Origin of the sequence: Mucilaginibacter sp. NFR10 (assembly GCF_900100445.1) — a bacterium.
GTDB lineage: Bacteria > Bacteroidota > Bacteroidia > Sphingobacteriales > Sphingobacteriaceae > Mucilaginibacter > Mucilaginibacter rubeus.
In genome coordinates this window covers 1-47,215 of sequence record NZ_FMTV01000015.1, presented here as the reverse complement: position 1 = coordinate 47,215, position 47,215 = coordinate 1, and the positions used below count along the sequence as shown (strand labels likewise).

Below are 47,215 nucleotides of genomic sequence, written 5' to 3'. Positions count from 1 at the left end.
ACAGTCTCTCTTCTTTTTGTAACTCTTCAGCTTTGTTTAACCTTGGTTAGACTTCGCCTCCCGTTACGCTACATGATTTCCATTTCTTAAAAGAACTTGCTCGCTTCATCATCCGAATCAGCTATTATGTCGTCGCAATTCGCATTGCTTAACTTGTCAGTTTGTTTCCCCGAAAATCGCTTCCGGCTCTTTTGTTTTACTCATTAACCATCGTTAACTTTCTTCCTTCTTTTATTGACTGAACTCGCTCAGCCTCAACTTCTTTCGCTCTCTCAAGCACCCTTCCGTTTGGGTCTGCAAAGGTAGAAAACCTTTTCTTATTTCCAAAACTTTTTTATTTTTTATTTTTAAAGTTTTGCAGTGTTTATCTTTCTTCTCTTTCCCTCTTCAACACCGATTCTTTTACCCTTTGTATGAACTACCGCTCCTGTTTGAAGCGGCTGCAAAGGTGCGAATTTCATTTTGATTTAGCAAGTGAAAATTTCACTTTTTTTAATCTTTTTATTCGCTTTTAATTTTCAAAAAACAACGCCTCTTTTTCTAAAGCGGTCACAAATGTACACAGAAAACCATCTACCAACCAAGATATATTTTCAAATAATTAAACCTATTTTACAACTGCCTGTAAATTAAGGTAAAATACATCCCCAAACACCCTCATAATTAAGTAAAGACGGGCATTTAGCTAATGTGTATATTTGAAATGTATATGAATGAGCATAATTTCCCTCCGCATTTCATCGCATCATTGAGCGCGGAAAACGGCTTCGATGAAGAAAATTTTGTAAAAGCGCACCGGTTTGAGGAGGCTCCAACCTCTATAAGGGTTAATCCTTTTAAACCATCTGCCTTAAAAATTACACAAAATGTACCCTGGTGCGCCAACGGATATTATCTTGAAAGCCGCCCGTCGTTCACATTCGATCCTCTTTTTCATGCTGGCTGCTATTATGTACAGGAAGCATCATCAATGTTTATTGATCATATTTTTAAAACCATCAACCAAAATAATGATGATGCGGTAAAAGTACTTGACCTTTGCGCGGCACCCGGAGGTAAAAGCACCTTGCTTAATTCGGCCCTGCAACCTGCCGATTTATTAGTGGCAAACGAGATCATTAAAACACGCGTACCTATATTAACAGATAATTTGAATCGATGGGGTACAGCCAATACCATTGTCACTAATAATGACCCTAAAGATTTCGGGAGGCTGAAAAGTTTTTTTGATATTATACTCGCTGATGCCCCCTGCTCGGGCTCGGGCATGTTCCGAAAAGATCCGGACGCGATGAGCGAATGGTCGGAAGGGAACGTGAACCTTTGCCACCAGCGACAGGAACGCATACTGGCTGATATTTACCCAGCCTTAAAAGAAGATGGGTACCTTATATATAGTACTTGCTCCTACTCACACCCGGAAAATGAAGATATCCTGGACTGGCTTTGCACCGAGTTTGAGCTGGAAAGCATCCGCATACCTATTAATAAGGAATGGGGCATTGTTGAAACCCAGTCGCCGGAGAAAAAAGCCTGGGGCTACCGTTTTTACCCGGGTAAGATAAAAGGCGAAGGCTTATTTGCCGCCTGCCTGCAAAAAAAAGAAAACAGCGGCGATCTGGCCTCCTTTAAAAACAACACCCAGCAAAAATTGCCGGGCAAGGAGCTCGACCAGGTGCGCTCATATATTAATAACCCCGACGACCTTTATTATTTTAAGGTAAATGACGACTGGATGGCTATTAACCGCGCCCATAAAGAAAGCCTCAATATACTACAGCGACAGCTCTATATAAAAAAATCAGGCGTAATTATAGGTAAGCTTGCCGGTAAAGATCTGATCCCCGACCATGAACTGGCGCTAAGCCTTATAATTAATAAAGATGCAGTTTTGGAAACGCCCCTTAATAAAGATCAGGCTATCCAATACCTGCGCCGGGACAACATAGAACTATCCACAACAGATAAAGGCTGGACGCTCATGACCTATGAAGGGCATCCGCTTGGCTGGGCCAAATTATTGCCAAATCGGATCAATAATTATTATCCTAAAGAAATAAGGATCCTCTCGACGCATCCTCCGAGGGAATGGTAATATTATGCCTTTACGTTAGGGATTGAAGCGGATACTAGCCAATGTGGCTAAGGCCCTGCGCAGTATGAGCGGAAAGCCCGGCCGAAGGCAACGCCCTAATAAATAAAGATCGAACTTAAACTCACAAAAAAAGCTAAGCCGCAAAGTTTTGGAATCTCTTCCCCCTTTGCGGCTTAGCGTATTTGCATAAAAGTAAATGCTACATTAAAGTTACTGTGATCAATTACCGTGCTCCATTATTTATTATTGAAATTTAAACCCTAAACCAATTTGCCAAACCTGGTTACGGTAATCGGGCAGGTTTTGATCAGCATAAGGACGATTTTCACCAAGGTCGATATTATAACGACCGCGGATCTCCACATTGCGGTTAATGTCAAAACTTATGCCTACTACACCGGCAACGTAACTATGATTGGCATCATTGTCAATATGATCAACACTGGTACCTAAACCGCTTTCGTAAGTATTTTTGGTTGATGTTAAAAAGGTAAGCTGCGGACCAACCAGTAGGTTAAAGCCCCGTACCACCCTAAATTTAGCCAGTAAAGGCACATCAATATAATTAGTGCGCTGTGTAAATTTCCCGTCCCGGTCATTCACCTCATATCCTTTTTGCGAAAACAATACTTCGGGCGCAAATGATAGTGGGTAGATAATAGGCACATCAAAGGTTAAACCCGCGTGCCAGCCGGCAAGTGAACTGGAACTGTAATTGCTGTTATAAGCATCAACCGTATTTGAAACGTTTAAACCTACTGCTAAACCAACTTTGGGGGTGTAAAAATCATCATAGCGGCGTTGGGGCTGGGATCTTTCAACAACCCTGCGGGGTGGCCGGCGATGACGCGGTCCATAGTAATACCCCTGCGCGCTAACTGTCCCTACGGTAAAAAGGCACATTGCCAAGAAAAGTAATTTTTTCATCGTATTTGTCTGTTTTAAATAAGTGGCGGAAAAGTCTTTAGCCCGTTAGTTTATCGGTTACTGCCGGCTTTTCCTTCTATGTATGTTAATAACGTGATAGATTAATAAAAAACACAAAGGTTTATTAGCGGTTTGATTTTTGTAATAGTTGTAACATCATTTTCATCAAAAATTCAGAATAACGCTACATTTGGCCTATGCAAGCTTCTAAAACCCGCATTTTCTACCCGCTGATTATCATCTTCACATTTTTCACCGCCGATGTTTTTGCACAAAAAGAAAGTTATATCCAATTGTTAGGCAAACAAAACCGCTGGGTCGACTCGGTGTATCATAAAATGAGCCGCAAGCAGCGGGTTGCACAATTATTATTTGTAAGGGCGCATACCAATAAAGGGAAAGCCTATGAAGATTCGGTTGGGCAGGTGATTAAAGAGCAGCAATTGGGGGGCGTTGTATTTTTTCAGGGTGGGCCGGTGCGCCAGGCCAACCTAATCAATAAGTATCAAAAACTGGCCAAAGTACCTTTAATTATAACTATGGACGGCGAATGGGGCCTGGGCATGCGCCTGGATTCTACCATATCATATCCATACCAAATGACCCTCGGTGCCATACAGGATAATAACCTGATTTACAAAATGGGCCAACAGATAGCTTATGATTTTAAACGCCTGGGCATGCAAATGAACCTGGGGCCGGATATGGATGTGAACAACAATCCTAATAACCCCGTTATCAATTACCGCTCTTTTGGCGATAACATGTATAACGTGGCCAAAAAAGGGATTGCTTATTTTAAAGGCATGCAGGATGCAGGCTTGCTTACTTCGGCCAAGCATTTTCCGGGACATGGCGATACCAATGTCGATTCGCATTTTGATTTGCCGCTGCTTCCTTATAGTCGTAGCCGATTAGATTCATTGGAGATGTATCCCTTCCGGGAAGCTATCAATGCAGGTATTAGCGGGGTAATGATCGCTCATATGGCGATCCCTTCCTTAGATAATACGCCCAAACTGCCCTCAACCCTTTCGCGCCCTATTATTACCGGAATCCTGAAAGATTCGTTAAACTTTAAAGGCCTGGTGATATCCGATGCGATGGAAATGAAAGGGGTAACCAAATATTTCCCCAAGGGCGAAGCCGATGTAAGGGCATTTATTGCCGGCAATGATATCATTGAACTATCTGAAAACTCCGACCGGGCTATCGGCCTGATCCGTAAGGCTGTGAGGCATGGCAGCGTTAGTGCTGTTGAGTTTGAAGCGCGGATCAAAAAGATCTTAGTTGCCAAATACTGGGCAGGGCTTAATCAATACAAGCCAACTGCTTTAACCAATTTAAGCCAGGACATTAACAGCGATGCCGCCAAAACACTGGTACAACAACTAAGCGACGCCGCGGTAACCCAATTGAAGAACAATAATGTAAAGCTTAATCCATTTTTAAAAACAGCCATCGTGAGTATAGGGGTAAGCTCGCCAACGCCTTTCCAGATGGAGGTTGTAAAAAGTTTCCCGAACAGCCGCATATTTATAGTTAATAAAGATGCACCGGCGATTGAAGTTGCCAATATCCTGAACTGGCTTAAACAATACCAGCAAGTAATTGTGGGCATACATGATGCCCGCCTGCGCCCGCAAAGCAAGCTTGACTACAGCAGCGATGTAAAACTGATGATTGCCGACCTGGCATCACGCAAAAACACGGCATTCAGTGTGTTTGCCAATGCTTATACTATAGCGGGTTTGCCGGGACTTGAAAAAGCTGGCAGTTTATTGGTTTGTTACCAGATGTCGCCCGAGTTGCAACAGTCGGCAGCGAAAGTGCTTAGCGGTCGGTTAAAGCCTACCGGTAAGCTGCCTGTAAGTGTAAATGCATTTTTTACAACGGGGATGGGGTTGTAGAAAAGAGATTAGAGACTGGCGATTAGAGGTTAGGTGCGCGCAGTTATAAATAATCTAACAGCCCATAACTGTTATTTAAACTGGCTTTCAGTTAATACTTTTTTATTTTTCATAACATTCAACAGGTATTGTGCCTCTGGCTCATAAAGATCTTCTCCAAAGCAGAAGTTTCGCATGCCATAGTCAAATGCTATAGTTCCCTTTTCTTTATTCCGGTAATAAAATACGAACCAAAATTTCCTGTCAGATTCCGAATCTATTTCCCTGATCCTAAACTCCCTGCATTCATTAAGATCGTAAACTTTTTCGCGGGTAAAAAGATCATTTTTTCGGTTGATGCTGAAGGTGCCCATTCCAATTTCGATGATCTCCTTGCCCCAAAACAACCAAATTATCGTTTTTACTGCCATAACTCCGCCAAGGGCCCAACCGCCTATCCATAGCAACATGAATACGCGGCCAAATTCGTTAGGGGAATTGAAAAGTTCACCAAATGCAGATGCTCCAAAATATACCCAAAAAGTTATCCAGCAACAAATCCATATAATGGAGATATAATTTCGTTTTACAGGAATAGTAATTTTGAGATACTCGAAATTATCCTCAACTATCGCCCGCCCCTGATAAGGTTTTTCCATGGTTAATATTATGGCCTAAATATCATATTTATTATCCTGTTTGCAAATGCAGCAGCATCCTTTTTTATCTTTACTAAATATTATGCAATCTACATTCAATAAATATAACGCTAAATTTCAGGAAGCCTTAGCCGGTTTAAATCCCGAGCAATTGGCCGCGGTTAACAAAATGGATGGCCCTGTACTTGTAGTAGCCGGCCCCGGTACAGGCAAAACGCAGATCCTGGCAGCGCGGATAGGCAAAATCCTGACTGATACAGACGCTTTACCCAGCGAAATCCTGTGCTTAACGTACACCGATGCCGGCGCAGTGGCCATGCGCAAACGTCTGTTCGAATTTATCGGCCCCGATGCTTATCGTATTAATATATATACATTCCATGCTTTTTGTAATGAGATCATCCAGGAGAACCTCGAGTATTTCGGCAAGCTGAATTTGGAGTCGCTTTCCGACCTGGAATCAGCTATGCTATTCCGGGAACTGGTTGATGAGTTCCCGAACGATCACCTGCTGAAGCGTTTTACGGGCGATATTTATTATGATGTTCCCCGGCTTAAAAGCCTGTTCAGCACTATGAAGCGGGAAAACTGGAACGCCGAAATGATTGAGCAGGCGGTAAATGACTATCTTGAAGATTTGCCTAACCGCGAGGAATTTATTTATAAACGGGCTAATGCCAAAGCAGGCATCAAGATTGGTGATCCCAAACAAAAAGATATTGACGCCGCGCATGATGTGATGAAAAAACTGCTGGCTGCTGTTGGAGAGTACCAAAACTATACAGAAAAAATGAAAAGCCGCGGCCGCTATGATTATGACGACATGATCATTTGGGTGTTGCGCGCGTTCCGCGATAATGAAGAAATCCTTCGTAAATACCAGGAACGTTATCAGTATATTCTGGTAGATGAGTTCCAGGATACCAGCGGATCGCAAAACGAGTTGCTGCGCTTTTTGCTTAATTATTGGGATACCCCGAATGTTTTTGTGGTAGGCGATGATGATCAGTCGATCTTTAAATTTCAGGGAGCCAACATGAAAAACATCCTTGATTTTGCCAATGACTATGTAGATACACTATACACCGTAGTGCTAAAACATAACTATCGCTCCAGTCAGCAGATCCTCGATATTTCAAAAGCGCTTATCGACAACAATTTTGAACGATTAACCAGTCAGCTTAATTTAGATAAAGCTTTAAAATCGTCGCACCCGCGTTTTAATAACCTGTTGGTTGAGCCGGTGATCCGGGAGTACGAAAACCCTGATAAAGAACTGGTTGATGTATCGCTACAGATAAAACAACTGGTGGCTGATGGCGTGCCCCCCGGCGAGATAGCAGTTATCTATCGTAATCACAACCAGGTTGAGGAAATGATCAAATTCCTGGATGTGCAAAAGATCCAGGTAAATACCAAACGCAAGATAGATGTGCTTACCCAACCCTTTGGCGAAAAAATCATCAACATACTGCGTTACCTGGCCATGGAGCTCGATTCGCCATACAGCGGGGATGAATTGTTGTTTGAGATCATGCATTATGATTTCTTTAACATCCCCCCTATTGAAATTGCCAAGGCAAGCGTTGCTGTGTTTAAAGAAAACTTTGGTACCCTGGCTTACAATCAGCCTAAAACTTCTATCCGCCGTTACGTAAGCGAGATGAGGCCACCCAAACAAGCAGACCTTTTTCACCCCGACCAGCAACAGGAGATGCGGTACCTGGTAAGCAATATTGATTACCTGCTCAAAGAGTCGGTTAGCGTTACGCTGCAACAGCTTTTTCAAAGTGTGATAGCCAAAATGGGCATCCTGAAATATATCATGCAGCAACAGGATAAGGGCAGCTACATGCAAATGCTTACCAGTTTTTTCGATTTCCTGAAAGATGAAAGCCGCAAAAGGCCAGACATCAACCTGCCTGATTTGATCTCGACCATCGAAATGATGAAGAAACATCAGATCCGCCTGGAGCTTAACCAAAGCATCTTTTCGGAGAACGGTGTTAACTTCCTCACCGCACACGGCTCAAAAGGGCTTGAGTTTGAATATGTGTTTTTTATTGGCTGCGACAAACGTACCTGGGACAGTAAAGGCCGGAACAGCGGTTTCAGCTATCCCGACACACTTACCCGCTCCGCCGCTGATGAAATTGCACAGAAAGAGGAAGCACGCCGTCTGTTTTATGTGGCGGTAACGCGTGCCAAGCAGCACCTTATGATCTCATACGCTGCCAAGGACAGGAAAGACAAAGACCAGGAGGCAAGCCAATTTATAGGCGAGATATTAGCCAGCACCAATATGCAGGTACACTATCCTAAAGTGGATGCCATGGATATGATCGAGTTCCAGGCAACCCAATTCAGCGAAGCCGAAAAACCAAAAGTTGAATTACTGGATAAAAACTACATCAATCAGCTGCTGCAGAATTACACCCTATCAGTAACCCACCTGAGCAGTTACCTGGACTGCCCGCTGCGGTTTTATTTTCAGTGTTTGATCAGGGTGCCATCGGGTAAAAGTCCAGCGGCTACTTTTGGACAGGCGGTACACTGGGCACTCAACAAAACTTACAGGCAGTTGAAGGATAATGATAACGAGTTTTTGAGTACGGAAAATTTCATGCGCGAGTTTAGATGGTATATGGCCCGCAATCGCGATTCATTTACTAAAGATGAGTTTAAGCTGCGCTCAGCATATGGTGAAAAGATCCTCCCCCCCTACTACGAACAAAATGTGCCACACTGGAATAAAATAGCGGTAACAGAACGATCTATAAAAAATATTGAAGTAGCGGGTGTTCCTATTAAAGGTAACCTGGATAAAATTGAATTTGACGGCAAGCAGGCTACGGTTGTCGATTACAAAACCGGCAAGCCTAAAAATGCAAAAGATAAACTACTGCGCCCAACCAATGATGCGCCAAACGGAGGCGATTACTGGCGACAGGCTGTTTTCTATAAAATACTGATAGATCATGACCGCACTACCGACTGGCAGGTGATCAGCACCATTTTTGATTTTGTTGAACCCATAAGCGATGGTGAATATTACCGCGAAAAATTTGTGATAACACCGGAAGACGTAGAGACAGTAACCGGGCAGATTAAGGACACTTATGAGCAGATCATGGCCCACAATTTCAGCACAGGTTGCGGCAAAAAAGAATGCGATTGGTGCCATTTTGTAAAAAGCAATTTTAAACAAGCCGATGAGATTTTGGGGATTGTTGCGGAGGAGGAAGGGGAATAGTTTTTTCTTAAAAAATTACTACCATACCATATGAAACACATCCTCCCGTTTTGCCTTTGGCGGTGTGATCACATTGACCACAAAAAGAAACGACAGGGGTTAACAGGGTTAACACAAATTCGAATATTTCTTAATATTAATCTAACAATCAGCTATTTATAAAAGGTACAGGGTTACACTAAAAATGCCCTGTGATCGGTGTTACCACCTTAAACGTACAAATTTAAACTCGCCATAGGAGAAATCGCATCACGTGATTATTACAATATGTTTCATTCTGCAAATTCATTAATTCCATAAATTCGGGTTTCAGACATACATCATATGAAACACATCCTCCCATTCCTCCTCCTCATCCTAACCTTGCCTGCCACTGCCCAAACCATCATAAAACAGGACGCTGGCATTAAGCAAATGGTTGATGATGTATCAGCCAAAAACATTGAGGCAACCATCCGCAAACTGGTTAGCTTTAAAAGCAGGCACACGCTGAGCGATACAACCAGTAAAACCACGGGCAGCGGTGCAGCGCGCAACTGGATCAAGGCCGAAATGGAGAAATATGCTTCGGAATCAAACGGGAGGATGACCGTAAAGTTTGATACGTTCACACAGCCTAAAGGTACACGTATCGATAAACCCATCAAGCTCAAAAACGTACTGGCCACACTGAAAGGTACCGATCCGAATGATACCCGGATATATCTGGTATCAGGCCATTATGATTCCCGCATAAATGATGTGATGGATGCCAATGGTGTTGAACCGGGCGCAAATGATGATGCTTCGGGCACTGCACTTTCAATGGAACTGGCAAGGGTGATGGCTAAACGATCTTTCCCGGCTACTATTATTTTCATGACGGTAGTTGGTGAAGAACAAGGGCTTTACGGATCGGCCAATGTAGCTAAACGTGCCAAAGCAGAAAACTGGAATGTAGATGCCATGCTGAATAATGATATCGTAGGCAATACTTATGGCATGGAAACTGACCTGAAAGATAACCGCAGCGTACGTGTTTTTAGTGATGGTGTACCTACAGCAGCTACCGATAAACAAGTGGCAGCTTTGAAATCATTAGGAGGGGAAAATGATAGTCCGTCGAGGCAGTTGGCAAGGTATACCAAAGAAATTGGAGAGCGTTATGTTGATCAATTGGACGTAAAGCTTATTTACCGGCGAGATCGCTATTTGCGCGGTGGCGATCATTTGCCATTTTTAGAACAGGGCTTTACGGCTGTAAGGTTTACTGAAATGAACGAAAACTTTAACCGTCAGCATCAGAATATCCGCGCCGAAAACGGTGTTGAATATGGCGACCTGGCCGATTTTGTAGATTTTAATTATGTACAAAAAGTAGCCCGCATGAACCTTTCGGTATTGGCCAATCTTGCTTCGGCCCCGGCCGAACCACAAAACGTTGGTGTGATCACCAGCGACTTAACCAATAAAACCAAACTAAAATGGGAAACTCCCGCTACTGGCAAAAAACCCGCCGGTTATTATGTACTGATGCGTGAAACCATCAGCCCCTATTGGGAAAAGAAATTCTATGTAACCGATACTATAGCTACGTTGAATTACTCAAAGGATAATTACTTCTTCGCGGTACAGTCTGTTGATGCTGAAGGGCACGAAAGTTTGCCGGTGTTTCCGAAGCCGGTGAGGTAGATAATCAAAAGATTGTAGGTTAGATAATGGACATTAGATTTTGCACTCAAGAAAAATGAATTTTTTGAATTTGATTCACGGCTGTTTAAGAAGTGAGTAATTAGCACTCCGGCAAACTGATAGGGATATTAATTGCCAATCCGCCATCACTTGTTTCCTTATACTTTGAGTTCATATCAAGCGCGGTTTGCCACATCGTTTTTACCACTGCATCAAGGCTTACCTTCGCTTTTTCGGGATTGCTTTGCAACGCCAGTTGTGAGGCAGTGATAGCTTTGATAGCACCCATGGTATTACGTTCAATGCAGGGGACCTGTACCAACCCACCAATCGGGTCGCAAGTGAGACCGAGGTGATGTTCCATGGCTATTTCGGCAGCCATAAGTACCTGGCGTTGGGTACCGCCCATACATTCGGTTAATGCTGCCGCAGCCATGGCAGATGATACGCCAATTTCGGCCTGGCAGCCGCCCATGGCTGCCGATATGGTAGCGCCTTTTTTAAAGATGCTTCCGATCTCGCTGGCAGTAAATAAAAAATTGATGATCTTTTGTTCGGTATTGCCATCGCAAAAAGCAATATAATATTGGAGCACTGCAGGAATAACACCTGCGGCGCCATTTGTTGGCGCAGTTACCACACGGCCAAATGAAGCATTCTCCTCATTAACGGCTAATGCAAAACAGCTTACCCAATCTAAAGTATTTTTAAAGCTATCGCCGGTATTCCTGATAGCTGCAACCCATTCCTCATAATTGCTATATTTATTGTTGCCGATGAGCTTTGCGTTTAATTTTGCGGCGCGCCTTGCCACATTTAATCCACCAGGCAATTGGCCGGTAGTGTGACATCCCCGGTAAATACACTCTTTTAATGCCCTGAAGATATTCAACACCCCGGTACGGGTTTCCTGTTCGCTGCGCCAGGCCAGCTCGTTTTCGGCTACAACTTCCGAAATCCGAAGACCTGTTTTGATACACCAGTGCAGCAGATCGGCTGCGGTATCAATCGGGAAGGGAAGGTCAACCTCCGCTTTTGATTGCCCTGAAGCACCTTCCTTCACCACAAAACCACCTCCTATCGAGTAGTATGTTTCAGAAATTGCCTTTCCGGTACTTAAAAATGCCTGAAAAGTTACCGCGTTTGGATGATAAGGTAAGCTTTCGTTAAACAGGAACAGCAGGTCATCCTCAGCATAAAAACTCAATGGTAAAATACCACCGATGATCAGTTCATGCGAGCTTTTGATCTGCTCAATTTTAGGTATTACCTGGTCCACCTCGAAAGTAACCGGGTCATCGCCGCTTAAACCTAATAATATAGCTATATCCGTACCGTGCCCATGACCTGTTTTGGCTAATGAGCCATATAATAAGATCTTAACCTGCTGCACCATCGGCAGTACCCCCTGTTGCTCAAGCGACTGCACAAACTGCTGCGCGGCACGCCAGGGGCCAAGCGTATGCGAGCTCGACGGGCCAATGCCTATCTTAAACATATCAAAAACCGAAATCTGTTCTCTTTGCATCAAGTCAAAATTAAGGATAAATTATAATTACAGGTTCTATAATAAATACGTTATGCTAGTGCTTTTGATAAAAATAATTTATAATTTGCGTTGAACTTAAACAAATAATACACTTAAACTTAAACACTAAACAAAATTATGGATTCTTACACTTCTTCTTCCGACATGTCTGCGGGCATGGCTGGTGCTATTTTTGGTGCATTTTTCATCCCGTGCCTTATAATCTGGGTTATCGTGGTGATTAGTAGTTGGAAAGTGTACACCAAAGCAGGAAAACCTGGTTGGGCGTCAATCATTCCAATTTACAACATCATTGTACTACTTGAGATAATTGGAAAACCTATATGGTGGATTATCATGCTTCTGATCCCTTGCGCTAATATAATTTTTGGTATTTGGATGATTAACCTGTTAAGTAAAAGCTTTGGTAAAAGTGAAGGTTTTACAATTGGTCTGATTATCTTCCCGTTTATTTTTTATCCGATTCTTGGATTTGGAAGCGCAACCTATTTGGGTCCATCTGCCAAAGAAGCACAGGGCGCTGCACCATTTAACCCAAATGATTACCGCGATCCGTTCAATAATCAAAACCCACCTCCACAAAACTATTAATGTGGGTAAATAATATCATGATATATGCTTCCTGCAGCCGGTTAGGGTTTATCCACTGGCTGCAGGGGCATTTAATACCCTGTCCCTTTAAATATCTTACAGGTATTGATTGCCCCGGCTGCGGCTTTCAGCGCTCGGTAGTAGCACTCATCCAGGGCGATTTCCAAAAAAGCTTCTTCCTATATCCCGCGGCTATTCCGCTAATCCTTTTTTTTATCTACGGCATAGCCGATGTTATTTTTAAACTCGATACTGATAAAGCCGTTGTAAAGAAAACCATTTTTATGATCAATGGTAGTATCGTGCTTATCAGCTATGTTATAAAGATGTGGCATCTTTATAATCACGTTGCTTATTGATAAGGCTCAGACATGGCGCTTACATGGCTGTAATCTTTAATAATAGCCTGTAAAAACTGCAGGTCGTTCATATCGGGAGGCAGTGTGGCTATTTTCAAATGCTCTTTTAGTTTTGTTGCCATATTGTAAACCACAACGGCATTATGTGTTTTCATGTAATTATGTATCACGTCGGCTATCAGCCTTACATCGTTATCGTTTAGCTCAGCTACTTCTTTAAAAGTAGGTTCATAATCGTCACCCGATGGCCTGAATGTTAAGCTGTCTATTTTGGTACGCGGATGTGTTTTTACCATAGCTGTTCCGGCAACCACATCACCTATACGCTGGCCGTTTTCAGTCACCAGGGCACAAAGCAGTGCGCCAAGGTTAAGGGTAATGCCAAAATCAACCATGCGCATCAGCCATCTTAACAGGTACTGTCCAAAGCGGGGACGGTTACCATTGAGGCTGATCACCCGTATCTTCATTATCCGCTTGCCAACGCTTTGGCCATTAAGCAGCGTTTCGCAAATCAAATCGTAAAATACAAATATCGCCGCCATGATAATTGCGCACGTTACCAGCACGCTTTCGGGCATTTTTCCGATGATCAGAAAAATAAAGATGAAATAGAAAGCAATGAAAATGGCGTAATCAATTATCCGGGCAACTATCCGTTCGCCGAGGCCGGCTATTTCATAGTCTATATCAATATTTTGTGTTGTGTGTACGGTTATGGTTTGCATCTTAACAAAGATAAATTTGTTAGTGTAAAATATGATTGCATATTAAAGATTTGTGAGTATTTTAACAAAAAATAAAACCTGCTTTTTAAAATGCGTGAGGCGCTGTTTATCAAACAAAATACCGAAAAATGGAAGGCCTATGAAACCAATAAGCCAACGGACCCGGATGAGCTTGCTGCCGCATTTATAGCCATTACCGACGACCTGGCCTATTCCAAAACTTTCTTCCCACAATCAAATACAACAAAGTACCTTAACGGTCTTGCATCAACGTTTCACCAGGACATTTACAAAAATCAAAAGGAAAAAAGTAACAGGTTTGCAGCTTTCTGGCGATACGAACTGCCGCTGCTTTTTTTTCAGCATCGCAGGCAGTTATTGTATTCGCTTATCTTCTTTGCGGTTTTTACCTGTATGGGAGTGCTTTCGGCCAAATACGATAATCATTTTGTACGGCTTATCCTTGGCGATGATTATGTGAACATGACCAATGATAACATCGCGAAAGGTGATCCTTTCGGTGTATATAAAAGCAGTTCTTCGGGCCTGATGTTTTTCCAGATAGCCATCAATAATGTTTATGTCGAACTGCGCTTTTTTGTGATGGGCTTATTTTTTTCTGTTGGTTCATTATACGCCAGTTTAATGAACGGCGTTATGCTTGGCTCATTTCAGTATTATTTTTTCAGCAAGGGACTTGGAATCCAATCCATACTGGTGATCTGGATCCATGGTACGCTTGAAATGTCGTCGTTTATTGTGGCCGGTGGTGCCGGTTTAGTACTTGGTAACAGTTTGTTGTTTCCCAAAACGTATACCCGGCTGCAATCATTAAAAAAAGGGGCGCTTGAGGGCTTGAAAATTACAGTAGGCCTTATTCCCATCATATTGTTAGCCGCTTTTTTTGAAAGCTTTGTAACGCGCCATACCGAAATGCCTGTTTGGTTAAGTATTATTATATTAGCTTCATCATTACTGTTCATGATATGGTATGTGATCCTTTACCCCGCAAAATTGAATAAAAACCTAAACTATATTAATACCGATCATTAAATGAAATATATTATTGAACTGAGGAGGATCCGTGATTTTGGCGAAATAATAAATGACACCTTCACCTTCCTGAAACAGAATTTCAAACCGCTTTTTTCGTCATTACTCGTTATCTGCGGCTTTTTTGTGCTGGTTGGTACTGTTGCCACTGCATTTTCACAATTATCTGTTTATGACAGTCTTGATCCAGGCGCTAAAGGCGACTATAACAGCACCCTCAAAGTGGGTATAAGTGCTGCAGCAAACGGTTTTGTGATGATGCTGGCGCAATTTTTTATATACCTTACCACCCTGTGTTTTGTCGCAGTTTATCTTGAAAAAAAAGGAGATAAACCAACGGCACAAGACGTTTGGGGTTATTTTAAATATTACTTTTTCCGTTCGTTAGGGAGTGGTCTTTTATTATTCATCCTGCTCATTTTCGGTTTTTTATTTTGTATAATACCAGGCATATATCTTACGCCGATATTTTACCTTATTTTGCCTACCATGATCATGGAGAATGCCTCATTTGGATACTCATTCAATAAAGGCTTCCGGCTTATAAAAGATCACTGGTGGATGGTTTTTGGGATCATATTTGTTTGCTCGCTGATAGTAAGTGTAAGTAATTCAATTGCCAGTATACCTTTAATGCTTGTTGCCTCATTGCGGATCCTCGTTTCTTTTAAATATCTTTCAATAGCAGCAGTGATATTTTTCAGTATGCTTCAAAATATTTTACTACTTACTTATGCTATTCCAACCATAGCCATTGCCTTGTGTTATTTTAGCCTCCAGGAAAGAAAAGATGGAACCGGGATCTTAGAGCGTATAGAAGCATTTGGCACACATGCCGATAAAGCCGACGATCTGCCTGCCGAACAATACTAATTGAGTTATGCCTAAACCGATACTAATCCTTTTCATACTGTTGTGCTTTACCCTCAATCCGTCGGTGGCTAAAGTTGGCGGAAAGGCTATTCCCTTAAAAACAGACAGCGTTTTTAAAAAGAAGGCCGCGGTTGTGCGTATGGATAGCTCGAAGGTGAATGTACGCCGTTTTAATGAAAATGCACTTGATAAATACCGGGCTGACAAGGAATATCAGTATAACGACAAAAGTATAGGTAATGAGTTGTCGTTCTGGGATAGGTTTTGGATGTGGTTTTGGCGTACCTTATTTGGCAGCTTAAGCATAAGCTCCGGCTTTGCTGGTTTTCTTAAATACTTCTTTTTGATACTGGCCGTTGGTGCACTCATCTTTTTTGTAATGAAGTTGCTGGGTATGGATATGGGCAACCTGCTGCTGGGTAAGTCGCGCAAAACACCACTGGCCTATACCGAATCGACTGAGAATATCCACGAGATCAATTTTGATGAGGAAATTGACAGGGCAATTTTAAACCACAATTACCGCTTAGCCGTTCGCCTGCTTTACCTGCGAAGCCTGAAGCAGCTTAGCGATGGCGGCCTTATCCAGTGGCAACCCGAAAAAACCAATTCGGCTTACGTATATGAGCTTAACAATCCATCTGTACGGCAATCTTTTGTATCGCTAACCAGGCAGTTTGAATACGTATGGTATGGCGGTTTTAATATCGATGGTGCTGCTTTTGGTAATATAAACCAGTTGTTTCAAAACTTTAAAAAACAGCTGTTATGAAGGACCTTAAGATTTACTTTATAATAGCCACAGTATTGTTTGCCGTTTACATAGTGGCAAACATGAATAAGCCCAGGGATATTAACTGGACGCCTACGTTCAGCAATACCGATAAAATCCCTTATGGCACGCGGGTACTTTATGAGCGTGCCCGGGATATTTTTCCCGGTGCTGTGATCAAACCTAAACGCCAGGCCATTTACAATACTATTGCCGAAGATTCCATCAAAGGCTCATCATACATTATCATAGCCGGGGGGCTCAATATTACCAAGCCCGATTTTAAACAGCTTAAACAATATATTACTGCCGGTAACGACGTCTTTATCGCCGCCGGATTTTTAGGGGCCGATTTTGAAAAGGAACTTAAAATAAGCATCACTAATAAATTTGCGGTTAATGGAAATACTCATACGTTAATGCATTTTGTAAACCCGGCCCTGTCGCCCGAGGTGAATTATTTTGTTGATAAGGGTTTAACAGCAGGCTATTACGATAAATTTGATACCGCACATGCAGTAGTTATAGGTGAAACGGACGACCATAAGGCCAACTTACTGAAGTATCCGATGGGGAAAGGCAACCTGTATTTAACGCCCAATCCGGGTATGTTCACTAACTACAGCTTGTTGAAGCCTCAGGGGGCCGAATGGGCTTCTACTGCTTTATCCATGGTAAAGAAAACACCGGAGATAGTTTGGGACGAATATTATACTCAGGGTACCGGTGAGAATGACTCGCCGATGAGGGTATTCCTTGGGAATACGCAGTTAAAAGCGGCTTACTATCTGGCATTGTTTACCTTGCTGATATTTGTGCTATATGAGGCGAAAAGACGTCAGCGCATTATCCCAATTATTAATCCGCTCGAAAACTCAACTCTTGATTTCGTGAACGTAGTAGGGCAGGTATACTATGAACGAAGGGACAACATTAACATCGCCCGGAAAAAAATGCAGTATTTCTGGGCTTTTATACGCGAAACTTACCGGATAAAAGCAAACCGGCCAGGTCCCGAATTTGTAGAAGAACTGGTTAACCGTACCGGTGCAACCGAAGACCTTGCCCGTGAATTGTCCGGTGCATTTATCTTCATCAGTACTCATGACATTGTAACAGATCAAGAGCTCATCAGGCTCAACCAACTTATTGAACAATTTTATATCCAATCCAGGTAAATATGGAAAACGAATTTTTTGAACAACGTACCGATCTATCTAAATTAAGCACTGCTGTTGAGCAAATAAAAGCCACGCTGGCAACCATCATCGTAGGTCAGCATGATTCAATCGATCTGCTTATTGCGGGGATCCTGGCCGATGGGCATATCCTGATTGAAGGTGTGCCGGGCGTTGCCAAAACACTTACCGCAAAGCTTATTGCCAAAACTATAGATGCCCGGTACTCCCGTATTCAGTTCACACCAGATCTGATGCCATCGGATATCCTGGGAACCTCTGTTTTTAACCCTAAAACAACCGAGTTTGAATTTAAACAAGGGCCTATTTTCGGTAATATCATCCTGATAGATGAGATCAACCGTGCACCGGCAAAAACACAATCGGCTTTGTTTGAGGTAATGGAAGAACGGCAGCTTACCATTGACGGGCACCGCTATAAAATGGAAGAGCCATTCACCGTTTTTGCAACACAGAACCCGGTTGAGCAGGAAGGTACCTACCGCCTGCCTGAAGCCCAGCTGGATAGGTTTTTGTTTAAGATAGAAGTGAAATATCCAACGCTTGAAGAGGAAATAACTATCCTTAGTCGTCAGCATCAGCAAAAAACAACCGATCAGCTAAGCCAGGTGCAACCTTTACTCGCCGCTGCTGATATCAACCAGTTGCGCAACCAGGTGAGGGCCCTGCATGTAGAAGATAAGATCCTGGAGTTTACAGCTAAAATTATCCACGAAACACGTAATAGCAAATCCCTGCAGTTGGGCGGTTCGCCGCGTGCGTCGCTGGCTATTGTTAATGGAGCCAAAGCGCTTGCTGCTACCAGGGGGCGTGATTTTGTTACCCCCGATGATATTATTTATGTTGCCGCCCCTGTGCTGCGCCATCGGATTATGTTAACGCCTGATAAGGAGATGGAAGGCGTAACGCCCGACGAGGTGATAACCCAGGTAATACAAAAAATTGAAGTGCCACGATAGTAAAAGCGCGTGAAAAAACTATTCCGACTATTTTATACCAACTTGTTTTTAACTAACCGTTTATTCGGCGCGGTTGCTGCCTGTGTGGTATTGTATTTACTTTCGTTTTTCTTCCCCTGGCTGGGCATTGTGCCTGATATAGCTTTCTACGCTTTGCTGGCCTTGTTAATTGCCGATCTGTTCATCTTATATCGTTTAAGCGATGGTGTATTTGCCAAACGCCTTGCCCCTGAACGCTTAAGCAACAGCGACGAAAACGAACTTAGTATTTATATCGAAAACCGGTATAGTTTCAGGATTAACACCGGAATTATAGATGAGATCCCCGCACAGTTTCAGAAACGTGATATTTGGTTTGCTACAACCCTTGCCCCCGGCGAACGTAAGCAGATTAATTACATACTGAGGCCAACCCGCCGGGGCGAATATGAGTTTGGCTTTATTCGGGTTTTTGTGCGATCGGCTATTGGTCTGGTATCTAAGCGTTACAATTTTGAGCAGGCTGAGACTTTGCCCGTTTATCCTTCTTTTTTACAAATGCGTAAGTATGAATTGATGGCGATATCAAACCGGCTCACCGAGATAGGCATTAAGAAAATCAGGAGGATTGGCCACAGTATGGAGTTTGAACAGGTAAAATCCTATGTTCCGGGCGATGACTATCGCACCATAAACTGGAAGGCCACAGCCCGGCGGGGCGACCTGATGGTAAACTCCTATACCGACGAAAAATCGCAGCACGTTTATTGCATCATTGATAAATCGCGGGCTATGCGGATGCCTTTTGAAGGGTTAAGTTTATTGGACTATGCCATCAACGCAAGCCTTGTGCTATCAAACGTAGCCCTGCTTAAAGAAGATAAAGCGGGTTTAATAACTGTAGGCGAAAAAATAGGTTCTATAGTGCCTGCCGATAAGAATTACGCGCAGCTTAATAAGATAATGGAGGTTTTATACAAGGAAAAAACCCGGTATCTGGAAACCAATATGGAGGCACTTTATGTTACAACACGCAGAGTATTAAAACAGCGTAGTTTGGTGGTGTTCTTTACAAATTATGAAAGCCTTTCGGCGTTACAGCGACAGTTGCCTTTTTTACGACGGATAGCCAAGTTTCACCTGCTATTAGTAGTCTTCTTTGAAAATACGGAATTAAAAATCCTGAGCGAACAACCGGCCAAAGATGTTGAAGGCATCTACATAAAAACCATTGCCGAAAAGTTTGCTTACGATAAAAAGCTAATGGTTAAAGAACTGGCCAGCCACGGCATCCAGTCGATACTGACATCCCCCCAAAACCTTACCATAAACACAGTAAACCGCTACCTGGAAATAAAGGCGAAGCAAAAGATATAGATGACCATACATCTCCCGAATTGTCATTACGCAATTACCCATCGCGCTTTATTGCATTTTGTAACTTAAAGAAAAGATCAGCATTTTTAACATCAGGTAGTTTAGTCCGCGCAGAGACAATTTAAACTGCCTGCTAACAAAATGTACCCTATATTTACATTGCCAACAATAGCCCAATCAAAACTTTCAACTTTTTGTTAACAATCTTTTTTTGAATTGTAAGCCTATTCCCTCAACTTCGCAGTCCGAATTTTGATTATGAGTATTCATTATAAAATAATAGCTGCAGAGCTTTCTGTAGCTGAGAAGCAGGTTACCGCTACGGTAGGCTTGCTTGATGAAGGAGCTACCGTTCCGTTCATTTCCCGTTACCGTAAAGAACTTACCGGCAGTTTGGATGAGGTACAGGTTGCCACCATCCGCGACCGTGTACAGCAATTGCGCGAACTGGACAAACGCCGTGAGGCTATCCTGAAATCGCTTACAGACATGGGCAAACTAACGCCCGAGCTGGAAAAACAGATCAACGAGGCCGAAACGATGGTTACTTTGGAGGACCTTTATCTTCCTTATCGCCCAAAACGCAAAACCCGTGCTACTACAGCCCGCGAAAAAGGCCTGCAGCCATTGGCCGATGTTTTATTGGAACAAAAAAATATCGACCCCGAACTGATAGCTGCCGAATACATCAGCGATGAAAAAGGCGTAGCGAGCGTTGAAGAAGCTTTAGCCGGCGCAAGGGATATCATTGCCGAAACCGTTGCCGAAAATGCTGAAATACGTACCAAAATCCGTGAACTGTTTGTTGAAAAAGGCACTTTTGCATCAAGAGTGGTTGAAGGCAAAGAGGAGGCAGGGATTAAGTACAAAGACTATTTTGAATGGACTGAGCCTGTTAAAACAGCGCCATCGCACCGCGTATTAGCCATGCGCCGCGGCGAAAAGGAAGAGATCCTATGGCTCGACCTGAAACCTGAAGAAGATGATGCACTGGAGATATTGGAAAATTCAGTTATCAAGGCAAACAACCCGGCTGCCGGACAAATCCGCCTGGCTATTACCGATGGCTACAAACGCCTGTTAAAACCATCGATGGAAACAGAGGTGCGCCTGCTTACCAAAAAGAAAGCCGACGAGGAAGCGATCCGCGTATTTGCAGAAAATGCCCGCCAGCTATTGCTGAGCGCACCGCTTGGTCAAAAACGCGTAATGGCGCTTGATCCGGGTTTCCGTACCGGTTGTAAACTGGTTTGTTTGGATGAGCAGGGCAAACTGCTTGAAAACACCACTGTTTACCCACACACCGGTGCAGGCCAGGCGCGTGAAGCTGAGAAAACGGTACAGCACCTGTTCCAGAAATATAATATCGAGGCTATCGCTATTGGAAACGGCACCGCGGGCCGCGAAACAGAAGTATTTGTTCGCAACCTGAATTTACCGGGCGTGACTATTGTAATGGTTAATGAAAGCGGTGCTTCTATCTATTCAGCATCTGAAGTGGCGAGGGAAGAATTTCCGGATTATGATGTAACCGTAAGAGGGGCCGTATCTATCGGTCGCCGTTTGATGGACCCACTGGCCGAGCTGGTAAAGATCGACCCAAAATCGATTGGCGTAGGTCAGTACCAGCACGATGTTGACCAGAACAAGCTGCAAACCTCTTTAGATGACACGGTGATCAGCGCCGTGAACGCGGTGGGTGTTGAACTTAACACCGCTTCAAAACAGATCCTGGCTTATGTATCAGGCCTTGGTCCGCAACTGGCGCAGAATATTGTGGAATACCGCAACCAGAATGGCGCTTTTAAACGTCGGGAGCAACTGAAAAAAGTTCCACGTTTGGGCGATAAGGCTTTTGAGCAGGCAGCAGGCTTCCTTCGGATCCACAATGCGGAAAATCCGTTGGATACCAGTGCAGTTCACCCGGAGCGTTATGGTTTGCTTGAACAAATGGCTACCGATATGAAATGCACAGTGAAAGACCTGATGAGCAACCCAACCCTGCGCAAAAGCATTCCGTTACAAAAATATGTTTCCGAAACCGTTGGTTTGCCAACCCTGAATGATATCATGGCCGAACTTGCCAAACCGGGCCGCGACCCGCGCGAGCAGTTTGAAGCTTTCAGCTTTACAGAAGGTGTAAATGCTATCGGCGATCTGAAAGTTGGCATGAAGCTGCCGGGCATCGTCACCAACATTACAGCCTTTGGTGCTTTTGTCGATATCGGCGTTCACCAGGATGGCCTTGTTCACCTGAGCCAGATCACCAACCGTTACATCAAAGACCCTAACGAGGTACTGAAAGTACATCAAAAGGTTGAGGTAACTGTTACCGAGGTTGATGTGAACCGCAAGCGTATTGCCCTATCCATGAAAGAGAACGACAAAAGCGAACCGAACCAGCGTCGGAGCGATGACCGCCGTCCGCAAGGCAATAACAACAAGCCCAACTTTAATAAAAGGGTTGAAAAAGAACCGGAAACCGATATGGCCTTGAAGCTGGCTGCGTTGAAAGGTAAGTTTAAGTTGTAATTAAAAAAAACGGGATTGCTCACGTGCTTGTTTACAAAAGCCAGTCATGTTGAACTTGTTTCAACACCCCACTTGCTAAGCAAGCCTGCTAAGCAAATTTGCGACTCGTCCTGTGGGGTGCCGAAACAAGTTCGGCATGACGATCTTTTTAAAAAGTTAGTAGCAAACTCCCTGAATAGTTTCTCACAAACAAAAAATCCCCAACCTTACGGCTGGGGATTTCTATTTAATATCTGATTATAACTTACGCTACTGTCCCTTCTTTCAGCTTCTCAGCATTCTCTGCAAACTGAAGCGATTCAAGGATTTCCTGCAAGTCGCCGTTCAATACGCTCGGCAGGTTGTAAATAGTCAACCCAATACGGTGCTCAGTTAAACGTCCCTGAGGATAGTTATAGGTACGCACCTTGGCCGACCTATCGCCGGTTGATACCATAGTTTTACGTTTTTTTGATGTTTCTTCCAGGTGCTTTTGCAGCTCCATTTCATACACCCTTGAACGTAGTACCTGTAAAGCCTTATCGTAGTTTTTTAATTGTGATTTCTGATCCTGGCACTGGGCAACAATACCTGTAGGGATGTGGGTTAACCTCACAGCCGAATAGGTAGTATTTACCGACTGACCACCGGGCCCTGAAGCGCAGAACAAATCTTTACGGATATCACTAACCTGCAGGTCGATATCAAACTCATCAACTTCGGGCAATACAACCACCGAAGCTGCTGAAGTATGTACACGGCCTTGTGTTTCGGTATCAGGCACACGTTGTACACGGTGTACACCCGATTCGTATTTCAGGGTTCCGTAAGCGTCTTCGGCGTTTACGTTAAATACAATCTCTTTATAACCGCCGCTGGTGCCTTCGGTATAATCCACCAGCTCGGTACGCCAGCCGCGTTTTTCGCAATAGCGCATATACATGCGGTAAAGATCGCCGGCAAAAAGGGCAGCCTCATCACCACCGGTACCACCACGGATCTCTACAATAGCATTTTTAGAATCTTCAGGATCTTTAGGGATCAGCATCAGGCGAATTTCTTCCTCCTTTACTTCCTGTTGAGCAAGCAGTTCGTCAAGTTCCATTTTGGCCATCTCGCGAAACTCCTCATCTTTTTCGGTAGCCAGGATCTCTTTATTGGTTTCGATATTGCTCATAATGTTGCGGTATATATGATACTCGTCAACAATTTTGGCAAGGTCTTTATATTCTTTATTCAACTGGGCAAAACGCTTCATATCCTGCATTACTTCAGGATTGCTCAATTCACCTTCAACATTTTTCCAGCGCTCGTATATCAGCTCTAATTTATCTAACATATTTTATAAATAATGATGCAGCTAAAACTGTTTGATATTGAACCGGCTTATGAAAGATTTAACGTTTCGGGCGGCTTACAGGCTTGCTGCAAAAAAGTGCACAAAAGTACGCATTTTACTGCATATTTTAATTCAGCGGATTGTAAGTTGTTTTTCTTAGTTCATAGATGATGGTTCATGGATCATAGAGCGCTGCTGCCTATGGATAATGGTTTATGTACATAGGTAGCTCGGCTAATAGATCATAGTTCATGGATCATAGCAAAGCCACCCTATCAATATCAATTAGTCCAATCAAAAACCATGAACCATGATCTATGAACCATGAACTAAACAAAATATTCCAGTTTCAGTTCCTTGCCATCAAAAACGGCATAAGAGAAGTATGAAATCCATTCGCCAAGGTTAATATAACGGCTTTGAGGGGTTATTTGAATATCGAGCGGAATATGGCGATGGCCAAAAACAAGGTAATCGTAAAAATTGGTCTTTAATTCTTCACGGCAAAAATTTACCAGCCATTCCTGTTCGCCTGGTTTTGGATTTTCTTTCTTTGCATTGGTATCCCGGCTGTGGCGGCTCCATTTATTGGCTATTCCCACGCCAAGGTTTGGGTGAATGCGGGCAAACAGCCACTGACAAAACCGGCTCCTGAAAAAGCCTTTTAAAAACTTATAAAAGTTATCCCCCGGACCAAGCCCATCGCCATGATGAATGAAAAATTTCTTTCCGCCGCGCTCAATTTTTAATTCATTGCTGATGATAGTTGCGCCCAGTTCATTTACAAAATAATCAAACATCCACATATCGTGGTTGCCTTTAAACAGGTAAAGCTTTACACCGGCATCGGCAAGTTCGGCAAGTTTGCCAAGGAAACGGATGTAGCCTTTGGGCACTACGGTTTTGTATTCAAACCAGAAGTCGAAAACATCGCCAACCAGGAATAGTTCGGCGGCATCATGCTTAATACTGTCGAGCCAGCGCGTTATCTTATCTTCGCGTTGGCGGCTTGAGGCATATGTGCCTGTGCCTAAATGAACATCAGAAGCAAAATAGAGTTTGTCGCGAACCGGCATATCGGCAAAAGTACGTTTTAACAGCCAAACAGAAAAGATAAAGATTGTTACACAATAACCAGCAAACAACGCCGTATCTTAGTGGTTATTCAGCATACATTAAACATTAAAATTATGGCAATCCCCGAAAACCCAAATCTTGACGATGCCCAGGAAGACAAAGATCCCGGCAACGAATTTGAACAGAACGAAGGCCAGGATACCGGTAACGAAATAATTGATAAAAGCGAGCCGGATGTTGCCGGGTTAAATGCAGCCAGTCGCGCATCCGAATCGGCATTTACTTTAAATTTTGAAGATGGGTATGCCCCTGCTCCGGATAAAAATGACGAAGACCAGCAATCGCCAAAGCACTGATATATTAAGCAATGAAAAAAATATTACTGCCGGCATTAATCATGGTTGTTTTTGCCGGTAAGGCATCTGCACAGTCAAAAGGCTTCACGATGACTGATTTCAAGGCCAATATAGGCAAAACAGGCACTTTGTGCGATACTGTTTACTCGTACAAAGCGGTGAGCGATACGCTTACCCTGTTAAACTTGGGCGCGGCTTACCCAAGGCAAAAATACACCATAGCGGTAAAGGGCAATAAAATAAAGCTCGACCTGTCTACGATAAAAGGAAAACACGTATGCGCAACCGGCACATTTGAGTTTTTTAAAGGCCAGCCCGAAATCGTAGCCGACAAACCAGAGCAGATCACGGTTAACTAACAAGCTACCAGCGCCTTTTAAACAGGAAAAGCAGATCGTTGATCTGCTTTTCCTGTTTAAAAGAGAATAATCTTATTAAGGTTTTTTAGCCTTAATCTTTATGCATTCCGCCTTTAGCTTCAATTAAAAAGCTTTGTACAAACCAAATACAATCTGCCCTTCGGTAATTGGCTGCTTGGTTACCAAACGGCCCACATTAAGCGTACGACCGGTTGTGGTTACATCGTATCCCTGTGATTTAACATAATTTCCTTTAAGCGATAATCCCCAACCTGCACCCATATCAAACCTGATTGCCGCGCTGCCGCCATAAGCAAAGGCATAACCTTTGGCGCTTTGCTGGGTAATGCTGCCGGTTTGCGCGTCAACACCGGTAACACTAATAGTTAACTGTGGTGATGTTTGGCTTTTGATTGCACCTGCCGATGCCCTTACATCAAATGATAAGCTGCGCCATACAAAGGTATATTGCGGGCCTACTAACAGGTTAAAGCTACGGTAACGTTTATCGGCAGTTACAGTTCCCTGGTCGGCTTTAAAATCGGTTGTATAGCCCTGCGATAATATCAGGTCGTCATCATATGAAAAATTGCTTTGGTCCTGGTATGAAAAAGTGTAACCGATACCAAAATTTCTGTAGATGTAATATGCTCCGTCAAGCTGGAAGGTGACGCCCTTGTTTGCAAAGCCCGATTTATTATTCTTATAATCCACCTTTTGGAAATCGCTTAACGGATAAGAAATACCCATACCTAAGCCTACATAAGGTTTAAGTTTTACTTTGGTTTCGTCATCTTTATCGTTGGTATCCTGAGCTTTTGAAGTAAATGCAAGCAGCATTAAAAGGCCTGCTGTAAAAAAAGTAAGGGTTTGTTTCATGTTTGTTATTATGTAACTGTATTACCGTTAGTTGCCGCTGCATCCTTAACCGCAAAGCAAACGTGTAAAAAAACGCATTATTATTGATACTTCGGTGATAACAAGCTCCGCTTCCGGGTTAAAAATCACACGGGTTATCAACTGCAAAAAGTTAAAGGGGGTAATTTTTAATAATTTGCCCATATTTTACAACAGTTTTTTCACGCCGCTAATATAGCCTGCCACGGGCAATTAAACAGCAACCATGTGTAAAATTAACAACTTTTAACCTTTTGAACCGTTATTGCCTTGCGGTAATGTACCCTGAATGGCTATCTTTAGTTGCCTGTAATTTAAACAACCATGACAAAAACGTTCTGTTTATTTGCATTAGCTGTTTTACTTTGCAGCTATACACATGCACAAATGACTATAAAAACACTTCCATACCCTAAAACAAAAAAAGTTGATGTTGTTGACACCTATTTTGGCACACAGGTGCCCGATCCATACCGCTGGCTTGAACATGATCATGCCGACGACACTAAAGCCTGGGTACAGGAAGAAAATAAGGTAACGTTCAACTATCTCGATCAGATCCCCTACCGGGCCGACATTCATAAGCGCCTGGAGTTTTTATGGAATTACGAAAAATATAGCGCTCCCTTTAAGGAAGGCAAATACATTTACTTTTATAAAAACGACGGGCTGCAAAGCCAAAATGTATTGTACCGCCAATTAGGCGATAACGGCGCCCCCGAAGTTTTTCTTGATCCCAATAAATTCTCTGCCGATGGTACTACCTCTTTACAAGGCATCCAGTTTAGCAAAAACGGGGAGCTGGCAGCCTACCAGATCTCTGAGGGAGGCTCGGACTGGCGCAAGGTCATCGTTATTAACACCGAAGATAAAAGCGTTGTGGGTGATACCCTGAAAGATGTAAAATTCAGCGGACTGGCATGGCATGGTACCGATGGCTTTTATTATAGCAGCTATGATAAGCCGACAGAAGGCAGCCAGCTTTCGGGTATGACACAGTTTCATAAACTTTATTACCATAAGCTGGGCACACCTCAAAGCACCGACAAGCTGATCTTCGGCGGTGATAAAACCCCTCGCCGTTACATAGGCGCTTACCTTACCGAGGATGAACGCTTTTTGGTGATCACAGCCGCCACTTCAACAACCGGCAACGAGCTTTATATCCAGGATTTAAGTAAACCCGGTAGCCAGATCATTAACGTTGTGAACAATTTTGATAACCAGCACAGCGTTTTGGATAATGTGGGGAGCAAGCTTTATATCCTCACCAATATCTACTCGCCCAATTTTAAAATAGTTACTGTTGATGCTGCCGAACCCGGCATTACCCATTGGAAAAACCTGATCCCCGAAACTAAAAACGTATTAAGCGCCACCACCGGCGGAGGTAAAATTTTTGCTGAATACCTGCAGGATGCCACCTCGCTGATCCAGCAATATAATATGGATGGCAAACTTGAACGTACTATCCAGTTGCCGTCAATAGGCTCTGCGTCGGGTTTCGGCACAAAAAAAGAAGAGAAGGTTACCTATTACACTTTTACCAATTACATATACCCGCCAACTATTTTTAAGCTGGATATTGAAACCGGCGCCTCCTCTGTCTATAAAAAATCGGGGGCAAAGTTTGATCCTGAACAGTATGAATCAAAACAGGTGTTTTATACCTCGAAGGATAAAACAAAGATCCCAATGATCATCACCTATAAAAAAGGGACGGTACTTAACGGGCAAAACCCAACTTTGCTGTATGCTTACGGTGGTTTTGGCGTTAGCTTAACCCCTGCTTTCAGTACATCAAACATCATATTGCTTGAGCATGGAGGTATTTATGCTGTGCCTAACCTGCGGGGCGGCGGCGAGTACGGCGAAACCTGGCACCGCAAAGGCATCAAGCTAAAAAAACAAAATGTGTTTGATGATTTTATTGCCGCGGCCGAATACCTTATCAAAAACAAATATACCTCCAAAGATTACCTTGCCGTTTCGGGCGGCTCAAACGGTGGCCTGCTTATCGGCGCTATGCTAACCCAGCGTCCCGACCTGTTTAAAGTAGCCTTCCCTGCCGTAGGTGTGCTGGACATGCTGAGGTATAATAAATTTACTGCCGGGGCCGGCTGGAGCTATGATTACGGCACCGCCGAAGATTCGGAACAAATGTTTAAATACCTGTATAACTATTCACCGTACCATGCCCTTAAACCGGGCATTTACCCTGCTACCATGGTTACTACCGCCGATCATGACGACCGTGTAGTACCCGCCCATTCCTTTAAATTTGCGGCACGCCTGCAGGAATACCAGCAGGGTACTGCGCCAACACTTATCCGCATTGAAACCAATGCCGGTCACGGAGCAGGACAAAGTACAGCCCAGCTCATCAATGGCCAGGTTGATAAATGGGCTTTCATGTTCTGGAATATGGGGATAAAGTGGTAACGATTTTTTAATTTCAATACTCAATTTATAAATGAAAAAATACCTGTTAGCTGTTGTTCTGTTATTCGTTGCCTCGGCAATAACATTCGCGCAGCATAAAAAACCAAATTTAAACATTGTATTTATAGGCAACAGCATAACCCAGGGCGTGCAGCTGGCCAATCCGGCAACTGAAGCGCCGCCAGCCACGGCAGTGGCTTATCTGCAAAAACAAAAGAACCTGGACACAGTAAGTTTCAGTAACCAAGGCCATAGCGGCTACACCACGCTCGATTTTTTGCCAGGCACAGGTACTTTTGCCAAAGTTGAAGAAGCGGCTAACGCTTTTACCAATAAGGACGCATTACTCATATTTTCGGTAAAACTTGGCACAAATGACAGTGCTATACACGGGCCGCATGGTGCTCCCGTATCGCCTGAAGATTATCAAAAAAATTTAAAGACCATAGCTGATAAACTTTTAGCCGATTTTCCGAAAGCGGTTATCATTTTCCAGCATCCGTTATGGTACAGCCCCAATACATACAACGGCGCAAAATATTTGCAGGAAGGGTTAAACAGGCTGCAAAGCTATGTGCCGATGATAGATGCGCTTGTAAAAGCATACGCTTCAACAAACCCCAAACAGGTTTTTGTGGGCGATACCAAAGCATTCGCCTACTTCGAAAAAAATCATTTAACTGATCTCATCCCCGAGAATGGTAAACAAGGTACTTTTTATCTTCACCCCAATAAAAAGGGGGCCGAAGCTTTAGGGCATTTTTGGGGGATGGCTATCAATAAAATAATAAAGCATTATTTTAAATAAATTAGTTATTGCTTTGCATCTTTTAAATGAAAGCTAAAGCAGAATGTGCAAAACCGAAATAACATATTGATTTTCAATACCATTAAGTTACTTCCTGTAAATTAAATAATAGGCGCTATATAAGCCTACTGGCACACTAATCACCTTAAAATCACCACATAGCCCGAAATAACAATGTTATTCATCTTTGTATTTACTATATAGTAGTAAGTACCGGACGGCAGCGGTTTTCCCTGGTAAGTGCCATCCCAGGGCTTAGGATATCCTACAGAATGGAATAAAGACTGTCCGTAACGATTATAAACATCAACTGTGCTGTTTTCATACGCTACTAAGCCTTTAATTTCCCAATAGTCATTTACCCCATCACCATTTGGTGTAAAGGTGTTGCTAACGTTTATTACCGGCGAAACCTTAACTGCAACCTGGCTTTCGTTCACACAGCCGTTTGATTTATCAGTGATTTTAAGTTTGTAAATTATATCCTGATCGCCCGTTACTACCGGGTTTTTAGCTGTGGGGTTATCCAGACCGGTGGCCGGTGTCCATTCATAGGTTACGTTTTCGCTGCCTACTACCGGGTTTAAAGTAATGGTATGCCCTTTTAATACATATCTTGTATCGCCGGCTGCATCTGCCTGCACTGTTGGCGGCGGAACAAAATTGATGGTGATATCATCAGTAGGCGTATGACAATTATCAGCCTGGGTTGCGGTAAGTATCAATTTAACCGAGCCTTTTGCAATATCTATTGGGTCGGGCTGAAAGGTTGGAGCGTATACATCATCCGAAGGGATAAATTTACCTAAGCCCGATGCTGACGTCCACTTAACGGTAGTGCCTGAAAGCGGCCGACCATTTAATGGCACCATAGGGGTTTGGTTACAAACATTATCAATGCTTGGCGGTCCTGCATCGGCACCAGGATCCGGTGCAAACTTAAATGTTACATCTTTTGATACGGCCGAACACCCATCAGGACTTGTTGACGTAAGGGTTAAAGTGACGGAACCAGCATTCTTATCTGCAGTTGATGGAAAATATTTACCTATCGGGTCATCCTGTTTAGAGAAAGTGCCGCTGCCGCTGGTACTCCAGATACCGGTTCTATATACGCTAATCACCTCGCCGGCAAGTTGTATAAATGGATCATTAACACATACGTTATGAGAAGGGCCGGCAACAACAATTGGGAGCGGGTTAACTTTAACGTCTACTGGATCACTTGGTTCGCCCGGGCAGTTATTAATTATCAAATACAAATTATAAGGACCCGCGTTAGCAGCTGTGGCGTTTGGAATGGTTGTGCTCGGGCTTTGAGTTTCCAATCTAAAATTGTTGGGACCGGTCCACAAATATGTTGCACCTGCTATAGGCTGGGTTTGCAGTATAATATCGTTGCCTTCGCAAACGGGGCTGTTGCTGTGCCCATCTATTTTTAATGTCTGGGGCCTTACAGTTACCGTATATTTAACTGGAGTGCCCGGACAGCCAAATGCTACAGGCGTTATGGTATAAGAAACCTGGATAGGGTTTGTTGTAGTATTAACCAGGGCTTCATTAATAGGATTGGCGGTTTGATCGGTAACCGGGGCATTGCTGATGCCGGTGACAGCCGGCCTGCTCCATAAAAAAGTAGCCGTAGATATATTGGATGTTAAAGTAAGCCCCAGTGGTGTGTTGTTACATTTCGGCTCTGAAGGTGGTGGATTGGTAATTACCGCTCCCGGATTAACCCTTACCTTAAGCGGATACGGGATTCCCGGACAATCATTTGTTTTAAAATTAAACACGTAAATAACATCAATAGGATCAGTGGTGGTATTATAAAGCACCTCTTTTATGGTAGGTGACGCCTGGCCCGCTACAGCAGCATTACTGATACCCGGAACGGCCTCCCTGCCCCATGTAAAGCTTGTAACCTGGGTGTTAAATTTAACTTCATAATTGGTGCTTGTACCATTACAAACCGGGCCGGGGGGAGCACTTTTAACCACAGGGGTGGCATTTACCTTTACTGTGTATGTAAACACAGGCCCGGGGCAACCGTTTAAATATGGTGTTATTTTATATGCCACGTCAACAGCTGCACCGTTTGCATCGTTATTTAACAGTGTTTCGGTAATTGAGCTTGATGTTTGGCCCGTTACCGGGGGGTTACTGATGCCGGCAACCGCGGGGCGGTCCCATGAGAAAGTGGTACCGGGCTGGTCGGCGGTGATCGCGTAATTTAGCGCGGTACCGCTGCATATCGGATCGCCTGTGGCGCTGCTTATTACCTGTGGGGCGGGCGTAACTTTTACATCAACTTTAGTGCGTTCACTAATACAGTTATTAACCTTAGTCTCCACATAATAAGTTCTGTTGATGGTTAACGGAGCTGTAGGAAAAGGGTTTCCCTGGTGTACAGGGGTGCCTCCGACGGGCACATTGTACCAAGTGTAGGTGCCCGTTGAGCCGCTTGCGGTAAGTATAGCAGATTGGCCTTCACAAACCGTTGCTGTGTTATCGGTGCCAACCGTAGGTGCTGCCGGAGGGGGTATCGCCTTAACCAAAACAGGGGTACGCGCACTGGTAATACCGCCCACTGTTGTCGCAACATAATAAGTAATATCGTTTAGTATTGGCGGGGTAGTAAATATCGGGCCAACCTTAAGAGGTGTTCCACCGGTAGCATCGCTATACCAGCGGTATGTTCCGCCCGGCGCTGTGGCTACGAGGGTGGTTGTACTGCCTGTACAAACAGATTTACCAGGGGCCGTTGGCGCGGCAGGCACCGGGTTTATAGTTATGGTAACCGTGCTTGATTTTGAACCGCAAGGTCCCGCAGGATCATTAGATGTTAAAGTTAGTGTCGCTACTTTTTCTCCCGTAGCCGGCGTATAAACAGCATCCTTACTTGTTGGGTCGGAGAACGTCCCCGCGCCGCCTGTCCATTTTACTGATGTAGCCCCCCCTCCAAAACTTCCGGCCAACTGTACAAGGTCGCCCTGCTTTTTAACCTGGTCCGGGCCTGCATCAACGATAACCCTATTGTAAATAGTTATCTGGTTGGTAGCAATACTTTGCGGACAGCCGCTGCTCGCCGCTATAGTATTGGTTATGGTGTACGGCCCGCCGGCGCGGCTTCTCACCAGGTCAATCTCGCCGGTGCCGAGATTCTTAAATACGATATTACCGGTCGGTTCGCTGAAAACGCCGGCACTTGCCCCCGGCTGGAAAACCGGCAGCGGGTTTTTTACATCGTTACAGATGGGAGTATTATATGTAAAAGTAGCATCCGGTGTTGTTACTATGGAGATGCTTTGGCTGGCCGTTCCCGGGCATGAGCCCCCATAGGTAAAAGTAATGGTGTATTTTCCGGGAATACTTGCCGCCACATTGATCTCGCCTGTGGTGTTACTCACAAAAACCAGCCCGGGTGTTGACGAAAAAGTACCTCCGGCCGGATTAAGAATAGCAGGCTTTACATTACTTCCCGATGTACATATCGTGCCCGAAGGATACCGAAACTGGGGGTCAATAATAGATGTTATTGATACCGTGAAAGCGGTACGCGGACTAACACATGTGCCATTAACGGCCTCGGCATAAAAAGTTGTTTGTGCAAACAAAGGGTCGGTAGTATAAGTGTTGCCGGTGTGCACCGGTGTACCGCCTGTAGCACCAGTATACCATTGGATGGTTGCGCCCGAAGCCGGAACGCTTAAATTGGCAGGGTCGCCGGGGCATACCGTTGCAGTACCGTTAACCGTTGGAGCGGCAGGCAGTGGGGTAACCTGTATGGTTACCGGGGTACGCTGGCTGCTACAGCGGTTGGCTGTACTTTGTACATAATAAGTGGTATTTGCAGTTAGCTCGGGCGTAACATAGGTGTTGCCGGTTATTAACAGGTTGCCGCCGGTGGCCTGGTCATACCATTCATAGTCATCGGGCGAGCCTGTTGCTGTAAGTGTAGCCGCTGTACCGGCACATATTGCCGGGACTGGTTGCACAGCGGGGGCCGGGATCGGATCAAGTACGGTTACGGTAATTGCCGATCTGTCGCTGATACATGTCCCTACCGTTGTTTGAACATAATAAGTTGTAGTGGCTGTTAAAGCGGGAGTTATAAACGTATCGCCCGAAAATATAGAGGTACCTCCGGTGGCCGCGGTAAACCATTGAAAACTTCCGCCTTGTGCCGACGTTGCTGTTAAAGAGGCTGTTTCCCCATTGCAAATTACCGGCCCGTCGGGCACCACCGGTGCATCCGGGGCAGGGGTAACAGTAATTGTTATCGGGGTACGCTCGCTTGTGCAACCGCCGGTGGTATGCTCAACATAATAAGTTTTATTACTGGTTAAAGCCGGGGTTTGAAAAGTATTGCCAGTACCAACCGAACTGCCACCTGTGGCTGCTGTATACCAGTTATACGTGCCGGTGGGCGATGGATCGGCAGTTAAGGTAATACCGGTGCCATAGCAGGCAGACGGTGATTGCGAAGGTGGCGCGGCCGGTATTGGCGTTACAGATACCGGCACCGCGATACGGTCGCTTGTGCAATCGCCTACCCGTGTTTGCACATAATAAGTAACCGCAGAGGTAAGCACCGGGGTTGTATAATCCGGGCTTGAAATTAACGGCGTGCCTCCTGAAGGTACATCAAACCACTCGGCTACCCCCGAGGCATCAGCATGCAGCGTAATAGCCGATCCGGAACAAGTGCTGTAGCCACCTGCAGGAAGTACAGGAACGGCTGGCGGCGCATTAATCCGGGCAACTACAGGGATACCAGAGCTGGCACAATCTTTAATTACTGTAAAAAGATAATAAGTGGTATTTGCAAATAATGGGGGCGTTGTATAGGTTGCATCGTTGCTCAATGGTGTTCCTGTTCCCGAGGAATTTGAATACCAGGCATAACTGTCGGCACCCGACGCTATTAACGTTGCAGGGGTACCATAACACACCGGATCTGCCTGGATGCCTGGCCGGCCTGTTACATTAACAACAACCGAGCTCCGTGTACTGGTACAGCTGCCTACTGTTGTTTCCACATAAAAAATGGTACGCTGGGTAATCGGGTCTGTCTTATATGGGTTACCAGTAAACAGGAAATTGCCATCAGCATCGTACCACTGGTAAGTTCCTCCGGGAGCCGTTGCTGTTAAAGTTGCCGAAGTATTGGGGCAAACAACCGGATTGGCTACCGTAGGCGGATTTGGAGAAGCTACAGCGGTAATCGGAATATTGGCAACCTTTGGCTGGCAGCCCGGGGTTTTATCACTAACCGTTACCGTATACGTTCCGGCTTTGTTTACATCAATAGATGGCGTATTTTCACCGGTGTTCCAGATGTAGGTAAATGGGCCTGTACCGCCCGATAGGTTAGCGGTTAACGTTACATTCTTTCCCGAACATATCGTATTGGCTGTTGAGGATATGGTTACATTCAATGTACAAACTTGACTATACCCTGCTAACGACCAAATAACCAACAGGAATAGTACAAGCAACGGCTTATTAATGTTCTTCATAAGTCTCTTTATACTCAATAAATGTGGCTGCAAGCGGCTCATTTTAACAACTCCCCTTATTGAGCACAGTTTTAAGATTGGCAAACAATACTGTTATGCTATACCAATCCGGCAATGATGTGCGCCTTTTTACGTAAAATACTAAAAATAGGTTTGATAAAACGTCAACAAAATGCACAATGAAACCCTGATGAAATTATTTCTTTTATAGATTAAAAAAATACCCGGCTAGGAAAATAACCAGGTATAAAAGAGGCACGATAGTGTACCTCGTACAATTACAGGATCTGCCGGTAATCATTCACCCCCCGGCAGCGATATAATAGTATTTTAAAGATCCGGATTGACTTATAACAAAGCCACAAAATCACGCATTGCCTGTCCAGGATCCTGTTGTTTCATGAAAGTTTCGCCAATTAGAAAACCATTGAAACCTTCCAGTTTAAGGTGCCTGATGGTTTCGGGATCGCTGATGGCGCTTTCCGAAATCTTCATAAACTCGGCGGGGATATGTTTAGCCAATTTGTAAGATGTTTCAACCGACACGGTAAAATCGGCCAGGTTGCGGTTATTTACGCCAATGGCATCCAGGTTAGGGTTAATGCTGCGTTCCAGTTCTTCGAGGTTATGTACCTCAAGCAATACGTTAAGGCCTATACTTTTGGCAAGTTTGGCCAGGGTATCAATTTCGGCAGGTGTAAGTATAGCGGCTATGAGCAGGATAATATCGGCGCCTAATGACTTGGCCTCTATCACCTGGTACTCATCTATCATAAAATCCTTGCGCAATACAGGGATGCTATTTACCGAACGCGCTTTCACCAGATCGGCTTTCCGGCCCATGAAGAAGTTACGGTCGGTTAAAACCGAAAGTGCCGAAGCGCCGGCAGCGGCATAATCTGTTGTAACGGCGCTAACCCGCACCTTGTCGTTAATAATACCTTTTGAAGGCGATTTACGCTTAAACTCGGCTATGATACCGGTACGTGACGGATCGAGCAGAAATTCTTTGAATGAATAGGTTTCACGGTGAAAATGATCCGATTCTTCAAGTACGGTATATGATGTACGTTTTTTTGCCGAAGCAACTTCTCTTTTTTTGTTGGCAACTATTTTATCAAGTATCGTCATAGTATCGAAGCACTAATATTTATGTCATTGCGAGGCGCGAAGCAATTAGTCTTACCCAACCCCGTCCAGAGGAGAGGATTTTAAGTGCTTTTTAAATCTTCCTTTCCGTAGGAGATTTAGAGGGGCTAATTGCTCTCTTCCTTATAATGACATAGTTGTAAGCTATTGGTTAATAAGTGTATTTTTCAATCAATTTTATAACATGTGCGTTGCCTGCGGCCCGGGCTTTTTGTTACAAGTCCTCGCTTTTCCTGCCCCCAATCCCAACCCGCGCTGTGGGCTTTTCACTGCAATCCCTAACGCGGCCACCGCGCACCGCTAAGTGTCCTGCTCTCCGCGAGAGACCCTGCGGGGACGTTATATCAATTTTTCAAAGTTATCATTATTTCATAAAACTAAGCCTTAAGCCAGTTTTGCATCATTTCCTTACCATAATCGGTGAGGATTGATTCGGGGTGAAATTGTACGCCCCTTACATCGTATTGTTTATGCTTAAGCGCCATGATAGAATTATCGGCTTCATCAATAGCGGTAACCTGCAATGAATCGGGCAGGTCATTCCCGCTCACTACCCATGAGTGGTAACGCCCAACTTTAAAGCTTTCGGGCAAACCGGCAAATAGTTTTTCATCGCCATCTGTCACCTTTATCGGCGTCGCGATACCATGCATAGGCTGGTTAAGATTGTACAGGCTCCCGCCAAATGCTTCGGCAATAGCCTGCTGACCAAGACATACCCCAAATATGCTTTTGGTGGGTGCATACTTTGCTATTACATCCAGCAGCAAACCAGCCTCCGAAGGGATGCCCGGCCCCGGCGATAGGATGATCTTATCAAAAGCCTCCACATCCTCAATGGCAAACTGATCATTTCTCCAAACCTCACATTCCAGACCAAGCTCGTTAACCAAATGCACCAGGTTATAGGTAAAGGAATCGTAATTATCGATTATCAGGATGCGCCCCCCCCGCCCCCTAAAGGGGGTGCTTGAAGGAGTATTTATATTTTCATTCATTGTATTATATGTCTTAAAAACTATCAAATTTAAATTATCCGCTATAATTCCCCCTTTAGGGGGTTAGGGGGCGTTACTTACAGCTCCTCCGCCAGTTCAAAAGCCCTTCTCAAAGCCGAGATCTTGGTATCAACCTCCCGTAATTCACTTTCGGGGATCGAACCAGCCACGATGCCGGCACCTGCCTGATAATGCAGGGTGTTATTTTTGCTTAAAAACGAACGGATCATGATGGCATGGTTAAAATCTCCGTTAAAACCCAGAAAACCTATCGCACCACTGTAAAAGCTGCGTTTAATGTTTTCGTTTTCATCGATGATCTCCATGGCACGGTATTTTGGAGCGCCGCTCAGCGTGCCCGCCGGGTAAGTATCAGCTACAACTTTAAAGGCCGATACACCGGGCTTCAGTTTTCCGCTTACGTGTGATACCAAATGGATCAGGTGCGAGTAGTACTGAACCTCTTTAAATGCCTTCACGGTTACATTTTCGCAGTGACGGCTCAGGTCGTTACGGGCCAGGTCAACCAGCATCACGTGTTCTGCCGATTCTTTGGGGTCATTCTCGAGGTTGCGGGCCAGCTCGGCATCGCGCTCATCATCACCGCTGCGTTTAAATGTTCCGGCTATCGGGAATATGTTGGCCACATTATTTTTTATGGTGATCTGCGCTTCGGGCGATGAGCCAAAGATCCTGAAATCGCCAAAATCAAAATAGAAGAGGTATGGTGATGGGTTGATAGAACGCAGGGCGCGGTAAACGTTAAACTCATCGCCCAGGAAAGTACGGGAGAAAGCCCTTGAAGGCACTATCTGGAAAACATCGCCCCGATAAATGTGCTGCTTCATTTTCTCCACTATGGCAATGAACTCATCGCCGGTAAGGTTCGATTTTTCATCGCCATTGCTTTTAAAGCTATACTCGGGGAAGTTTTTGTTTTTGATGAGGTATTCCAGTTTTTCGATACCGCCATTGGTTGGTGCACCTTCGGGCTGGTTGTGAAATATGTAGAGCTCGTTTTTAAAGTGGTCGATAGCGATGATGTACCTGTAAATATGGTACTGCATCACCGGGATCTGGCGTGTATCATCATCGCTTTGCTTTAGTTTGATGGTTTCATAATGTTCAACGGCCTCGTGGGTAAAGTAACCAAACAAACCATTGGTGATCATTTTTAGCGGCAGCGAGTCGGTTTCAAAGCTGCCGGTAAAACTATTAAGCTGCTCGATCAAATCAAACGTACCAGCCTCATGTACTTCCTGGCTGCCATCGGGGTATTGTTTTTTTAGGATACCGTTATTGAGCACGATGCCGCTGAGCGGTTCGCAGCAAATGTAGCTGGTGCTGTTTTCGCGGCTGTGATAATCCGAGCTTTCCAGTAGCAGTGAGTTAGGGAATACATCGCGCAGGCGAAGGTAAATGCTCACCGGTGTGGTGGTGTCGGCCAGCAGTTTTTTATAAGTAGTAGTAATTTTAAATGTGCTCATGTTTATTTTTCAAATATCTTAAAACAAAAAAACCCGGCGAATTGGGGTCGCCGGGTTTCCTATTTAGGTTCACAATTGATTAGGTTGTCTCTGATCAAAAAGCGCAAGCCGGCTGCCAATTTAATTGGTGCCACCAGCTGTTTTTATGTGTGTTTTTAATCATCGCGGTCACAAATTTATAAAGAAATTTGAATTGTCAAATTTTTTGTGAAATTATTTATTTGCTAAATCCTATTAGCTACGTAGAATTACTGTGGAATAAGCATAATACCTACCGAAATAAGTACAACCCCTATTAAATAGAAGATAGCAATGGCTTTATGCTTACCTTCGGGCAGTGCTGCTTTCTTTGATTTACTGTGCCCGATAGTGATTAATGCTATGGCAATAAGCATGATAACCCAGTGCTCAACAGTCCAGTAACGCGTGATAGGATTTTTCATGGTTTCTTTAGTGAATTGCACATTCGAACTTAAAAAGTATAATATGATGCCCAGCAAAAATTGTGTATGTACCGAGATCATGGCAAACAGGTTAAGCTTGCGGTTGCCCTCGCCATATGGTCTTTTACCCAGCCAGCCCATAAACGCGCGTATAAGGGCCAGCAATACCAGTACAATAACAATGTACCTGAAACCGGAATGGAATTCCTTAAAAAAGCTATAAAGTGTCATACATCAAAATTTGCCGTGAATATACGATATAAAGGTCATTGAAGTCATTAGGTCATCGTGTCATTTTTTGCAGACATAAACTGCCGCGGGCTTTCAGCCCGTGGTGAATCACTATGTAAGCTTTCAGCTTACATTTCTTCAGCTGAAAGCTGAACCCCTGCGCAACCACGGGCTGAAAGCCCGCGGCAGTTTATTCTTATATAAACAAAAAAAGCGATGAGCCTAAACCCATCGCTTTTCAAAATCCGAAATCGAAAATCCGATATTCGAAATCAATAAATTATATCAGCAGCCTTACCGGCTCTTCTAATAATTGTTTTAATGTTTGCAGGAAGGCGGCAGCTGTAGCGCCGTCAACCACGCGGTGGTCGGCGCTCAGGGTAACCTTCATGATGTTGCCAGGTACTACGGCACCATTTTTAACAACCGGAACAGCCTGAATACCGCTTACAGCAAGGATACATGCGTTTGGTGTGTTAATGATGGCCGTAAACTCGTCAACGCCAAACATACCAAGGTTTGAAATAGTGAAAGTGGAACCTTCCATTTCGTTTGGCTGTAGTTTTTTAGATTTTGCTTTGCCTGCAAACTCTTTCACTTCAACCGAAATGTGGCTTAATGATTTACCATCGGCAAATTTGATAACCGGTACCAATAAACCTTCGTCAACAGCAACGGCAACGCCAATGTGAACATGCTCATTAGTGCGGATCTTATCGCCTAAGAATGACGAGTTGATAGCAGAGTGCTGCCTTAAGGCAACAGCGCAGGCTTTAACAACAAAATCATTAAATGAAATTTTAACCGGAGCGATCTCGTTCATACGGGTACGGGCCACAATAGCCTGATCCATATCAATGCTCATGGTTACGTAGAAATGCGGAGCAGTAAACAAGCTTTCGCTTAAGCGGCGGCTGATAGCTTTACGCATTTGAGTAACCGGCCTTTCGCTGAATTTCTCTTCGCCTGTAAAGGTTGGCAATACGATAGGTGCTTTTGCAGCAGCAGCCGGAGCGGCAGCAGGTGCAGCTTCAGTAACAGGAGCCGCAGCCGGTTTAGCCGACGGTGTATATTCTTCCACATCCTTTTTGATGATACGGCCGCCTTCAGCGCTGCCTTTTACATCATTAAGGTTGATACCTTTATCTTTAGCTATTTTACGCGCAAGCGGAGATGCTTTTACGCGGCTGTCATCAGTGTTAGAAGCTTCAGTGGCAGTAGCAGTTGCAGTCGCCTCCGCTTTAGTTTCAGCAGCAGGTGCAACTTCAGCGGCGGCAGCGGCCGAACCACCATCCTGTAATAACGGAGTGATGTCGGTACCTTCTTTACCTACTATGGCAATGATATCATTTACTTTAGCGGCTTCACCTTCTTTAACACCTATATATAACAAGGTACCGGCTTCGTAACCCACAACTTCCATGGTAGCCTTATCGGTTGCCACATCAGCCAGTGAATCATCAGCTTTTACTTTATCGCCAACTTTAAAGTTCCATTTTTCGATGGTACCTTCGGTCATGGTATCGCTTAGCAATGGCATGCGAATCACCGTAGCCGGAATGCTTGATAAATCAACCTTAGGTGCGGCTGGTGCCGGAGTAGCGGCAGGTGCTTTGTCGGCAGCTGGTGCCGCTTCCTTAGCAGGCTCTGCGGCAGCGCCACTGCCAGCCTGGTCAAGTAAAGACTTGTAATCTTCACCTTCTTTACCTAAAATGGCAATTACAGAATCAACCGGGGCGGCAGCACCTTCCTGTATACCGATATACAGCAATGTACCATCCTGGTACGATTCAAAATCCATGGTAGCTTTATCAGTTTCAATCTCGGCCAGTACATCGCCCGATTTAACCTTGTCGCCAACTTTTTTATGCCATTTCGCCAATACCCCTTCGGTCATGGTATCGCTCATTTTAGGCATTTTTACTACTTCGGCCATATATTAATAGTATTATAAATTCAGTATAAATATAGTTAGTTCTTATCGTGAAGTTTAAAGTCTGAAGTTTTTAGCCTGAAGTCTTTTTTTTTGACCGCAAAGACTATAGGCTTTCGACTTAGTACTTTCGACCTAAAACTTAGTCCCTTATGTAAGGGTAATCTTCTTGAACGTAAACATCTGTATATAATTCAGATGCATCCGGCCATGGTGATTCTTCAGCAAACTTCACAGCTTCGTCAACAATAGCTTTGATCTTAGCGTCCATTTCGTCAAACCATGCTTCATCAGCATATTTTTCGGCAAGGATAGTTTGTTTGGTAGCCTCAAGAGGGTCTTTCGCTTTATAGCTTTCCAACTCCTCTTTAGTACGATACTTTTGCGGATCGGACATGGAGTGCCCTTTATAGCGGTAAGTACGCATTTCAAGGAAGGTTGGACCTTCGCCTGCGCGCGCGCGCTGAACAGCTTCGTCCATTGCTACGTGTACAGCAGCAGGGTCCATACCATCAACCGGCGATGAAGGGATTCCATAAGGCAGGCCTAATTTATAAATATCAGTCTGCGCGGTTGTACGCTCAACAGAAGTACCCATGGCGTAACCATTGTTTTCGCAAACAAAAATTACAGGCAGTTTCCAAAGCGCAGCCATATTAAAGGTTTCGGTAAGTGCGCCCTGGCGTACGGCACCATCACCCATATAGGCAATGTTCACAAACTCGGTACCTTTATATTTTTCGGCAAAAGCAATCCCGGCACCCAGTGGTACCTGGCCGCCCACAATGCCGTGACCACCATAAAAATGTTTTTCTTTATCAAACATGTGCATAGAACCACCTTTGCCTTTTGAGCATCCGGTAGCTTTACCATACATTTCGGCCATAATGGCGTTTGGAGTTACACCTTTAGCAAGTGCATGAGCATGATCACGATATGCGGTGATCATACTGTCTTCAGGTTTAATTACAGACATGGCTCCGGCCAAAACAGCCTCCTGCCCAATATATAAGTGGCAAAAGCCCCTGATCTTTTGTTGTCCGTATAACTGTCCTGTTTTTTCTTCGAACCTGCGCATCAATAGCATCTGTTCGTACCACATCAGGTAGGTGTCCTTGTTTATTTCGATTGAACTCATGTATTAAACAACCTTTTTGGAGTAAAGCGCAAATCTAATTATATCCTGCAAAATATCGAAACCTCAAGCAAATTGTTGCAAAATTTTATTTGGTGGCCTTAAAGTGTGTTTAAACACAACAAACTGGCTGTTTATGAGTTTGGCATAGTCCGGCAGGTTAAAATAGAACTTAAAAAAACACACCACGGCGCAATAAATTATCGTTTTACGAAGTTTTAGAAGGGTTGTTTTTCGCAAAAGACTAAAAAAAGCCTTTAAATAATTACAACCAAATTACATTAATACACGTACAAAAGCCTGTTTATTAAAAGGATGTGTAATAAAAAGCACTTTTTTATATTTTTTGAAAAATAAGCTGCATTTATTTGCAATTTTAAAAAATATAAATAGTTTTGTAGAGCACGATAGACATAGTGTCTGATTTAATAAACAATTTGTTGTCCTAACTCAACAAACAAACTGATTAAATGAAGAAATTTGCCCTGGCTATTGCCTTACTTTTCAGCGTCGTAGCTTCACAAGCTCAAACCAAAAGTGCTCAAAGCACCAGTGATGATAACAAAGACGACCAGGAAAGTTTAGGTAAAGCATACTTTTCCCAAATTATGGGAGTTGCTTTATCTGCTACCTCAAACATGAAACTCTTTCACTTTGTTTACGATTGGATTGGTACCCCTTACCATTTTGGCGGAAGCTCAAGAAGAGGCATTGACTGCTCAGCCTTCACCAAAGAATTGTACAGCGAAGTTTTTAACCTCGATATTAAACGTAACTCACGCGATATTTTCAGCATGGTTAACCCTGTTGGTAAGGATGAGTTAAAAGAAGGCGATTTGGTTTTCTTTAAGATCCACAGCCGCAGCATTTCGCATGTAGGTATTTACCTGGGTAATAATAAATTTGCTCATGCCTCGTCAAGGGGTGTAGCCATCAGTAGCCTTGACGATGCTTACTACAGCCGTTTCTTTTATAAAGGCGGCAGGTTGTTAGCTTCATTTAAGGATGAGTTTAAAGGTTCGGCATCGACGGGTAACAACGATATGGGCGACGACGTAGACGAAAGCAAGAACTAAACGATTTTGAAATAAATAAACTAATTTGGTCCCTTCATCCCGGTGAGGGGATTTTTTTTATAATGAAATTTTTATTGCTTACGGCAGCCTGCCTGGCGCTGTTTTTACAAGCGTGTAACCATCCGCCAAATAAAAAACAAATCCTGGCCCCTGCACCTAAACCCGATACTGCCACTACAACAACTACAGCAGTTGTTCAGCCTGATTCATCCATATCCATTGCCGCTGTTGGCGATATGATGCTCGGAACATCGTACCCTAATAATTATACCCTCCCACCCGACAGTGCGAAAAACAGTTTTAATGTAATAGCTAACGAACTAAGAAACGCCGACGTAACTTTTGGCAATCTTGAAGGCAGCTTGCTTGACGGAGGGAACCCCGCCCATTATAAACTGCATCAACGAAGTAAAGCTTACTTGTTCAGGATGCCTACAGCCTATGCAGGCGTTTTTAAAAACGCCGGTTTTAACTTGCTGAGCCTGGCCAATAACCATATAGGCGATTTTGGCGATACGGGCCGGATGAGTACCACTCACGTGCTTGATAGCATAGGGATTAATTATGGCGGATTGCTTAGCCACCCCTCCACGGTGTTCGAACGTAACGGTGTTAAATATGGCTTTTGCGCTTTTGCCCCCAATGCCAATACCCTGCCTATTCTCGACCTAAAGAACGCAGCCCGTATCATAAGCCAACTGAAACAGCAGTGTGATATTCTCATTGTATCGTTTCATGGTGGTGGCGAGGGCGTAGCTTATGAACATATTCCTTTTGCAATGGAATCATTCATCAGCGAAAAGCGTGGCGATGTAAATGCCTTTGCCCATAATGCTATTGATGCCGGTGCGGATATTATATTGGGCAATGGCCCGCACGTGAGCCGGGCAATGGAGGTTTATAAAAACCGGCTGATCGCTTACAGTCTCGGTAACTTTTGTACTTATAAATCAGTAAGTGTAGCGGGGGTTTGCGGTCTGGCGCCATTACTAAAAGTAAACCTGAATAAAAAGGGAGAGTTTTTGAAAGGGCGCATCATATCCCTAAGGCAAGCGCATGATAAAGGGCTTGAACTTGATTCGCTTAACCGTGCTGCTATCCGGATCAGGGAACTTACAGAAGCCGACTTCCCGAATGCGGGATTACTTATATCCGACACGGGCGAGATCAGCCTTAACCCGGCTATTCAGAGCGAGAATTTATAAATAGATACCAGGGCAGGAATTGACTCCGGAATCTACATAGCTGTTAAACTTAAGAGAAAAAGCGCGGGATTGTGCGATTCCCCTCTTGAGATGGGCGGAGGGGTGTGTTGCTACTTTGGTAAACTTGTAGCAAAAACATACCCCCGCTCCCGCTCGCTTCTCCGCCCCCCTCTCAAGAAGGGATTTTTATTTTTCTACACTCTTTTCCCGAAGGAAAAGAGTGATCGTACAGCAAAGCGCAGGCCGGGTGAGTAAATTATGCGATTTACCATACAGGCTAACACGCTATTTAAGCCGCTTCATCCTTAGTATTCCGCACCAGGCTGATACCCGTTGTAAAAAATATTAATGAGATAATACCTATTACCACCATGGTGGTTATTTGCGCGCTATGGTTTATGATAGCTACACCGGTATAAATAAGGCCAACTATACCAAGCACGCTCAATATAGCTCCAAAAGTTCGTTTTAAGTTCATAACAGGTGTGTTGTTTTTTATAAGCATTTTTTAAAAAACAAATAACACACCAATAATTAATGCTACTTTTATTTTAAACATAATAAACCAAACCATGCCCGAATCATTTGGATCATTGATAACAATCATCATTTTTGTTGTTATCCTTATTACTATTTTCACCTCGTTTGTGTCTGTAAAACAGGGCACTATAGTAGTTATCACCGTATTTGGCAAATACCGCCGCATCCTAACCCCGGGACTTAATTTTAAGATCCCTTTTATCGAAAACATTTACTCCAAAATCTCTATCCAGAACCGCTCAGTTGAGCTGGAGTTCCAGGCGGTAACTTATGATCAGGCCAATGTGTATTTTAAGGCCATGCTTCTGTACTCGGTACTTGACCAGCAGGAAGAAACCATCAAAAACGTAGCTTTTAAATTTGTTGATGAGCGTAACCTGATGCAGGCCCTGATCCGTACGGTTGAAGGCTCCATCCGTGCTTTTGTAGCTACCAAACGCCAGAGCGAGGTACTGATATTACGCCGCGATATTGTGGAACACGTAAAAGAGCAACTGGATGTGATACTGGAAGGCTGGGGCTACCACCTGCAGGACCTCCAGTTAAACGATATTACTTTTGATGACGTGATCATGAAATCAATGAGCCAGGTGGTGGCATCAAACAACCTGAAGGCCGCTGCCGAAAACGAAGGCCAGGCCCTGCTCATCACCAAAACCAAAGCTGCCGAGGCCGAGGGTAACGCTATCAAAATTTCGGCCCAGGCCGAGCGTGAGGCAGCTCAATTACGTGGCCAGGGCATTGCGCTGTTCCGCGAGGAAGTTGCCCGCGGTATGACTGTAGCCGCTAAAGAAATGGCCGAAGCCAACATGGATACCTCGGTGATTTTGTTCACCATGTGGACAGAATCCATCAAACACTTTTCCGAAAACTCAAAAGGGAATGTTATTTTCCTGGATGGCTCAACCGATCAGATGCAACATACGTTAAAAGAAATGATGGCCTTAAACCTTTTACATACTGACAACGTCAAAAAGTAAAAGTTTGAAACCGCCAGTTTTTTTAAATGAAAAGAAATATAGTGAAAGTGATAGGCCCTGCGGCCATGTGTTTTTTAATGATGATTGCGCCTGCTTCGGCACAGTCATTTCACCAGCTAACTGCCAATGATTTTTGGGGAACGCCGCGGGCTAATGCCGGCGGCGTTGTAGCTTATACCAACTGCACCATCGATTACCGGTACCAGGCCCGGCGCGAAGGCAGGGGTTACCGGCTGAATTTTAACATCAGGCTCATCCTTAACAACAATAAATCATGGCTTGATAAAAGCAGGGTTAATACGCCGCAGCAACTCAGCGAAATACTGAAACATGAGCAGGGCCATTACACCATTGCCTTTTTAGAGCAGCAGGAGCTGCTACGCATAGTAAGCAATACCCGTTTCAGCAATAATTACAACTACGAAGCCATGGCCATTTTTAACCGTATCGACGCCAAGTACAAACAGCTCAATGCCGATTATGATGAGGATACGGCTCACATGACAGATCGCAAGCAACAGCATAGCTGGGACGTGTATTTTCAGCAGAAGCTTAAGTTTTTGCCAGGGGATACGGAGAGTTAGTTTTTTTTTGCATGCTCAAACATCCTTTGCCTAAGGAGTAAAAGCGAGGGATTGCGCGATTCCCTTCCGGGCATAGCCGTCAATTTAAGCGAAAGCAATAAAAATGAGTTTTTTTTGAGATTGAGGGCAGAACGTAGTTTGCCCGTAAAGGCAAACTTTATGTATTTTTGCTCTCATAGTTTTATTTCTATTTTTTTGAAAGGCAGACCGGTG

The 47,215-nt window shown here is 44.1% G+C and carries 36 protein-coding genes; 21 read left to right on the top strand and 15 right to left on the bottom strand.

From position 1 onward, the window contains the following. Positions 1-709: 709 nt before the first annotated feature. Entirely contained in the window at positions 710-2,095 is a 1,386-nt protein-coding gene (locus BLP33_RS26430; RefSeq protein ID WP_090534852.1) for a methyltransferase RsmF C-terminal domain-like protein, read from the top strand. Between the two features lie 243 nt (positions 2,096-2,338). On the opposite strand, the gene BLP33_RS26425 is transcribed toward BLP33_RS26430, so the two are convergent. Then, entirely contained in the window at positions 2,339-3,022 is a 684-nt protein-coding gene (locus tag BLP33_RS26425) for a porin family protein (RefSeq protein WP_090534850.1), read from the bottom strand. Positions 3,023-3,219: 197 nt separating this feature from the next. Here BLP33_RS26425 and BLP33_RS26420 point away from each other — a divergent pair, with 197 nt between their 5' ends. Further along, positions 3,220-4,932: a glycoside hydrolase family 3 protein gene (locus tag BLP33_RS26420; RefSeq protein WP_090534848.1), complete on the top strand. Its 1,713-nt coding sequence runs from the start codon at positions 3,220-3,222 to the stop codon at positions 4,930-4,932. Positions 4,933-5,003: 71 nt separating this feature from the next. Here BLP33_RS26420 and BLP33_RS26415 read toward each other — a convergent pair whose 3' ends face one another. Further along, a complete protein-coding gene (locus BLP33_RS26415; RefSeq protein ID WP_090534847.1) occupies positions 5,004-5,570 on the bottom strand; it encodes a hypothetical protein in 567 nt (188 codons plus the stop codon). Positions 5,571-5,652: 82 nt separating this feature from the next. Between BLP33_RS26415 and BLP33_RS26410 the strand changes: the two genes are divergently transcribed. Together BLP33_RS26410 and BLP33_RS26405 are read left to right on the top strand one after the other, a co-directional pair. Beyond that, the gene (locus BLP33_RS26410; protein ID WP_090534859.1) at positions 5,653-8,823 is read left to right on the top strand and encodes an ATP-dependent DNA helicase; all 3,171 of its coding nucleotides are present in this window, start codon (positions 5,653-5,655) and stop codon (positions 8,821-8,823) included. 324 nt (positions 8,824-9,147) lie between these two features. Further along, entirely contained in the window at positions 9,148-10,494 is a 1,347-nt protein-coding gene (locus BLP33_RS26405) for a M28 family peptidase (RefSeq protein WP_090534845.1), read from the top strand. 100 nt (positions 10,495-10,594) lie between these two features. Here BLP33_RS26405 and BLP33_RS26400 read toward each other — a convergent pair whose 3' ends face one another. Next, positions 10,595-12,022 (bottom strand): L-serine ammonia-lyase, encoded by a 1,428-nt coding sequence (locus BLP33_RS26400; RefSeq protein WP_090534843.1) that lies wholly within the window; start codon positions 12,020-12,022, stop codon positions 10,595-10,597. A 138-nt stretch (positions 12,023-12,160) separates the two neighbouring features. Between BLP33_RS26400 and BLP33_RS26395 the strand changes: the two genes are divergently transcribed. Next, a complete protein-coding gene (locus BLP33_RS26395; RefSeq protein ID WP_217633233.1) occupies positions 12,161-12,634 on the top strand; it encodes a DUF5684 domain-containing protein in 474 nt (157 codons plus the stop codon). Continuing rightward, a complete protein-coding gene (locus tag BLP33_RS26390; RefSeq protein WP_229701768.1) occupies positions 12,634-12,993 on the top strand; it encodes a DUF2752 domain-containing protein in 360 nt (119 codons plus the stop codon). The genes BLP33_RS26395 and BLP33_RS26390 overlap by 1 nt, the downstream gene beginning before the upstream one ends. Here BLP33_RS26390 and BLP33_RS26385 read toward each other — a convergent pair. After that, the gene (locus tag BLP33_RS26385) at positions 12,987-13,721 is read right to left on the bottom strand and encodes an RDD family protein (RefSeq protein ID WP_090534842.1); all 735 of its coding nucleotides are present in this window, start codon (positions 13,719-13,721) and stop codon (positions 12,987-12,989) included. The genes BLP33_RS26390 and BLP33_RS26385 overlap by 7 nt on opposite strands. Positions 13,722-13,811: 90 nt before the next feature. On the opposite strand from BLP33_RS26385, the gene BLP33_RS26380 reads away from it, so the two are divergent. The 7 genes from BLP33_RS26380 to BLP33_RS26350 all read left to right on the top strand — a co-directional run bounded on the left by BLP33_RS26380 (position 13,812) and on the right by BLP33_RS26350 (position 22,465). Beyond that, positions 13,812-14,774 carry a stage II sporulation protein M gene (locus BLP33_RS26380; RefSeq protein ID WP_090534840.1) on the top strand — a complete coding sequence of 321 codons (963 nt, stop codon included), beginning with the start codon at positions 13,812-13,814 and terminating at the stop codon, positions 14,772-14,774. After that, on the top strand, positions 14,775-15,647 hold the full coding sequence (locus BLP33_RS26375) for a hypothetical protein (RefSeq protein WP_090534838.1): 873 nt from the start codon (positions 14,775-14,777) through the stop codon (positions 15,645-15,647). A gap of 7 nt (positions 15,648-15,654) precedes the next feature. After that, entirely contained in the window at positions 15,655-16,419 is a 765-nt protein-coding gene (locus BLP33_RS26370) for a DUF4129 domain-containing protein (protein ID WP_090534836.1), read from the top strand. Beyond that, positions 16,416-17,597, top strand: a complete 1,182-nt coding sequence (locus BLP33_RS26365; protein WP_090534835.1) for a DUF4350 domain-containing protein — start codon at positions 16,416-16,418, stop codon at positions 17,595-17,597. Before BLP33_RS26370 ends, BLP33_RS26365 begins: the two co-directional genes overlap by 4 nt. A 2-nt stretch (positions 17,598-17,599) precedes the next feature. Next, positions 17,600-18,577 carry an AAA family ATPase gene (locus BLP33_RS26360; RefSeq protein WP_090534833.1) on the top strand — a complete coding sequence of 326 codons (978 nt, stop codon included), beginning with the start codon at positions 17,600-17,602 and terminating at the stop codon, positions 18,575-18,577. A gap of 9 nt (positions 18,578-18,586) precedes the next feature. Next, on the top strand, positions 18,587-19,933 hold the full coding sequence (locus BLP33_RS26355) for a DUF58 domain-containing protein (RefSeq protein ID WP_090534832.1): 1,347 nt from the start codon (positions 18,587-18,589) through the stop codon (positions 19,931-19,933). A 258-nt stretch (positions 19,934-20,191) separates the two neighbouring features. Further along, a complete protein-coding gene (locus BLP33_RS26350; protein ID WP_090534830.1) occupies positions 20,192-22,465 on the top strand; it encodes a Tex family protein in 2,274 nt (757 codons plus the stop codon). A gap of 244 nt (positions 22,466-22,709) precedes the next feature. Here BLP33_RS26350 and prfA read toward each other — a convergent pair whose 3' ends face one another. Together prfA and BLP33_RS26340 are read right to left on the bottom strand one after the other, a co-directional pair. Further along, entirely contained in the window at positions 22,710-23,783 is a 1,074-nt protein-coding gene (gene prfA / locus BLP33_RS26345; RefSeq protein WP_090534829.1) for a peptide chain release factor 1, read from the bottom strand. Positions 23,784-24,112: 329 nt separating this feature from the next. Further along, on the bottom strand, positions 24,113-24,859 hold the full coding sequence (locus BLP33_RS26340) for a UDP-2,3-diacylglucosamine diphosphatase (RefSeq protein WP_090534856.1): 747 nt from the start codon (positions 24,857-24,859) through the stop codon (positions 24,113-24,115). 114 nt (positions 24,860-24,973) lie between these two features. Here BLP33_RS26340 and BLP33_RS26335 point away from each other — a divergent pair, with 114 nt between their 5' ends. Continuing rightward, on the top strand, positions 24,974-25,216 hold the full coding sequence (locus BLP33_RS26335; RefSeq protein ID WP_090534827.1) for a hypothetical protein: 243 nt from the start codon (positions 24,974-24,976) through the stop codon (positions 25,214-25,216). Positions 25,217-25,227: 11 nt separating this feature from the next. Beyond that, positions 25,228-25,575 (top strand): hypothetical protein, encoded by a 348-nt coding sequence (locus BLP33_RS26330; protein WP_090534825.1) that lies wholly within the window; start codon positions 25,228-25,230, stop codon positions 25,573-25,575. Between the two features lie 123 nt (positions 25,576-25,698). Here the strand turns inward: BLP33_RS26330 and BLP33_RS26325 are convergent, their stop codons facing one another. Further along, positions 25,699-26,454, bottom strand: a complete 756-nt coding sequence (locus BLP33_RS26325; RefSeq protein ID WP_090534823.1) for an outer membrane beta-barrel protein — start codon at positions 26,452-26,454, stop codon at positions 25,699-25,701. Positions 26,455-26,796: 342 nt separating this feature from the next. On the opposite strand from BLP33_RS26325, the gene BLP33_RS26320 reads away from it, so the two are divergent. Both BLP33_RS26320 and BLP33_RS26315 read left to right on the top strand, forming a co-directional pair. Further along, positions 26,797-28,914 (top strand): prolyl oligopeptidase family serine peptidase, encoded by a 2,118-nt coding sequence (locus BLP33_RS26320; RefSeq protein WP_090534821.1) that lies wholly within the window; start codon positions 26,797-26,799, stop codon positions 28,912-28,914. Positions 28,915-28,945: 31 nt separating this feature from the next. Continuing rightward, complete coding sequence (locus tag BLP33_RS26315; RefSeq protein ID WP_090534819.1) at positions 28,946-29,722, top strand: GDSL-type esterase/lipase family protein; 777 nt, start codon at positions 28,946-28,948, stop codon at positions 29,720-29,722. 140 nt (positions 29,723-29,862) lie between these two features. Here the strand turns inward: BLP33_RS26315 and BLP33_RS26310 are convergent, their stop codons facing one another. The 7 genes from BLP33_RS26310 to pdhA all read right to left on the bottom strand — a co-directional run bounded on the left by BLP33_RS26310 (position 29,863) and on the right by pdhA (position 42,620). Further along, entirely contained in the window at positions 29,863-35,241 is a 5,379-nt protein-coding gene (locus BLP33_RS26310) for an Ig-like domain-containing protein (protein ID WP_175490127.1), read from the bottom strand. A gap of 348 nt (positions 35,242-35,589) precedes the next feature. Continuing rightward, positions 35,590-36,372 carry an indole-3-glycerol phosphate synthase TrpC gene (gene trpC, locus BLP33_RS26305; protein ID WP_090534816.1) on the bottom strand — a complete coding sequence of 261 codons (783 nt, stop codon included), beginning with the start codon at positions 36,370-36,372 and terminating at the stop codon, positions 35,590-35,592. Positions 36,373-36,767: 395 nt separating this feature from the next. Continuing rightward, the gene (locus BLP33_RS26300; protein ID WP_090534814.1) at positions 36,768-37,388 is read right to left on the bottom strand and encodes an anthranilate synthase component II; all 621 of its coding nucleotides are present in this window, start codon (positions 37,386-37,388) and stop codon (positions 36,768-36,770) included. Positions 37,389-37,465: 77 nt separating this feature from the next. Next, positions 37,466-38,875: an anthranilate synthase component I family protein gene (locus tag BLP33_RS26295; RefSeq protein WP_090534812.1), complete on the bottom strand. Its 1,410-nt coding sequence runs from the start codon at positions 38,873-38,875 to the stop codon at positions 37,466-37,468. A 248-nt stretch (positions 38,876-39,123) separates the two neighbouring features. Next, positions 39,124-39,549, bottom strand: coding sequence for a cytochrome B (locus BLP33_RS26290; protein ID WP_090534811.1), 426 nt, complete (start codon positions 39,547-39,549; stop codon positions 39,124-39,126). A 280-nt stretch (positions 39,550-39,829) separates the two neighbouring features. Next, the gene (locus BLP33_RS26285; RefSeq protein ID WP_090534809.1) at positions 39,830-41,485 is read right to left on the bottom strand and encodes a dihydrolipoamide acetyltransferase family protein; all 1,656 of its coding nucleotides are present in this window, start codon (positions 41,483-41,485) and stop codon (positions 39,830-39,832) included. A 139-nt stretch (positions 41,486-41,624) separates the two neighbouring features. Continuing rightward, entirely contained in the window at positions 41,625-42,620 is a 996-nt protein-coding gene (gene pdhA / locus BLP33_RS26280) for a pyruvate dehydrogenase (acetyl-transferring) E1 component subunit alpha (protein ID WP_090534807.1), read from the bottom strand. Between the two features lie 467 nt (positions 42,621-43,087). Here pdhA and BLP33_RS26275 point away from each other — a divergent pair, with 467 nt between their 5' ends. Both BLP33_RS26275 and BLP33_RS26270 read left to right on the top strand, forming a co-directional pair. After that, complete coding sequence (locus tag BLP33_RS26275) at positions 43,088-43,693, top strand: C40 family peptidase (protein ID WP_090534806.1); 606 nt, start codon at positions 43,088-43,090, stop codon at positions 43,691-43,693. A 62-nt stretch (positions 43,694-43,755) separates the two neighbouring features. Beyond that, positions 43,756-44,898 (top strand): CapA family protein, encoded by a 1,143-nt coding sequence (locus tag BLP33_RS26270; RefSeq protein ID WP_090534804.1) that lies wholly within the window; start codon positions 43,756-43,758, stop codon positions 44,896-44,898. A gap of 289 nt (positions 44,899-45,187) precedes the next feature. Here BLP33_RS26270 and BLP33_RS26265 read toward each other — a convergent pair whose 3' ends face one another. Next, positions 45,188-45,376, bottom strand: coding sequence for a hypothetical protein (locus tag BLP33_RS26265; RefSeq protein WP_090534854.1), 189 nt, complete (start codon positions 45,374-45,376; stop codon positions 45,188-45,190). A gap of 94 nt (positions 45,377-45,470) precedes the next feature. On the opposite strand from BLP33_RS26265, the gene BLP33_RS26260 reads away from it, so the two are divergent. Together BLP33_RS26260 and BLP33_RS26255 are read left to right on the top strand one after the other, a co-directional pair. After that, positions 45,471-46,418, top strand: a complete 948-nt coding sequence (locus BLP33_RS26260; protein WP_090534803.1) for an SPFH domain-containing protein — start codon at positions 45,471-45,473, stop codon at positions 46,416-46,418. 26 nt (positions 46,419-46,444) lie between these two features. After that, positions 46,445-47,002, top strand: coding sequence for a DUF922 domain-containing protein (locus BLP33_RS26255; protein ID WP_090534801.1), 558 nt, complete (start codon positions 46,445-46,447; stop codon positions 47,000-47,002). Positions 47,003-47,215: the final 213 nt, after the last annotated feature.

Bases quoted from the DNA above. Each gene is read 5' to 3' on its own strand.
- BLP33_RS26375 (WP_090534838.1), top strand. From the start codon at position 14,775: ATGAAATATATTATTGAACTGAGGAGGATCCGTGATTTTGGCGAAATA.
- BLP33_RS26325 (WP_090534823.1), bottom strand. From the start codon at position 26,454: ATGAAACAAACCCTTACTTTTTTTACAGCAGGCCTTTTAATGCTGCTT.
- BLP33_RS26400 (WP_090534843.1), bottom strand. From the start codon at position 12,022: ATGCAAAGAGAACAGATTTCGGTTTTTGATATGTTTAAGATAGGCATT.
- BLP33_RS26335 (WP_090534827.1), top strand. From the start codon at position 24,974: ATGGCAATCCCCGAAAACCCAAATCTTGACGATGCCCAGGAAGACAAA.
- BLP33_RS26350 (WP_090534830.1), top strand. From the start codon at position 20,192: ATGAGTATTCATTATAAAATAATAGCTGCAGAGCTTTCTGTAGCTGAG.
- BLP33_RS26405 (WP_090534845.1), top strand. From the start codon at position 9,148: ATGAAACACATCCTCCCATTCCTCCTCCTCATCCTAACCTTGCCTGCC.
- BLP33_RS26390 (WP_229701768.1), top strand. From the start codon at position 12,634: ATGTGGGTAAATAATATCATGATATATGCTTCCTGCAGCCGGTTAGGG.
- BLP33_RS26300 (WP_090534814.1), bottom strand. From the start codon at position 37,388: ATGAATGAAAATATAAATACTCCTTCAAGCACCCCCTTTAGGGGGCGG.
- trpC (WP_090534816.1), bottom strand. From the start codon at position 36,372: ATGACGATACTTGATAAAATAGTTGCCAACAAAAAAAGAGAAGTTGCT.
- BLP33_RS26385 (WP_090534842.1), bottom strand. From the start codon at position 13,721: ATGCAAACCATAACCGTACACACAACACAAAATATTGATATAGACTAT.
- BLP33_RS26430 (WP_090534852.1), top strand. From the start codon at position 710: ATGAATGAGCATAATTTCCCTCCGCATTTCATCGCATCATTGAGCGCG.
- BLP33_RS26310 (WP_175490127.1), bottom strand. From the start codon at position 35,241: ATGAAGAACATTAATAAGCCGTTGCTTGTACTATTCCTGTTGGTTATT.
- BLP33_RS26290 (WP_090534811.1), bottom strand. From the start codon at position 39,549: ATGACACTTTATAGCTTTTTTAAGGAATTCCATTCCGGTTTCAGGTAC.
- BLP33_RS26285 (WP_090534809.1), bottom strand. From the start codon at position 41,485: ATGGCCGAAGTAGTAAAAATGCCTAAAATGAGCGATACCATGACCGAA.
- BLP33_RS26395 (WP_217633233.1), top strand. From the start codon at position 12,161: ATGGATTCTTACACTTCTTCTTCCGACATGTCTGCGGGCATGGCTGGT.
- BLP33_RS26295 (WP_090534812.1), bottom strand. From the start codon at position 38,875: ATGAGCACATTTAAAATTACTACTACTTATAAAAAACTGCTGGCCGAC.
- BLP33_RS26330 (WP_090534825.1), top strand. From the start codon at position 25,228: ATGAAAAAAATATTACTGCCGGCATTAATCATGGTTGTTTTTGCCGGT.
- BLP33_RS26420 (WP_090534848.1), top strand. From the start codon at position 3,220: ATGCAAGCTTCTAAAACCCGCATTTTCTACCCGCTGATTATCATCTTC.
- prfA (WP_090534829.1), bottom strand. From the start codon at position 23,783: ATGTTAGATAAATTAGAGCTGATATACGAGCGCTGGAAAAATGTTGAA.
- pdhA (WP_090534807.1), bottom strand. From the start codon at position 42,620: ATGAGTTCAATCGAAATAAACAAGGACACCTACCTGATGTGGTACGAA.
- BLP33_RS26320 (WP_090534821.1), top strand. From the start codon at position 26,797: ATGACAAAAACGTTCTGTTTATTTGCATTAGCTGTTTTACTTTGCAGC.
- BLP33_RS26260 (WP_090534803.1), top strand. From the start codon at position 45,471: ATGCCCGAATCATTTGGATCATTGATAACAATCATCATTTTTGTTGTT.
- BLP33_RS26415 (WP_090534847.1), bottom strand. From the start codon at position 5,570: ATGGAAAAACCTTATCAGGGGCGGGCGATAGTTGAGGATAATTTCGAG.
- BLP33_RS26265 (WP_090534854.1), bottom strand. From the start codon at position 45,376: ATGAACTTAAAACGAACTTTTGGAGCTATATTGAGCGTGCTTGGTATA.
- BLP33_RS26340 (WP_090534856.1), bottom strand. From the start codon at position 24,859: ATGCCGGTTCGCGACAAACTCTATTTTGCTTCTGATGTTCATTTAGGC.
- BLP33_RS26360 (WP_090534833.1), top strand. From the start codon at position 17,600: ATGGAAAACGAATTTTTTGAACAACGTACCGATCTATCTAAATTAAGC.
- BLP33_RS26275 (WP_090534806.1), top strand. From the start codon at position 43,088: ATGAAGAAATTTGCCCTGGCTATTGCCTTACTTTTCAGCGTCGTAGCT.
- BLP33_RS26410 (WP_090534859.1), top strand. From the start codon at position 5,653: ATGCAATCTACATTCAATAAATATAACGCTAAATTTCAGGAAGCCTTA.
- BLP33_RS26315 (WP_090534819.1), top strand. From the start codon at position 28,946: ATGAAAAAATACCTGTTAGCTGTTGTTCTGTTATTCGTTGCCTCGGCA.
- BLP33_RS26425 (WP_090534850.1), bottom strand. From the start codon at position 3,022: ATGAAAAAATTACTTTTCTTGGCAATGTGCCTTTTTACCGTAGGGACA.
- BLP33_RS26270 (WP_090534804.1), top strand. From the start codon at position 43,756: ATGAAATTTTTATTGCTTACGGCAGCCTGCCTGGCGCTGTTTTTACAA.
- BLP33_RS26365 (WP_090534835.1), top strand. From the start codon at position 16,416: ATGAAGGACCTTAAGATTTACTTTATAATAGCCACAGTATTGTTTGCC.
- BLP33_RS26255 (WP_090534801.1), top strand. From the start codon at position 46,445: ATGAAAAGAAATATAGTGAAAGTGATAGGCCCTGCGGCCATGTGTTTT.
- BLP33_RS26380 (WP_090534840.1), top strand. From the start codon at position 13,812: ATGCGTGAGGCGCTGTTTATCAAACAAAATACCGAAAAATGGAAGGCC.
- BLP33_RS26370 (WP_090534836.1), top strand. From the start codon at position 15,655: ATGCCTAAACCGATACTAATCCTTTTCATACTGTTGTGCTTTACCCTC.